This is a genomic window from Paenibacillus sp. FSL R5-0473 (assembly GCF_038004565.1).
Lineage (GTDB): Bacteria > Bacillota > Bacilli > Paenibacillales > Paenibacillaceae > Paenibacillus > Paenibacillus amylolyticus.
Window position 1 is genome coordinate 288358 of record NZ_JBBORL010000002.1, and the last position, 57671, is coordinate 346028.

A 57671-nucleotide genomic window follows, 5' to 3' on the forward strand; every position below is an offset into this window, starting at 1 on the left:
GCCAATGCCTAGACTCACTACTAAAGTGTCGAGGGACAAGAACATATTCCCATTAAAGTCGCTATTTTAGCGGCTTTTTTATTTTATCGGTACAAGTTCTTGTCCCGAGCCAAGGACAAGAACTTGTACCGATTGCCGAAATGAACAAGAACATGTTCCCATTCTCGATTAGATGAACCAATTTGAGTAAAAATATAAAAATAAATGCAACATTTTACTGAAAATTGCTTTTTATTTTATATACCTTATGAGAGGAAATAGTTTATGAACAAGCGCATTTTATCACTGATAGTAACCTTGCTAATGATTTCGTTAAGTATTTTTATTAGTACAGGTCAAGCGGCGGAGTCCATATCAAACGATAACATTAGAGTGCAAAGCAATGATCCAGGTCATAAATGGGAGATACCTACCGCTACTAGTTTCACGAAGTCATTAGAAACTGAGGCAGAGGCAGTCACGGAACAATATCCTGAAGCCAGTCTACTTAACACAAATATATTGATTGATCGAGGTAACGTACAGCTAGAGTTAATGAGCAACTATAGCGATATTTATACTGGTGCATACACCGATGAAAACGGTAAGAATGTCATTCTTGTTACTGAGTTACCAAACGAATTAAAAAGTTCAGTAATGAGCACGAGTGTTTTTCCTCAAAATATTGAATATTTAATTGTAAAATATTCTTTAGAAGAACTGACTAAAGCAAAAGAATCATTATCTGGAAAAATGAAAGAGTTAGGGTTAGAAGCGGTTGGTATAAATCCTAAGTTGAACAAAGTTAATGTGTACATCTCACAAGAGCAGTACGATAATGCTAAGGAAGAGATACTAAACTATATCGATGAAGATATGGTGAGATGGGTAATAGGCGAGTTGAGCCTTCAAACACAAGCGTATAACTTGTTTCCCGGAGAAAAAATTGAACGAGGAACTGCTATTACTTCCCCGGCATGTAGTTTAGGTTTCAACGGTCGTGCCAATGGTAACAACGTCGGTGTTACTGCGGGGCATTGTGAGAATGGAACTTGGTATGACTTATCTGACGGTTCTAGCCCGATTGGTACAATGAACAATGCTGTATTTTCGGATACGTCTAAGTTCGATGCAGGTTATATAGTATACAACTCATCTGTAAATCCGAGCCATAATTTAAATGGTAATTCTTTAACGATAGGGACAACGGATTACTCTGGCCTATATCGTCAGGTTGGAGATAAGGTAAGAGTACACGGGTACAATTTGAATGGAAGTAGTTATCCTCTAGCTGAGATTGTTGACACTAGTTATGATATTAATGGTGGACCGACTGATATGATCATTACTGGACTTAGTGGTACACAGCTAGGAGATAGTGGAGGATTAGTATACAATGTCGTCAATAATGGTGTACGAAACTATGCAAGAATTGAAGGTACCCACACTGGTATAGTTAGACAAGGTGGAGTAGATACATGGCAAGCTTTTCAAAATATAGTTATACAATTAGTTCGCTAGGTCTCTCGGGAGTTTACACCGATTCCTCCTATTGATGTTTTTATATTGCAAGTGGAAGGTGATGATCATGGCTAAACTAGTGAGTGGACTCACACTCGTTTTGTTGCTACTAGCCGTCGGCTGTAGTTCTCAAAATGAACTAACTCAATCAGATGCGGACATCCGCGGTACAATTATAGAAGTTAATGAACAAGATAATCAAATATTGATTGAACAAGATAACCCAGATGATCCTGCAACGAAACAAATTTGGATAAGTAAAGATGAGGATAGTGAAATAGTTATCGGTGGGGCAGCCGAGTCTAAATTTGCTAGTTCAATAAAAAATAAAAAAGCTGAAGTATGGATAAAAAATCTTATAGCCCAGTCATCACCTCCACAAGCTATAGCTGAAAAAGTCATTATTGAATAATAAAGGTTAAGGTAATTAATATCAAAGTCGCTACTTAGCGGCTTTTTTGTTTTAAGAACCAAATTTTTGTTCCAAGCTGAGTTCCGAGCCAAGAACAAGTAATTGATCAGGGGTTTTCTTAAAAGACAATTCCAAAGAGATAGAGAATCCCAAAACTAATGCCCAATGGAATACTATCGCCAAGAACAGAGCTTGAATAAACTTTTCTCATCAATACCTGAAGCACCGTGAGCTGAAGCCACTCATCGTCATATACAAAGAGAACTTTCTCCCGATGGCTCCTTTATGATCCGATACTACCGCCCCAGTATTGAGGGCAAACGCCCAGATTGAAAGTGCACAGAACTTGCGAGAAGGAAAAGAATGGCGGGCTGTGACACGAGACAATTCCACGGTGTTCGGCTGGAGTGCATCCTCCAGAAGTTCCGATCCTGCGGGCGCTGCAAAGATATATGAATGGCTTCCGGAAAATACGTTCGATAATGTCAATATTAGCGTTTGTTCGATAAAAAGACTCCCCCGGGTCAGAATAATTGTTAATTCTGCTCATGGCGGAGAGTGTGTGTCTAAGAACCTTTAAGCGTGATATACTATGAATGAATGGAGATGGTTGCAGATGAATGAACTGCTTGACCCCCGAAATGATTTTTTATTCAAACGTATATTTGGCAGTGAAGAAAATCGGGATGTTCTGCTTGCCTTCTTGAACAAGACTTTTGTAGAGGCAGGTAGGCCGCCTTTGACAGAAATCATCTTGTTGAATTCATATACCGAGAAGGACACTCCTCGTGACAAGCAATCCATCCTTGATATACACGGAAGAACAGCGGAGGGCGAGCTCATCAACGTTGAAATGCAGTTATTCAATAAATATGATACTGAGAAACGAACGATGTTTTACTGGAGCAAGCTATACAGCGGACAGCTTCAAGAGGGGCATTCTTATAAGATGCTGAAAAAATGCGTGACGATTAACATCCTGAACTATTCTTTTTTGCCCAATGATCAATATCATAACGTATTCCATCTGCGTGAAGACCGGAGTGGGATCTCGCTCATAGATGACATAGAACTGCATTTTCTGGAATTGCCCAAGCTTGGCGATCATGCGACTCCAGTAGAAAATGGTGGTTTGGTTAACTGGCTATTATTCTTAAAAGGTGTCGATAAATCCAATTGGGAGGTGCTGACGATGAACGAACCTGTATTAAAAAAAGCAATGGATACGTTGGAATTTCTTAGTCAGGATGCCGAATCCCGCCGATTATACGAGGACAGACAAAAGTATTTGCATGATGAAGCTTCTATGATTGAAGGGGCAAAGGAAGAAGGAGAGCGTAACAAAGCTACTGATGTTGCCAAGAAATTGATTAAATCAGGAGTAGATGTTGATATCATTGCTTCTTCTACCGGTCTGACAAAAGCAGAAGTGGAACGACTCATAAAACACCATAAAGTTTGATCATAAATGTTGCCGATGACATCTTAGTAAGGACATCTGAGCAACAGATAAGTAATAAAATGGAGATAGTTCCTCCAGTAGTAAAAACACTTTTCATTACTAACGTGGAACAATCTACGTGACAGAGCCTCGAACTTTTTCGAGGCTTATTTGCTGTGTTATGCAAATAGACCTAAAATCATGATAGGATAAGTAACACTGGTAGCTCTCTCACAATAATCACAGATCATTTTTCGCTGTCGAGGGACAAGAACATAGTACCATTGCCGAAAAGGACAAGAACATTGTGTCATTGGGGAAAGATGGTGGACTAAATATAATCTCAATTATATTCCTTTTAAAGCAGCTTCTAATATGTAGAAAGCAAATTCTTATCCTGAGTAAGGATTAGAACTTGTTCTACAACCAATTCGATCTCTTTGTATATTGATGTCACCGGCAGTGATTGACATGTAATTTGGGAAAGTTTAGTGCGAGGCCTGCATACGTTCATCGAGACGAGCGGCATTTGCCTCTTATATTGATCAGTCTTCATCAGAAGCCGCTGGGCGTGTTGGAAAAGGGCATATCCGCATGATGCAAAATGATAATGTACTGCTTCGTTTTGATGATTCTCAATCTACCTACCTTCTGAAAAAGAAAATCCCCCTCAAAGAAGATTTTTTCTTAAGCGTCATCAAAATTATTATAGATCGAATGGAGAATATAAAAGCATCTCTTGAACAGTAAACGTGATCTTGGATCAAATTGTAGATACTCATCACTAAAATCGGATCTCAGACACTTCCTGTTGAATGAGATGGAAGTGGAAATTTGCCCGTACTGAGACTAGGCCATCCTGTAGAGTACCTTGGCTAATCAACATCTAGAGTTTTACTTTCGCAATCGCCATAACCTTCAGAAGGGAGATAGAAAGCTTTAACATCTGTAGTCATGTCTTTTCGTTGTGCTGTGAACTTACCGTTATCTAATTCAACCTCCTGATATTCGAAAGTATGTGTTTTCCTATGCGTATGGCGTAAGATAAGTTTTCCTCCTTTTACTGGTTCACTTTGATCAACAGCTACGATAATCCCATTAATTATCCCATCTTGTAAATAAAAGGTTTCAAATTTAGTGGCACGTCCAGTGAGTACCTGTACTTGCATTCCCCCGAGTTTTTGAATCTCGTGGTGAGGGTTGTCATAAGGGTTTTCAATATATGCAGTAACATCAACATTATTTTCTTTTTTCTCAAATTCTTTATATTTCAACTTTAATTCATCTGAGTACATATCGTTAGTTAGTAGATCAGGGGCGTATTCGAACATCATCTCAATATCCTTGGCTTCACCAGGATCAAGAAAGACCCATCCATGCTTTAGGTACGTGCGATAAAGGGGATTGCTGTTACTAACAACAAACCAAATACGTGTTCTTAAATTAAACGGATTTCCAACTTCAATCGTTTTAATTTCACGTGAAGGTGGAGAAGAAGTGGTTGAATAGAAACGATCGTAATTCGATTGTGCATGGTTATTTTGGTTCGATAACTCTTTAATATCGGGGAACCCCGGTACCTGATAATCTTGAATACGTACACTGATGCAGTAATGACCGCCAGTTTGCGGGATCCACTCGGACGTAAATTCGACTGTAGCATTTTTCTTTATATCTTTTTCCTGATAGCCAAGTAAAGTTTCAGAACCACTTCCGACATTGAAATTCTTAACATAAAAATTAACACCTACTTTGAGTGCATCAGCCCCACCATTATTCGTTATCTTTGCAACCACTGTATTTGTATTTTCAACCCATGGTACATTAAACCATTTTGAATCTGCCAGACTTTTAGCATTCCTTACTTCAATGTCTGGGCTTTGATACGGACGATCGGAACCAGCTGGCCAAGGTCTGATAGAAGGGTCTGGACGACCACTCATGAGAAAATGGATACGCACGTCCGCTTTTTTTCCATCGATGCCACTAACACTTGCTGTAAAATTGGTTGGGAATGTGGGGTCTGTACTGTCCACTTCTTTGTAGGACTGTTTGTTAATAAGCACGGGGCCATCACCGTTGTTCTCTTTATCCAAAAGTAAAATACTTGGTCTGATGTCTGTCGTTGATGGTATAACATCTGTACCTAAAACAACATTGTCTACCGGAAGATAACGATCGCCAATCTGTTTGGGTTGCCCAACCCGATATTCAAAATAATAGTTCCAATTTGCTGCAACCCGTATTTCAATTCCAATGAAGCGCCCTGCAGGTGGATTACCTAGTTCTACCGGATGTAACGTTACAGTTTGGTCAACAGGAGTTGCTGAGGATCGAAGTTCATATGATTTAACCCAGCCAGACGGAACCCAACCAAGACTCAACCGGTTTGCCAGCGAAAAATGCGGGAGTTGATAATTGTAGGCCATGATGTCCCAACTATTTAGATTTCGATTGACTACATCTGGTTTATATTGATCACGAAGATCAAGATTGTGTCCCAACTCATGCGAAAAGGTATCCCAAAGTGTTCTTGGATCCGTAGGATCCGATTCGTTGGGCATTGAAATGGCACCACGTTTTATGGTTCCCGCTGAGGTTATAAAGTTCCAGTTACCGCGCGTAGCATTAGCCCACGCTCTTCTTGGAGTTGTTCCTTCGACATGCTGTGATATACACAAAAGTGTGTCAAAATTTTCAAAGTCAATTTGACTGTCACCTGCGGTAAAGCAGGCTTGAAAGAAAGTTCCTTTGGCCGTATTATCTGCATTAAAGTATTCGTCAAAATTTCCAGGTAAATGAACCGGTCCAAATATATTGGCTGACAAATCAAATTTATTGTAAGACACTTCTTGAAAGTATAAACGGCTGCTTTTTGTAACCTCACCTACAACAGTGCCATCAACAATAGCGTTCATCCAGCGTTTTTTATGTCCGTCTAATGTAGTTGGATCAAAACGTTGAGATTTTGTATCGACCAGCAGAATGGCAATTCTACGAGTTTCTTTGACTGTCTGGAAATTTTGGTGTCTAGTTCGTGTGCCATCTGCCAACGATGTACTGTAGGTGTTATTTGTAGTAATGTTAGAAATCCAACGTGTCGGACCAGCATCATCTTTTAGCCAGAGAGCATCTACAGTGAACTTTGAACTCCCTACTACAATCCCGGTCAAGTTCTCAATTACATTCAGAGCATACATACCAGGCTGATAACCAACGAGAAGCATTACATTAGGTACCTCATCAAACAGTTCATCCTTGCTGGGAGAGATAGAACCACCTTTTAAACCGTCAGGAATTTCAAAGTGCAGATCATCAAACTTCAAAGTTGTATCTGCAGCAAACCGAATTATTATACGGTGATAGGAACCGACAAAGAGATTTTCTTCGGGCATTATCAATTCGACTTTTACTTGATCTTCTTGAACCATGCATTTACCTCCAATAAGTCAGTCAATTAGTATTCAGCTTGTAGCTTATAACAAATCTCCATATTTCATACCTTAATTCAGTGAAGCTTTTCATTATCCAGTCATGAGTAACGATTCCCGTCTCATCTTATCCTTAGGCCGGCGGTACCATAAAAATCTTTGGAGTACGAGTTATCGCCGCTCGATCTTGAGATTGTTAATCGATGCTGTAGCCGCAAATACTGGATACATTAGCAGCGTGAACGAAGAACTATCAATCTGTCCTGCATCTCAGATGCTCTGTTGCAGCGATTACTGCTAATCCTTGGAACCCTACCCCTATGCGGTATCGGTGATTACTTCTACCGGCATCTTTTACTGCAGTATTTAAGAAACGGAAACGTCGGAAGCCAAAAGTGTATAAGCGGCTCGTTTCTTGCTCCACCCGGCATGTCCGCTAAGGTTTACAGCAACCGGTAACAAGCAGTAGGACTTTGATTCTGTCGTCAGCTCTTCCACCTTGTTAACGCAGAGTTAACGTTCGGTATAATCTGCACTGCTTATTTTTCTTCTTTCAGCAACAATGCGCACTGGGTTGCTTCCCAGACGGTACCGGGGCGGCGAGACGTCGGCAGCTGAAGGAACGAGCCGCTGATTACCTCCCGAATATCGGTGGGCTGGCCGTCTGCAGGAGCATTGCACACTTGGTTGCTATCCCGAACGGATGACGGGGCTGCAGGAGCACCGTCATCAGGTATTTAACCAAACGGTACCGACAGCGGGATTTCAGGTGCCATCATCTCAGGTCTGGTTGCTTCCGGAACGCTAACAGGGCGGGCAGGCTGGTGGCAACATCGCGAACTTGATTGCTTCCTGGATAGTACCAGCGGGGGTAAAGCCAGCTACAAGAGCACCGAACACCAGGTGAGCTTCAGACGAAGTGCCGGGGTCACAACCGGCGGCAGGTTCGTGTATACCTAGATCAATCAGCCGGCGCAGATGGGATAGACTATGCGCTGTCGCTGGACGATTTTCGCCGCACTGAGCAGGGGGGGGATATTCAGATGGTGGCAGCACCAACAGCATTCATACGTTCACCGCGCACCATCGTAGATGCACGCAAATACCGGTTCACAGCCGTCGCCTAATTCGGGTTTAACCGGTGGTAAAAGGAAGTAAGCCGGGCGCAGCGTGCGTAGAGAAATCAGGAAAGGCCTTGGCCCGGTTGACGGCTCGAGGACTGAAGCCGGGTGGGGCTTTGTAGTTAGTATCATTTGTGGAATCAGCACCGCGACGTCACCGAGATGGCTTCCGCTACACCGAGCAGAAATCATCGTCCGGTCGCACCATCGTTCGTGTGCGCGGCCAGGCTGTAGGTGAAGAGCCGGGATTAGGCTTACCAATATTCAAATGAAGATAGCTGGGTCCAGCCGGAGCAGGGAAATTAGGAAGGGCGGTGGAAATCGGTAGCGGCCCGCAAGCCTTGCAAGGTCGGGTCATGAAATCCTTATATTTAGACAGAGGTATACTATGTAATGTCTGTTAAAGCTTTATCGTTGAGAATTCAGTAACTATTATGAAATTTATGAGGTATATGGGATTTACAAAGAGAAGAAATTCATTTGCGACACGATATCATAAAGAGAAAAACGGTGTGCCAAGGTTAAGTGTCCATTGTTACATTCAAAGTTGCTATCACAGCGGCTTTTTTGTTTTATAGGTACAAGTTCTTGTCCCTAGTCAAAGACAAGAACTTGTACCGATTGCCGGAATGGACAAGAACATGGTCCTATTGCCGGTTAGGCGTATATCTAATCGTCATCTTACCCTTCAATTCATTAAACTAACGGGCAGGTTAGTTGGATTAAGAAATCTGCAGCAGCAGGTAAAATCTCCAAAAGCAATTAAATTTTAAACGAAGAAACTACAAAGTTTAGACATATGTACAAAATCCTGATTTTGTGTAAATGTAGAGGACAAAAACATTCAAAACGGTTTGTTACCTACATGTTACATAGATACAAGCCAAGTGTTAATTCCGAAAACAGCGTTCCATGCCCTATATACCGGATTAATTATTAAATGAACTTTTTGTTCGGCTTACTTTTACAAATTGTACAATAACTATCTGGTTTGTTGGAAACAAATTCATAACACGGTCTTTTATCATGTATTTCACTCTTCAACTTCTCCAAAAGGAGTATAAGCTGTTACGGTACTAATCCCGCTCGACTCTGTTGAAGTGATCTCTCGGTTACCATTGTTATATGAGTACGTATAAACCAAGGTCTTACTTCCATCAGTTGGTAAATACTTTTCTTCAATAACTCGATTCTGATCATCTTAATTAAACTGCACTTTACTGCTATCAGGATATGTCATGGATGTTTGCAACCGTAGATATCATACGTATAAAAAAGAGTTTTAGATATCGGCCTTAGAAACTTCAAACTAATCGGTAATTAGTCTATATACTTGTCCATTCAGGCAATCGGTACAAGTTCTGATCCCTCTTCATTTGTATTAAAGTACGCTAACCTTTTTGTTGGCTTACTGGAACAGATTAAATATCACACTCGAAATTCCCACTATTTTAAGCAGTGGAACAGAGATTTTGCCTGTATTGAGCAATTTCAGCTTTTATCTCATCACATTAGCTCTTACATTATTTTACTTAGGTAACAATCTAATCTGCAATGACACAATGTTCTTGTCCTTGGACATTTGTTGAATTTCACTTTTCTGATCAAATAGTTTATAGTCATCCAAGCAACACTAACAACCACCTGGTTGCCAATGCAAAAACACTTTCAAAATGATTAATTTCTCTATCTTTTTTACCACGTCGTATTGTGCTTTTATCAAAAGATGTGATTTACCACATTTCTGTTTAAATAACAATACAAGAAACTCCGTGAACATGTCACGGAGTTTCTTGTATTGTTATTTGTAAATGCCTCCTGAAGACACCGATAGAGCACGACAGAAATATCAAGTGGCCAGTTTTGTTCTTCAGCTTTCTCATTTAGTTCAAAGTGTATTTTAATCGCAGCAACTGTTTGATTTACCAAGCTTCGAATTGAGACGACTCCTGCCTCGGTATTTTCCATGCCCATGTTATGTACGACTGAGCGTACTTCCTGAAGACAACATCGAGCAACCTCTAAAACTGTTTTAACAATTTGGGAAGATTGAGTTTCATCATCATTCTTCAGAACATACAGTAACGCTTGCATTTGAACGATGATGAAAGTCAGTCGATGCCCAATGCTATCATGAATATGACGGGCAATACGGTTTCGTTCTTTCAAAACGGCGTATCTAAGGAACTGCACTAGCCAGCATTAATTCTTCATGAGCCTGTTGAAGTTTAACATGCGTTTTCTCCAATGTCAGATTGTTGACTCAGACGTTGCTCTGTTTTTCTTAAAGTTGGTGATAGTCTATTTCAACAAACTGACTAGAGGTCTATATCAAAAATTAACTTTTAACTGTTTTCTGTAATTACATTCAATACAAAAATCCCCTTTGAATTCTTCTTGTTTCTTCACCTTATTGCAAATTATACAATATTTAATAATCTTTCTGTATATGCAGCAATGTTATATCCACTGAAAATAATATTTACTGTTTCCGGTTTTATTTCATTTTGTTTATGGTTAGTAAGTTCAAATGTCACTTCGACAAAGCCTTCCACTTTTACTTCGCCATCAGATTTGAAAAACTCATATTCTATACTAGTTATTTCTAAAGTAAGTGAGAAACTACCTGCAAGCTTAACCATATCTGTATCCCTACTATATTGAGCGCTACTAAGATATATTTCATCTTCAATAATACTGTTTATCTCAACATTAGTTAGTTTCTCAAAACAGTTACAAAAATCACTGTTTTGAAGCAAAATATTACTTAAGTTCAGTTTTTTCTGCCAACCTATTTGAGCAACCATATTTTCCATAAGACGTGCTCCATTAAGTTCGAAATAAGCAACGATATTTTGTATATCAAAAATTTGTTCGATATAATTAATAAATTCTCTTAAACTGATCATAATAAATGCTTGTTCACTGTAGCTTTTAAACTCCTCGTGAAGTTCTGGACGCGCTTCTATTGGTCTTTTATTTTCTAGTACCCACCAGTCTTCTTTATTATCATTTGTTATAAATATGATGGGTTTTTCGTTTAGTTCGGCATGACTTAATAATTGCTTCCAGATCAATAAATCTCCAAATTTTTTAGTTTTAGTTATATCATCTTTGTCTTTTACTTCATCCATGTAACCAGGTGGAATTTTTCGAAGATATCTAGAATCTCCCTCGACATATAAATCGATTTTTTCGCGATAGGTAAATTCAGGGCCTATTTGCTCTTTTTCTCCCATTAGATCCATAAACAATTTTACATTTCCGGTATCAAACATAAAGTCATGTTTTTGAACTTCTTCTTTAATTTCATCATGAAATCTTTTAGCTTCATTTTCGATTTCACTAAGTTTAGCTTCAACAATGTCAACAAGTTGATTTATTTTGGGATGTTCATCTCCTCTATAACTCTTGAAATGGTTGCTTACGTTTTCTCTTGATTTCTGAATAACCTTGCTAATTTGATTAGTGAGTTCGCTATATTTTCTTTTCTCGATAGAAATCACATGCATGTATTGTATTAGATACTCCTCCTTAACTTGGTGAGGAATCCAGATATAATCTGATATACGATTAAGTAGTTTTAATACATGTTGAGAAGTAGAAGGTGAGTATCTATACAAATCTAAAATAGCATTTGTGTCGGGAATAACGACGGGTTGTTCATTCCAAATTTTTGAAAACTCTATGAATTCCATTAGTAACACCTCTGAAAATATTAATAAAATTTAATCTATTGATAGTCTTATACTAAAGCCAATTTCTGTTCTAACTTACATTTCAAAGATAGAACAGAGTTCCTGAAGTGCTAAAAAGTAGTAGTTTAAACAAAATTACTACCTCGGAAGTCTTCGTCATCTCTATCAAACAATATCCGTTTAATTTCCTTTAGCTGGCCTTGTAAAGGTATGGAAGTGTAACAGCATTTAAAGAGGTTACAATGATAACATCGAGCAGCAAACTGTGATTAATGATAAGATATGCTATCACCATACCAAGTCCTGAAATATTAATTATGCAAGCTATCATTCTAAGATTTACTTTTCGTTTCAAATGAATGTCCCCTTTGTTCTATTCATCTAAACCATAGTCATGACAAATGTATGTATACCAAAAATTCTTAATACATTGTTGTCAGAATATCCACATAGAGCACTAGCTTATACCTCGCTGGACTTTTAAATTATCATAATTTACTTAATGGCTTAAAAAGAAAAATATTGATATTATAATGTATAGATGTACAGGCCATACGGAACAAAAAAAGATATTCTCTAGGAGGAATCAATTATGATTCAATACCTCACTGTAGCTATTCTTACTGTTACTGCTGTCCTCTTACTATCTACTCATCTGATAAATTCAAAGACCAAAAAATTATTGAAAAAATAGTAAAAGAATTTAAATGCGGTCGTTTTTACTTAGAAACGGTCACTTTTTTAAACTTCGCGAGGTAGCACATCAGTCTGTCTACCCTCTATGTTTTCTTTAGGGGGTCCTCAACAACAGTTCATAGTTTTATATTCCTTTAAGAGGTTCAATATATCGATAAACTTACCGAATAATAACTTCTCTAGTAAGAGTTTAGCTAACTCTTTCGTTACACCAACTGCAGATTCGTGATCACCATTCACTCGGTTTAATGTGTGCATTTAAACATTTTGTAAGGTAAAACCCAAGTAGTAAGTAACCTCCTTAAGTGACAGTCGAGAAACGTATAAATTTGGCTTAGTGCCTTCTTCACCAGCGTCTTCCTCGTCCATGTCTATGAAATTTCCAATTACTTCTCGATTTTCTTGTCGCGAAGGACATAATATGCATAATCGACTGTTCGTTTAACATATGAGGAACAGTCACTTTTATGAAATGCATCAATTATTAATTGTATATGCATTCCACTTTCGAATTGCAAGCCTGTTTGTGCATCATAATAATACATAAATGCACTCCATACCATGGCATCTTCCCAAGTACCGGTTGTGTTTAGTTCTAAGAAAGTGTCAGTGTGTTTATTGATCAATTGAGCTAAGCCATCTACTGTTTTACTTTTTGGATCGGATAAAATTCCAGTCCATTCCTCGCTTGCCTTTTCATAATCTGATACAATCTGATTTGCATAGTTAGGTATATTAGGAGCGGTTCTATTTAACACTAACATCGTATTTTTGGCCATTACTAACACCATCCTCTGAAGTGTAATTTCGATTGTAGAATGTATTAAAATAAGTAGGAATTGTATTTTTACATTTGGCAGCTTTCCGCTTTTGTAAAGTAAGCCACTCCTTTGAGAATTTATAATGAGTTTATAGTGATAAGTGTCTATCAACTTGTTCAATTCAAACTATAACGAATCTGCATTACGTTTGACCCTCTGATATTCCCTTTCATCTCGAACTGCTCGATTCCATTCTGATTGCGAGTACCTAGCATTATAATTAGCTTGTTTTTACAAACATTCTTTTTGAATCATTGGCCTGTTTCCGTTTTTCCTCAGCGGTATCATAAGCCTCTCTTTTTAATCGTTCTTTCTCTTCGTGTAAATTACTTTCCCCATTATTCCATCCGGTACTATGGTTTGGATTACTAAATAATGAAACAACCTTATCCAGTACTAACAGCATAACGAATTTCTACCTCGGGATGGAGCGTCTCGCACACTTGGCATCGCTGAATGATCGGCTCTAAGGTATCGGCGATCTGAAGATCTCGCCCATACCAGGCCGCCTTAAGTTGCCACTTCTATTTGCTCCAGGCACGCTACTACTGGTAATATTTAAATAATAAATGACACAATATTCTTGTCCCGTGACAGCAACCTACTGGCGTTTTGGTTCATTCGAGTAGTTTGATGAAAGATCTCCGATTCAGAAATTTTCGTTAGCCACTTTAAATTGGTATTCTGTTCCATATTGTACGTCCGGAATGCCAAATTCAGATCCTGATACATCCGCTCTATTGTCCTGTTCATCCGGATCCAGTACCGCACTGCTTTTTATCTTCTTCCTAGCCCAGCGTCATATCTGTTTCACCGACCAACTTCACCTCTAATGATGCTAGTCGTACCGGCTTAGTCAAAAAGTGGAATGATGTTGTCTCGCTCCATCCGGAACTTTTCCCAGCTTGTATCGTTCCGCTATACTCTGTACACCTTGAAGTGGTGAGAAAACGTAGTTTCAATCATTTGTCAGGTTATTCACATTATCCTCCCTAACGACGATCCCACTCTGCAAGGATACCCTGGGCATGCATGGAAAAAGAATTCATTAATATATCGAATATATCCATTGCTCGGTTCTGTAGGACCTCATCTGATAAGGGATCTGTGTAGATGTTTATTACGGCAAGTATTAATTTTCTTGAATCAAGGTACCAATTATCTCTATTACGAAGATGCTCATTACCCATAATCTCACTGATAGCAAGAAGGGTCCACTCTGGATAATCGGTAGCATGTTGCCATAAGATTTCACCTAATTTCCCTCCGTATGTCATTGATCTTGAGCCTGCAAATGCCATAAGTATCGTCCGAATTTCTTGTCTTAGTTCTTTGCAGTTTTTCTTAATATCGAGCAATAAAAAACTAATCTGACGCTGAACTTCTTCGTCCTCATCGTTCATTAGCTGGAGTAATCCATCTACAAGAATAGTGGAGACATTATCCGGAAAATTATATGAAAGTATTCGCGCAACACCTCGACGATGATAAGGATTACCATTTATCGTTTTTGTTAGTAAGGTCATAACTTGCTCTTTAACATATTGACTCTCAAAGAGATTCTCAGAAATTAAAGATAAAGTAACAAGTTCAGCACCGCTTTGTTGAATCTCATCCTTCTCATCAGTGATAAATGCCTCTAACTTAGAAATGAGACGTTCAAATGGCTGACCCATTGCACAATAACAAAAATCATTTGTATAAGTTATACGGTATAACTGAGGATTCCCTTCAATTGCTTTCTCAAATAAATCTAATGAACGTTCACGATCTATTTGAATCATATATATCAATTCATAAATAGCACCAGCCCTTAAAGAAATATCCTCGCAACCGACAGCATAATCAAGGATTTTCCACTTATCCTTATCCTTCTCACGATATATCTTCATCAACGCATTCATGGCAGCTCCACGAACTGAGTCATGATAACCTGATACCGGGTCTTCAGTATAAGATGCTTCTATTAAGGATATATCGTAGAAATAACTAATTAAGAGGCCTATAATCCGCTCCGGTACTTCTTCATCTGCTCGTTTTTCAACAGACCATGCTATAGTTCTCCGTATATTTCGATCATCATACCCTTCAAAAAGACTGATAGCAGCAAAGAATTCACTTCCTGAAATGATAGATTCAGCTAGTCCATTTAACACTGCCTGCACATAGTTGTGGTCAAAGTCATCTTTATTTACTGAGAAAAAGTTTATAAATCGTTCAGGTTCTTTCCTCACTTGCTCCTGCAGCAGTCGAGCCAGAGATTCAGCCCCTCCCTTTGACCAATCAGAATGTCTGACTCCTCTTTGGTATTTAGTCATCGCCTTTTTCCATTGCTGATTTGTCATTTTTCTCACTGACTCAGCATCAATTGGTGCACCTACTGCTCCGCCTCTAATCCGGCGGGGGTTATCAGATGCTTGGTACTCTGGAAATTTCCTCTTTAACTCCATTAATCGTTGTTTTCCATGCGAACTGAGGTTTTCACTAGATATCGAACTTAGAATTCTATACTGACTAAGGTCATAATACATATATCTATCTAGTTTCAATTTTTTATTTAAGGGCAAACGGGATATTATCAAATTTTCTAATTCTCGATGGTCTGATTCCTTAAGATAAGGTATTATTGATTGAATCAGATATCTGCTTTCAAAATCTTCATTACCAAGTGTTAATCTACGTGGATCAGCTAAGACGAAATTAAGAGCTGTTATGGAGTGTTGTTCTGGTACTTGCCGTAGTATATGTGCTATCAAAAACTGTATAGAATCATAATGATTACTAGACAAATAGTTAATCTTCTCCACAAATATTCGCGGGTGTTCTTGCGATAAGAGAATAAAAGCTTTTACCAACGCTCTATTCAGCACAACATCAAACTTAACAAAGTTTGTGTCGTACCAATTACGAAATAGTGAATCGGGAATAAAACTCTCTTCAGTTTCTAGAATCTCGTAGCTTTCAATCTTCACCGCTTCTATCAACAAAGGAATAAACAATTCCAAGAAGTACGACGCTGATTTGTTCACAATAATTTGAAGAGCTTCATCCATTAATGTTGAATCCAATTTATTTATTTCTTCACTAAAAGATATAAAACTAAATGAATCGGATTTTGTTTCGTTTTTAATTTGCTCTTCTTTTTTTCTTCTGTAGTTATTTATAGCTTGTTCCATAAAATTCCTTAAAATACGGCAAACAGCCTCCGAATCGTACTGCGCAAGTTCTTCCCAACCAAAGTATGAAACACTATCGAGTTCACTTTTACTCATTAAAACTTCAAACAACTTTACAGCTTCCTCGCATTTCCATGAGCGAATCTGCAAAACTAGGCTTCCAACAAGCTGTTCTAAACGTTGACTTTTTTTATAATAAGGGCGAACTAACTCAATAATTTCACTTTGTCGCAAATCAATCATTGAAGTTAAATAGCCAAACATTTCATCTAAAAACCCCTCATCTTGCACATCCAGTATTTCAGGGATTACTTGAGTTTTCCAATATTCAAACCATCCAGGATTAAAATATGAGAATCGTAAGAGTTGCGAGCGCACATTTAAGTCTTCCGACAGCCGCTTCATTAGTCTCCATTCTTGTTCTGTAGGGGAAGCGAGAGCAGCAAACCAACGATAAAGATGATTTTTTAGATGGTATCGCAAATCGTTAGATTCTATGAGAGCATTAAGCTGCTTAAAATAGGAACGTTTATCATTCTGACCTCGTAGATATGACATAACTTGCACCAATTGTGGTCGCTGAAATAAACCTTGCGGGGAAGCAACTATGATCTCAACAAGAGAATTTCCCTGTTGTACAAATTTTCTAGCATAGCAATAATCAAAAAAAGTTTGGTGAAAAAAACTCAATTCTTTGCCTTCATCTAATATAATGCCCTCACTCAATAACCAGTGGAAGGCACGTTCTAAAGCGCTTGCTTCCTTCTTACTAAAAAGAAACTTTGGTACCGTAATTCTTTGCGTATTGTCCATGTACTCTGCAATTAGGAAAAGAGCCTGTTCGCGTTCCCAAGCGGCTGGCGCATCGGTGTGGTGCTTCATAATCACCCAGTCCCATACAAGCTGGTAAAGTTCTTGGAGACTTGAAAGACTACATTCTTGCAACAGCTCTTTACTTCCATCTGATTCATAAGCCATTAGGAAGAGGTTTAGATGTAAGGGGATTCTCAACAAATTCTTTGTTGTGGGTAATAACTGTTTGTAATCCACACCTACATCGCATAGAAAATTCTCGACTTCTTCATTAGAAAACTCTTCAAGAGAAAAAACTTTACAATTCTCAAGATTTTTAAGACGAGGATCACTATCAAAATCAAATTTACGACAACTGATAATGATACGCACGCCTGGGATGGAACGCAGTCTAGAAATCAAATCTAATGCCATATTTAATGAACCTTGATCATGGGCCATTGATAGGGAAAGAGCGTCAATTTGATCAATTAATACAACAAATCGCCCCTGTTTAGCTAACGTATCTGCGAGTCTTTCCACTCGCACAGGAAGATCCAATTTGCTTTGTACATCCTTCAGGCTCTGGGCATCTAATAGTTGCTGATCTGCTTTGATCGCCAGAACATCGACTTGCCGGCTCTCTAATTCCTCGAGAACCTCTTGAATAACAATCGTTTTTCCTGTACCTGCTTGATCCAAAAGTATTCCTACAGGCTCCTTGTCTGAAGTTTCCAAAAGCCACTTAGAGATATCTTTGTAGTTATCACGCAAAAGCTTTTTCCCCGTATTCCCTATTGTGTTTTTCTGATGTCTTATAATAGAACTACAGGAATAGACAGCAGAACGCAATTCTGAGAGTGATACTGATTCAGATATTACAATCTGATTGTCTTGCAGCCACTCCTGGAGACTTTTATGTGTATGTGATCCTCTAATCCGAGCATCACCCCCTACTTTATCCCGAAGGATTGAAAACAAAACAGTAGGTGACAAATTAGATTCTGGTATCCAGTATCTCATCTTATCTTTCTCAACTGTCTGCCTAGGCTCTATTTTTACATCTATGCTCATAAAAAATTGTAATATTAAATCATTATTCTCTTTTAGTTCTAAAGATAAGAATTTGCTGAGATGTTCAAAGAATACGAGCTGATTTGTCGTAAGCCTTCCTTGCCATTCCTCGTAACTTTCGCAACTTGAAGCTCGTTCTACTAAGTCCTGAGCATCATATATTTCATCCTTGTATGTGCCACAGATTAATTGTAATCTGTCTTTCCCCTTTTTGAATGAAGGATGGGTAAACTGTATCTCAAAATCCTTCCACAATTTCCCCCATGTACTTTCTGCACCATTACCTTTAGAGATAGATTCCTTGGCTTGGATGTACCACTTTACTTCATTTGAAAATGTAATTACGATATCATCAACACTCTCAGGAGCCTCTACTCTAACTTTAGCCACTTTCTCAGATTCAGAAAAAGATCTTGAATCAAGCATTCTACCTAAGTATAACGCTGCGATGGCGTTTTGATATAAAATTCCTGCCTGAGTTGTTGGTCCTCCGGATTCAGCAATTGCCACATCTCTTCCCCCTTCCACTTCCTTTTGAAGAATTTAGACCTTATATTTTCAATAAATTCATTAATTGGTGTTGTCATTTGAAGAATGTCTTCACTAACAACAATTATTCAAGAAAGCGTCTATTTACCCCTGCATCTATTTGGCTGTATTCTTAAAGGATTATCATTCTCTCCACTAATTGAGCTTTCTCGTATAGGCTTTACTTTTTTGTTTGAAAGATCAATTGGGTTACTGGTGAGAGAAAAATCTAAGAAACCTATTGGATGATTAGTATTATCGATTAACAATAATGATCTCACATCGGGTTCTAAACTACCGTATATATCTGCAATTGTATGGGGTTTTAGAAGGAATTCTTTGAATTCTGAAGGAGTAGGGTATTCTTTTTTCCAAAGGGAATACCCACCTGTTTTTTTTCTTGTATCACCAATCTCAAATTGTTCCACAGTAGGGTTCACAAAATATTTAGTAAGTGAGGAGACATCTGTAATAATAACATCTTCCCTCTCTTTAGCTGTAAAATTGAAGATATTCAAACATACTACCTTAATCATTTTCATTGGGTCAGGTGGATGAATTGGTAAATCAATCGTAGCTACTTGTCTAATTTTATTCCAATTCTCTTGCAAAACTAATGCTCGTCTTTTTACTTGCTCCACACCATAATTAACTTCTTGCTCAGTTTGAAAAATTTCTTTAGGAGAATAAGTCCTGCGAAGACATTTCATCTCAATCAGTAGGATATGGTCTCCAAAAGTCGCAATGAAATCACATTCAGCAGACTTTCCATCAAAAGCATCCTCTAGCTTTAACCCTCCAACGTTTACGTGAAGGCTTGAATTAATTGAGAGTGCTCTATTAATATGCTTTCCCTTTATAAGCATCATCTATTTTCCAAATACCGAATTGCTGTTTAATCATTCGAGGTAAGTTCAACTGTTTAACTAAAGCCGGTACAAAGATAATTTCCTTTTTCCCCATGTAAACTAACGGTTGTGAAAATAAATCCGAATAATTATCTTTATTCTCCTTAGGCTGAAAAATCAGCATACTGATTAGCTCACTTACGATTTAATGCTTTATCCCATACATTTCAGTGAAATTTGAAGCAAATAATTCTTTTTCTATTCTAGGGAAGATATCTGTAACTCTCACGATTAAAATTATCAAAATTCTCGTGAGTTTTTTCGCTATATACGGATCCGAGTGCTTGAAGATAGAAAAAAGCAAAAAATAATTATCAAAACTTATATTCTTATTAATGCCACTAGTTTTTTTAACCCAAAAGTCTTTATCTATAAATTCAAAGGATTTAACAGCGCTACTGTTTATACTCTGATAAACTTCAACCAAATCCATTACCTTTTTAGCGTCCAAGCAAAATAAGGACCGGGGATTACTGAGATCAATGGATTTCCCAAGATCACTTTCCAACGGAATAAGTTTATGTATCAAACTCTCATTGCGACTTTCTCTTTTAAAAAAATCCAGTTGATCCTTATAGCTGTATCGAAGCATCGCAGTTAAGTTTCAAATATTCTTCGTCCATTGGCTCGTAATACATATACTCTTCATTTTCAATGCTATGCTTCATAGAGTATCTCCGCTGCCGTTACAGAATTCCCACTGGATAGAGCATTTTTAGTATATCAAAGTCTATGTTCATTGTTTCTCCTCGATTAAATAAATTCCATTACAAAAACCTTTTAAACCATGTAGCTAACTTGTTTACACAATTGAAAAGTTATTCGGCATGCCAACAAGAAATCGACTCCACATAAAATTTATAAGAAGACAGATCTCATTAATGTGATTTCTACTCCAATTAATCCATTCAATAAAGGTTTCTGTCGGATGAGATAGGGTATCACGCAATTGCAAAAAATAATCTATTCTCTCCCTCTCCCACTGTGTCAAAGCTCCAATATGAACAGCATGATTAGTTAGATTAGACTTAGAGCGAGGAAGTATCATTCCTTTAATCGTAACATTAACAGCCTTTTGCTGATTTGACCATTTCAATATAGTATCTCTTGATGGTTCCAATCTAGCACTAACAGGAGCTCCGTTGATTTTGGCGTCTATTATTACAAGTTTTGAGCCGAGCCACGTATCATATAGTAACCTCAATGAAGCTTCAAGCGACAATACCGCATAATGTACTGCCATAGTAAGAAACTCCCATTCGCTATAACCATGAACGTATAAGAGTCTTGCTCTCTGCATCACATCATCAATATTAGAAGGAATTACATTCGACAACTTTGAATAGTTCATCATGTCCAGAACCAAATCTTCAGAAGTTAGCGTCTTTGACACACCGTTAAAAAATCGAGCTGTAGCTTGTATTCGTATATCGGGTTCTCCAGTTGCCCTAGTTAACTGGATAGAGTGGAATCCAATGTCATTTAAGGCCTCATCACGAATTTGATGAAGCATCTTAACCTCATCAATAACATAGGATTTGACTGCTTGTTCTAACTTCGAATAGGCATAGCTTAAGTTGAAAATCTTTGTCTTACTTACAGTTATCCATACAATTGAATTACCTTTATCAAACATCTCATCCCATGTATCACCTGCACCATGAAGCTGGTCAAGAATAAATTCGTTAGGAAGCTGTTTCTCAAGGCTATAGCTCCCTTGACCAATTCTGAAACCCAATGCACAAATATCATTCTGTAATTCGATAAGAACAACTGGACACGGAAATAATCTTTGAACTACTCTGTATTTAGAAATGTTTTTTATGGATGAGCTTCGATCTGTTTTAACTAATGAATCTATTTGCCCTAACTCCCAATTACGAATATTCCATAGAAATCCTTTGATTTTAGAAATCAATTTCTCCGTGTTACAAATGTCTAAGTCGACCTCCGGCGGCGATTTTTCCATAATTACCTCCAATAATTGGTGGGACTACTCACCTTTGAAAGGGTGCATGACTAATTAGATACAATTGCTCTACAGAAGTGGCTCGTACTTCTGAATGGTATATAGCCGTAGCCGTTCTACTAGACCCTGATTATAACGCGATTGTCCAAATTTGAAGACTATCACAGTAAAGCCGATTCCCACGGATACTACAGTTCCTACCCATCCGCCCCATAAGCCTTGGGCAATGATCGATAAGACCAGAATCGTTAAGGAATAAGCGGCCGATTTTCCAACCCGGATCATACAATCCTTGGTTCCGTATCGGAGAACTTTCTCAAACTAAGCTGTATAGTATCCTGAGAGCAAAACTTAAGTGATAATTCTAACGAGCATAAACGTTTTTATTCTTCTAGTGGGCTTGTTCCTGTGTTGGTGATTTGTAATGACATAATGTTTCTTGCTCTACGAAATAGCCTTGGTGGGCCTTGTGTTTCATCTACTTTTATTATATAAAGCATGTTTAGGATGTTAGCCACCTTCAATTGTTAAGCGAGTAAAATTGCTAAACGATCGGTCGCCCATAGGGATAGCCGCTTCTGTTAAATTTAAAACTTCATTTCTTACTCAACATGAGCCTCTCAGCCAGCGACATATTCCTTAATCTCGGGTAACAGATTCTTAAAGCGATTAATCCTTTTCTAAGCTTCTTTGTTATCGGTTTCAGCTCCGACAGAGCCGAACTGAAACTGACTATCAATCCATTCTTTAATCATTGTCTTTGATTGGAAAAAGATTTGAGCTATCACGAGCAGGTCAGAGAACATAATATCGTCAGCACGAATTAGATGAGTGCGATAAGTCGCGTCCGTAATACGCTTACCTTTGGTCAAGGTAGAATTCATTCGCTTTTCGATACTGTCTTCTGTATAAATGTTAATCGCTAGATCCAAATGATTAAGTCTCACCTGATCGAATTCTGTGTCATAAGAATCCATTGCATCCAAGTGAATCATTCTTCCGATCAGCATCCCGTCATTAATTGATTCCTCGGAAAGCTCCTCTAGTGACATACTAAAATGTTTTCTGTTACCTTCATTCTTCATAGTGGCTACAATTTGTAATTTACGAATGCCACTTATTTGATATTCCCACCACTGCTTTCGTTTCCATTCATCTTCTTGTATATCATCAACAGTATATTGAGGCAAAAACAACTCACTACCTTCATGTTGATCAGGATGAATTATTAATCTTTCGATCCAATACGGATTAGGGGGTTGAATAAACTCTTCTTCTAAAGATAGTGGCGGTGCCTTTTTAGAGACAGTGTATGGATCGACTCGAATATATAATTTTTCGGTGCCATACTTTTGGATAAAATAAGAAGGAACCATTGAATTGAGGTAACTATCAATATGAAGAAATGAGTCTTTGTACTTACAAGTTTTGTGTTTAGGTAAATTGGGAATCGGTTTATAACCAACTGCATCTAATCGAATTAACTCAAGATCAGGATTTCCGTTTGACTTTTTTCTGAGCTTATCAAAAAGCTCTGGATGCGCCTGAAAAATTGGCTGTGAGGGATTATACCCCTCAAAAGATTTAACTTGGTGATAAATCCGACTAGCCTTAAAGATCTCTACTAATATACTTGTAAGTGCGGAATGCTCATCACCAATTAGAGTAGGAAAATTATTACCAACTATATGAACCAAATTATGGTCTTCCGGCGTTAGCATCTGCTTTCTTACCGAAATCAACTGGTTTAAAACATCGGGTTCGTTTTGCAACTTGTCTTGTAAAAAAGCCGCGGCTCCGGCTAGATCCAATCTTTGGCTCTCTGCATATCGCTGAATACACTGCTCGTAGAATTCTAAATCATCCATTTCGGCCGTACACCTCTTTCAGTAAGGAACTTACATCTCTCTTATCTTATCCCATTAAGGATCGAGTCTCAATATACGCCCGCTATAAATCAGGACCACCCGTCCAATGAACTGCACCTCCAATTGGTAGTTGTGTCTAACAATTGGAGTGCAGTTCATAGCGGGTGGTTTTTTGTTTCGCGCGTTTCACGCACTCAACTGGCTAAAGCCATAACAAAAGGCGACTATCAGTAGCCGCCCATGTAAATATTTCACCAGTGTAACCTGTAGCCTACACAATAAAGAATAGTTAACTTCGACGTTTGGATATAGAAAGTTCTAGTCTTTGTCTTAATCTTTCTGGAGACGGGTGATCTTTCTTATCCCTTGGAAGGCGAATTCTTAAAAAACTTGACTCGATGCTCTTACTGTAAATAATTATTTCCCCATCTGGATTAACACAGATGAGTCCTCTTTCATAAGCCTTATCATGGTTGGAACATAAGCAAATTCCATTATTCACCGTATCATCGCCGCACAAATGAGCAGGATATATATGCGCTCCCACTAATAATGAAGTATCAGTAATTTCACACATAGCACATTGATTTCCATACGCGGTTAATACTCTTTTACTAAAGCTGCTGTCTCTAACTAACTTTCTACTTACTTTTTCAACATAAGGTCGATCATCTGGGTATGGTTTTTTACCAGTGTACTTAAGTTCGACCCTCCCATCTTTATTCACGATTGCAGTCGGTAATAAATTATATCTGTTCTTTGTTAAATCCAAGAATCCAGTTGTTCCAGCTTCATCAAAGATTATTTGAACTCTAATCTCACCTCTGTTATGTTCATCAAATGCTAGACAGATAGGGAATACTCCATCATCCGGTAATGAATCCAAATAATCTTCATTAAGTTGTCTATTTCTATCTTCACTAATAGCGGCATTATTTGCATATATCAGTTCTTTTTTAGTAAAACACTTTCCAGCACTTTTGATTCTATGCAACTACCTTCCCCTCCTAATAGTACTAAATCCTCACCTAACACAGACATTCTACCATATTATTCTAGTGAAAGTGAAGGTGGCCACTTGTCTATAAATTAACGAGACACTAGTCATCCCAGATGTGTAATATAGCAATATCAATTTCATACCAATATTCAGGAATATAATGCTTTCCTATTTTATCTTCACTTATTCGAATCTTGTCTGTAGGATAAAACATATTCGTTTCCTTAGCAGGCTTCATAGAAATCTGGAAAAAGTAAAACAAGAAGAGCACTACTGACATACTAACAGTAGTGCATTTTCTTTCTCATGTGTTAATTAATTTGAGTGTTATAAACTTATAATCCAAAAGTGCAACTGTATGTTGCTTCCTAAGTAACTACCGACAGATTGTGTCGGAGCTGTATAGTTTACGTCGTGTATCCCATCCTGGCTACAGGTTTTTATAATTTTATCATTCATTTTGTTTACTAGCTTGTCTTTCTTTATATGGACCTTGGCATTAAATTGGTAATGTTTATTGAAATCATAAAACTGTTCGGGAACTCCCTCTATAAAAACAACTAAGACCAATATTTCAAAATAGTCACACTTAGTTCGTCTGTGAAAAATCTTCAAGCTCTATGTCATGATATATGTGTTTAGAATTCTTAACGCTAGGTATGAGGGCTTTAGCTGATGCAAAAGCATTTTGTAGATAGGGTGAAGAAGATGGTAATGTATGTTTACAAAGATGAGGCAAGAAAAGTGAAATTAATAGCAAGATTCAGCACTTTCACCGATTTCCGTAACCTCGTCTTCGATCCGACATTACTTTTGCCTGAGCTTCCGCGGGAGACATTCTCCGGCGACCATAAACATCCCGTTCTATCGGATAACCTTTTGCAAAATTCCGGCCTTCCTCTACAGCCCTCCAGAGGAATATGGCTATATTCCCTGAAGCTCCCGGATAATCGAAGCACCAGAGCAATTCTAAAGCTCTATAAAGTTCTGAACAACTGTCTGCTCTCAAATCCAAAATATGTAATCTACAAAGCATATATATGACAGAGATAAACATATGATTATTCCGTATATAAATGGATAATTTAAAGGAAAAATAACTTCCGATATTTCAAATAATGGTTGGTAAATCAGACAGTAAAGGAGACATTAGATCTCCTTGATTTTTGTAGCAAAATAAGGAGAGAAGAAGCCCCTTAAGGGGCTTGAATCCTAAATCTATGCATCTATTTCAGTTTTTTAAGACTAATACACACTAAGTCAATACATCTCGTTATTACGTTAAAGATATAGATTCATAACAAATGATCTGACATCCCTCCCCTTTTTTGACAAGCTGTTAGCTTGATCTGAGAGTTTATCTTTAGTTGCTTGTAATCCACTTGATGGAATTGCTGATCTACGATCATTTTCATCCCATCTCGAACTCTCAAACCAACCTATTAAATACAATCCATACTTACATTTATCTTCTTGTAAATACCTATTTACTAATTGAGTTTCCATTGCTTGAAACAGCTCACGATGCCAATTTCCTTTAACCTCGATAATAACAGTAATGACTCTAGATATTTCCCCTGACCTTTCTGGTAATATTGCATTAACATGAATATCTGTTCTCTCTCCAGGTAGTGATCCTGTGCTACTCCGTATTTCAACTTCTCGGTTAACAACGATACCTTTTCCTAATAAGTCCTCTTCTAAATGCTGTTTCACATAATCGGAAAATTCGTTTTCAGTTCTTGGTCGGTATACCTTTTTTCCAACTTCATTCCACAGCCACACTACTGCCGGTGTAAGTCCGTGTAATTTTTGTTCCAGCCTAGTAAGTGATTCGACTAAAACTTCCATTAATTGCTCTCCGCTTTGAACCAGTCTATTGTGCCTATTTTCCACTAGTCGGATGACTTCTATAGGAGTTGGTGGGAACCATGTGTTACGGCGTGTGGTACTCTGTGCTTCAAGGAGGTTCCATTTCAACCATGGAAGTTCAGGCAATTCTGAGACAATCCTTGCAATTTGTTCACAAGCTTCTAAGGTCCCCTTATTTGTTAAATAACGTAAAATTGCATCTCTGAAATCAGCAACTTCTTCACGAGGTCCCACCCAGTGTGCCATTTCTTCATCATCATGATTAGGGTCTTCTATAGGTGGAAATCTTTTTACCAACCAGGTATAAAGGTCAGCAAGTGTTATTTCTGATAAGACTTGTAATAATTTATATCTTTCAAATTCGCCTGAAAAAGATATTAAAACATCTTGAACGAAATCGGGATAAGTCTCTTTTAATACCCATACAGTATCCCAAGCAATTATTGGAACGTTATTTAATAATACAACAGCAGAAATTATAGCTAGTTTACGAGAATCTTCATTAACTAAGAACTCCGGTTTAATTAATGACCTAGCGTAATCCTCTGCTCCACCTATCTTATGTTGAAGCAAAGTTTCAAGTAATCTCTTCATTGATTCAGACATTAAATTCTGAGTTTTCAATTTATTTAGAACCACTTCACCCAATCGGGTATCCCAAGAGTACTTCATTTTACTAATAATAAACACATTAGCATGCTGCTGATTCTCTATATCAATAAGTTGCACCAAATCTGAAATCACTTTTTGAGGAGCTTTGCTGTAAGCTAACTTGACTAAATGTGCTTGTATAGTTGATTCTTCAGTTTCTGACATTTCCACCTGCGTAAAAATAACTGGAGACCAATTTTCCCAATGAGAAGACGTCAAGGATGATAAAAAATCAGCGTCTTCTTCATACATCAGTCTCAAAGCTTTATAACCTGCCATCGCGGGTCTGTTCCAAGCATCCGTTCCAAACCAATTATAGGCTTCAGAATCTTTCTCTAACACGTATTTTTTTGCAGCGTTTACAATTCGCACTTCATCATTTACATTAACCATACTCCAGTTTGGTAATGTTTTAATATTTGGTTCAAATTCTACCCCATGCTTATTCTCTTCAGTAAAACTTAAAGTCCATATTAAGTGCCACCATGCATCTAAATTCCCCTCCTCAAATTCATTCAAACGGAGACAAATTCTTTCCATAATAGGTGGTGGGATTTGTCTGTACTTATCTTTTGAGTCCTGACTTTTTGTTGTAATGGCATAGCTGTCTTTTAATTCGCGTGATTGTTCAGAATCTAAAGGAACGCTTTGAAAAAAAACATGGCAATACTCAGCTAACATTGTATCATTATCAAGAGCAGAATAAAGTAAGTTTACCTGCTCAAAATTAGACGGATTAAATGTTCTTTTTATCAAGCTACACCAATTTTGTTTGACTTCCCGGTTTGTGACATGTTGGAGCTGTTTGATCATCCAGGAGAAATCTTCTGATTTGACGAGTGTAGTCATTCCAGATGAGATTAGAGCTCTTTTCTCAGTAATTGAATTTAACAATGAAAAAAGAAGCGTCCTACGAGTATCGATGTCTTCTAATAAGTCTGTGATATAACTGAAATTATCGAAATATACCAGTCGTGCACGTATAACATCAGTAAAAGCAATAAGGACATCATTCATATTCAAATGTTGGCCTGCTTTGTTTAGAATTCCATACACTAAATTATCAATTGAAGAATCAAATTCGTAGCTTTCAGCATATCTTAAAACCCATTCTAATGCTGCTGGTAAGTCTTCAAGTTGAAGCTTATTAAAAACATCATTCTTTAAAAATATTCTGTATAGTCCAATTAAATTTTTTCGTTTAGGTAAAGTTAGGACTGAAAATAGTTCTTTAGCAGATATATGATGTGGCCATAGTGCACGAAGTGCTGCACCTTTCAACTCATCGTCAGCATCGTCTCCTATGTCGAATTTTAATAATGGAAATAAGAATTTTCTAGTTTCTTCACTTGCTAAGTCAGATAAAGCATAACCTGCTTGGATTCGAATTTGATAGTCCTCATCCTGACTTAAAGCAATTTTCAGTAAATCATCCTGTAGAACGCTTACTTTACACACTCTTGCTATACGAATGGCTGCGCGCCGCGCAGCATAACTATAATTTTTATTTAACATGTATGGTTTAATTTGTTGTGCAAGAAAAGGATATTTTAATTTATGAAAATATTCATCAAAATCCCATTCTTTAATTTTTTCTTCATTATACTGCTCTAACAGAGCATAAACTAAAGATTTTTTATCCTCATCCTCCAAACTTACAATATCACTTCTAAGCAGTACCTGCGGGTCACAGACTATGATTTGACGAAATACTTCTGAATTCATAGTTGCTATCCAAGATGATACCTCATGAAGCTGTGGTACCAGTTTTCTGTCGGAACCAATTTCATTAGGATGTTTAATCAAACTCATTATTTGCACAAGGGACGTTTCATTTTGAGTAACGTACAACGCTGCTAGAAACTCTGCATATGTTTGATGTGCCCAGCCAAAGCGGTTTAGCCCTCTTGAAGAAAACAAGCCAGTAGAAAGAGTTTCTGTGATTTCTGTTTCTGGAATCACAATTGATCTACTCATCTGCTGCAGATGCTCACCTGTAATATCACTAATAGTGATATCTTCCTCAGGAACATCACCAAGATTGATACTTCTCCATACAGCGTATTTATTAGAGAATATCATCATAGCAGCAATACGCGATGCTACTTTTAAACGATCTTTAGCCCTCATTCTTCCTGTATATCGAGAAGTAATTCTACTTTCATTAGTTTCTTCACAGAGAAGCTCACAACCTTGTAAATATAGTTCCTTTTGTGTCGATGGAAAGCTACCATATCGAATGAAAAGATTGAATAGAAACTTTAATGTGATTGGTTTAATTGCAAGAGGAATAACTTCTTTCTCTCGTAATTCATCCATGAACCTCTCAGCATCAATCCCTAGTTCAATTGCTGCATTATAAACATCTATTTTACGTAAAGGTGCTAGCTCCATGATCTGGATATTTTCTTTCCCCCACAATTCTGCTAATTCTCGTTCAAGTAAACTCGGCCATTCTGCTGTACGGCAGATAATTCTTAAAAAAAGATTCTTCAAATTTGGGTGAGATTTATATTTTTTAAACTCTTCAGCCAATAGAACTGCTACATAGTCTAAACGGAGTAAACATTCGTCCAAGCTATCTAAGAAAATATGCAAATGATGTTCGCCTTTTAGGAAGCCCTCAAACAACGGATTCTCAAAAATATCTCGAACTAAGCGGTCTTCCCTCCCATATGAACGAAGATTAATTTTAATAGTATGTTGTTCTTCCGCAATCTTAATGCTTTTTAATGCTGCAGTTTTACCTATTCCAGGTTCCCCTAATAGTATTAAACATGGAATCTGAGTTATTTTATCGAAAGGGATGACGTGTTCATTATATATATGTCCATATTCAGATTCTGGATCGTAAAGATAACCGCCATCAGATAAATTGATTGTACTTGTTCGTGGACACCAGAATCTTTTCCACGAAAAAATCATATCATTCATGAGCACCACCTCCAATAGTTAAAGACTACTTTCGCATGGATACAAGTCCCCTTACTTTTGTTGAACAACAATTAATAATTGGATGCATGTTTAGATCTATTGAACTTTCTTCCCAAATCTAAATTTACCCCTAGACCGTTTGTAGTTACAGGACATTAATTTACTAACAAATAATCTAGGTTTTTTCAAAGTGAATTTTAAGATGGTAGATTTATTCCTAGCTGTATAACGAAGGTTCAATTGCACTCACACTTTTTTTGTAGTTTCCCACTCTTACTAATATCAGGACAAGGCAGCGCGAAATGTCGAGAACAACGATACAGTCCAAGAACAACAATCACCTTTATTCCTTTGCTCTGCATCTTTTCAAAGTCTTCAAACCACTATTTTAATGATTTTCAAACAAAGAATACTAGACTATTTTGTAATTTTAATTAATTTCTGTAAGAAAGATCTGTTTTCAAGCAAAGACTTTGTGTTCATAGCATATATTAGCATTACATATTTTTAATCCAAAACAAACTTAATTTTTGAATCAATATTCGCTTGGTAACTCTCTGAATAAAAAAACTGTTCTTAACCTCCATCCTTTTCTCTGTATCGACCATTTTAAGACAAATAGTGTAGTGTTCTTTTCAGGGTCGGTGATATCTAATGTCGTCCTCCAGTAATTTATATATATGCTTTTCATTAGTTGTCACTGATTGCTTACCCTTTGGACATAAGTGAAAAAGACAGGATTCTTTTTAGAGAAAAGACCCCCTGTCTTTTTAGTTTTATCAGTAATAATATAATCGACTGTATGATTAGATATATAGATATTGTTTTAAACATCACACCACATAATTGGCTTCGAAATTGCTTTATATTGAAGAAGCGTATGTTTCCAAAGCAGTAATGGTAATATTTAAAACATGAAGGTACTGCTTACGACTTCTAGCCCCGCGGATAAAAGAAGTGTCCATCCCTGCTTTGCGCAGCTTCTCAATCCAATCAAGAGCAGCTTCACGCCCCATTCCTTGTTGAAGCATTCCATAATACATCAGTACTAGTTCATTACTGACATTTGTGTTAAAGACCATCGGATCATCGGAGTTTACATTGACGAGAACATTAGATAGCTCAGGATTACCTGCAGACTGCAACTTGAAGAGCTGATTGCCAAACACTGAATTAATCTCGCCAATAGCTTCATTAGACGATGGGTTGACCTCAATGATGATTCCACTGGCAGCAATCTTATGAATCAGATAATCTTGCATATCTTTCATCATTATCTGCTCAATTTCATTAGACGTGACATAGATTGGTTCTTCCATTTTTCTTAATGTTGCTTCTTGATGATAAGCTACAAACAATTTATCTTGCAGTTTCATCTTAAGAAAATATTCCTGTGGATCTTCCATTTTATCTTTTGATTGCTGAAGATCAATAACTTCTTTGGTAAGCCGCTTAAATCTTCTTTCATAAACATGATATAACACTGGAATTCGTAGATCCCCAACTGAAACAACTTCACTAAACAGTTCTGCAGCAAAACGATCTATCGTTCGCTCGAGATACACTAGTGTCTCCATCTGAAGTTTCGGTGTGTTACTGTAGACTCCCCAGATCCAAAGTAAATTATCCAAATATTCCCCACGAGGCAAAATAACTAAAGGATTATTTCGTACCCACTCAGAAATATCGACACCTAGAGCTATTCCATGCCCAATCCGATCTCCTGCATGTAGTTTACAGAATCGAACAACTTCATCGATGCGGCGAAGCCCAGTTATTAAATGACGAAAATCTTCTCCTGCATGAAAAGTAAAAAACAAACTTTGCCTAGGCAAAATGTTTCCTTCCGGATCGACGATGCGTAGAGCGTCATACTTACTGTCTCGTGCTTCCTCAAATACTGGAGCGAACACCTGTACAGGAGTGTTATTTTCAAGACTCGCTGCATCCAGACCGACTATAAAGTTCGTAGCCATTGGTACAACTTTACGTAGTTCCTGCAAATGCTGCACCTGCTTGATATATTGTTCCTGTAAATCTCCAAAGTGTAATGCATTCTTTAGCGTATGTTCTCTTTCTTCATCGTACAGCCACAAGTCTTTGTTCGAGTTATCCGGTCGCTTAATGAGGTGATAAACGATACCAAGTAATGGGAACTCTACCTGAGGATCATCCAGAACACCGTAGTCCTCTTGAATTACTTCTCGATAGGATTTTAAAATTTCTAATAGGATCTGCTTATTCGTGTGCAAGTCGTCTTTAATTGAAATCCGTAGCTCTACTTTTTTTAAATAACGATCTTGAAATAACGTTCGCAGCATCGTTTTATAGTAGTCCCCATTCTTAACAATACCGTCTGTAGCTCGATCAAAATAGCCCCGAAAGAAATCTAAACCATGCATGACAGTAGGCTGAGTCACTTGTTGGTAAAACTCATTCTTAATAGACACATAAACGAAAAAGGCTCGGAAAAACTGTTCAAAATTCTCATTTTGTGAGGATGACTGTTGGATTAAATGTTTATACAATATAACAAGATGTAAGAAAATATTTTCTCCATACGTCTTTACCCCGCGATGATTTGAGAAAATACTAAAAATAAAGTCTGAAGGCTCCGGTTCCTCAATTACTGTTAGTGCAAGTCTGACTCGATCAATAGCACGTTTTACTTCTTCTGATTCGGGAAGTTTACATTCTCGATCCTTAAGTAGATTCAATAGTAGGTCCAGTGTTTCAGGATCTTCCTCTAAAAAATGCTCTCTCAACCATACAAGTAACGACAGATGTTCACCCACATCTGATTCCGTATGATGAGCATCAGGATGTTTATTGTAAACTTGATCTTTTAGATAAAGCGCCATGACCAATCGGAGCAGTCTAGCTGTCAATATATAAGACTCTACATCAATTGAAGCTGCGAGATGATTGGGCTGGAACTCCTTTAGATACCTTGGCTCAAAGCGCCCATTCATTAGAGCCTGCCACAAGATGGAGAAATTAAAAGCGGCTGAAGCATGAATATGGTTTTCTGAAACTCCTCGACGTAAGATATCATCAAGCGCTGCATCAGCAAGATTGACATGCTGATAGAATTCATGAAGTTGAATTGGATCGTGCAAACCATTTTTTATAAAATGCAACATAATAATCATATCAAGCGGGATAAACCGACTGATCGCATGAAAAAAATGAACCTTATCTTGTCCCTTGTAGTTCTCCATGAAATCAATAAACTTCCACTGCTTCTCATTAGTCACATCATTCTTCCAATACTTGAACACAACATCTCCGTCACGATACGATAATAGAGAATCACCAAATTCCCCTAATATTTCAAAATAGTGCAAGTATAATTTTTTTTCTATAGAAATTGAGTATTTATATGCAGGGGAAAGAAAACCTGCGAGTAGGGCTTCATCGTCATTACATAGCATCGGATAAAATTTTTTCATTAGTAAATTGATTTCATCCATGCTTTTGGGACGTGCTTTTCGAAGAGTTTCATGCTGAATCTTTATCAACAGATCCCTTTGAGCTTTTTGACGAAATTCTATTCCCAACTCACCTTCCTCTTCGTTACAATCTAAAGCATCCAAAATATCATGCTGGCCAAGAAAACGGAGATTCTGAAAAGGGAAGAGTGAAATGTTGATAAGGAGCGTGATCTTATCAATCATTAATTGAATTTCCTAAATTCTTAGATTTAACATATATTGACATATAATGATCATCATTATTAATTTCATCAATAGCTTCATTAGAAAGTTTATCACTTTCCATATCATCAACATTAAAGTTGTATCCTTGGATATCCATTAGCGTCTTTTTCTGCAATTGACTGTGAGCTTCTTTTAGTTTTTCCTTAATGAATTTCTTTGCTTTTTCGTACTCATTAAAGGTCGTTTCGGTTTGATTTGCTCCGACATATACAGCATATTGTTGTAAAGTAACCTTCTCTAGATCAGTAAAGTTTTCAGTTGAAAATTTGGAAGCATTCTTCAATATCGGAAGTAAAATAGCAGCCTCTTGTCTACCATAGTAAACTCTATTGTTCTGTGATAATCTTTCAATTATACCCAAATTAGTACTGTATAGTTTAAAGTGATTTGTATTAAGAATCTTAGTAAAGGCGAATTTAGCTTCATCATACTTAGTAAAGCTTACGCCTGAATTACTATTTAAGAAATAATCTTGTACTTCTAGATCTAACTCATCAATTACGATTGTCATTTCTTTTTGAGAAAATCTTGTCCTAATTTCTTTTGCGAAATTTTTTATCCGGTTCTCTAATGTTGAGTAGACTGCCTCTGGTACTTTTCCTGTCTTTTCACTTTTTCTATTGATAACGCTAAGCGTGTGGCCAATATCAGAAGAATTTTCTTTAAATTTATAGTCTATACTTTTCATTTTTGTTATGGAAATAATGGAGTTCAAGAATAAAGATCTCTTAATTTGTAAATCCATATATTCACTCCATTTTATTGGATTGTCCTCTCCTTCTTTAGCTTTCTTAAGAGCCGTATCCCATTCATTCATTATTAATTTAAACTGACGTTCTGCCTTAACAACTTCTGCTGTTTCTGCACATAAAGACTCTAGAAGATTAAGACAGAAATTCGCCAATTTACTTTTAAATGTATCCGAATTGTAATACGCGTGATGGTAGAGTGTTTCAAGCAGATAGGAAGACTTCTCCTCTTGTTGCGTATTTCTCATTTCATCTTCTTGAAGTAATAATGTGTGAATCGTATTGATAACAAATTCATCTTGTGCCTGAGCGTCGTTCGAATCCCATCTGGTTTTATAATACAGCTTTAAATGTGTATTGGATATTAATTCAGCCAACAATGAAGAAATCTCAGGTTCTGCAAAGACTGCGATTGCCTCAACCAGGAAAAACAAACGAAAGTCTGAATATTGGTTTCTGTTCAAGTAGTACATTAGTACATCTGTTTCTGTTTCTGATTTTTGCCTATTTTTTATTTTCAATTTTATCTCATCTGGCTGAATCAATAAATCATTCATTACTTGTTTCCGCCAGTTGAAATAGCTCTCACTTTCATGTGAAATATCAGGCAATAACTTTCTGACTAGTTCACTAATCACATATAATACTACACGTAAGTCCTCAGTTTCTTTTTCTAGTATTACTTTATTATTCATCTCACCTAATACATCATATTGAATGTTTGAACTTTTTGCATCGCTCCCCCAAATTAAAAACTCTTCATAGATAAATTCTTGTTGAGGCAGCAGTTTAGTATTGGATAAAATCAATGTATCAACGAATGCTTTAACTAGTTGGAAGTGTTTCTCTGGCATTTTTGATTCTTTATCTTGCTTTGCATTAAGCAATTGATTTAGTTGGTAAAAAGCATTTATTATTCCTCGCGGTCGTTCATCAAAGATTCTATAGCTCCATGAAATTGCGTTTTTCCCCTTATCCATGTAACTAAATATGGACCATTCGCCCAACAATTTAACTAATTGATCCAAGAGCGTCTCGTTATCAAAACCAAATTTTGGGATACTTTTCTCGTTCCATTTTACAAGTTGGTGACGTCTCGCAGGTGGAATAATCTTTTTCAAATACTCATGTGCTAGATCGGTTTTTCTTTTTAATATCGTAAAATTTTCTGTTTTTTCTGTGTCATTGCCTCGCTCTACAACTTTTAATGAGCTTAGGGCCTTTAATCCTAGCTCTTGTAAAGGTTCATCTTGCAACAAGGCAAGAGTCAATGATTCTTTCAAAATCTCATAGTCTCCTGACAGAACAGTGATGATATTAGGATGATTAGTGTATTGTAGTAGAGCATCCATCAATTCGCGAGTTTTGGAGGTTTTTAAATCAATATCATCAATGAATATGTAAATTAGAACATCATCAGTTTCGAATTCTACTGTCAAATCCACGTTTTTATTCTGCTTATCGTCAATTAGATACTTTTTCACAAAAATAATAGTATCTATTAAAATCATCAGCTTTTTTTTAAACTCAATATCAGGAATCAGTAAACGTTCAGATTTACGAATGTGAGTTGCGAGATCGGCATAGTTTTGGCCTAAAATATCCCGATATCGCTGCTCAGTGTAGAGGTGATATTCAATCGTTTCATCCATAATCTGTTTGAGCGGGTTATTTGGTTTTAATATTCCGTTATTAAAATATGAACCAAGTCTATCTGATACAACCGATACCTTCTTCAATAATTGTAGAAGCTTTCTGCCTTCTTCACATAGCAAGCCGACAATTGAACCGATAATTTTCGTATTTTCCCCAAAGTTATCTGGCTCGATTAATGGTAGCAAAATATTAAACTTGTTCTGGGACAATTTATCTCGCAGTGTATAAAGTGCAGATGATTTCCCAGTCCCCCTTGGGCCAAAAATCCCAACAGTATTATTAAAATCCTGTTTGTTTAATTCATTCGGCTGGTTTTGATCGTGAGATTGTTTGGAAGCAATTACACGAATTTCTTTTAATTGTTCCAATAAGAGATCGTAAGTTGGCATAATTTTATAAACTTGTTTACCAAGTGCTTTTGCACCAATGATTGTTCCGTCTTGTATTCCTACTGTTGTTGCTGAATTCATTTATTAATCTTCCCTTCCGTAATCAATGTATTATCTTTTAAATTGATGATTTTAGTTTAGTAGTTTGTTCAACTAATGTCTTCAAAAATAAAATCGTACCGTCACGAGGATCCGGAATACTAGAAATAATAGGTGTGATGCCACGAGCCTGCAAAATACGCTCCTGAATTGGATTAGGGCTTGTCAGGAACATATATACAGGAGGACGAACGTTAGAGGAATCGAAGGTTTTCCAAGTTTGGTTCAGCTTATAAAGTAGCACTCGGAGATTAATATCGCTCAGGCTGTAGCCCAGGAAAAGTATCGATTTTCCTAGTATGTCAGAACGAAACTTTATATCCAAAGGAGACTCGAAATCTAGCCGGTCAAAGAAACTTGACTCGGTTAGAACAATAGTCGATTCATCTTTGGTTTCCATATCACCATGAAACTTTATGATTTGTGTGTCGCACCCGTTGCTTCTCGCAATATCCTTTACATCAGAAATTTTGCGACAATTAATATTAGGAGCATATTCTTCAAAAGCCATTTCTAATCCGTTATCATAATTCGTCGTGTATATGATCGGGAAATTCAGCTGTACCAACAATTCATGAACTGTTGAGGCTTTGACCATATCCGTACTGACAATCCATTTACTTTGGAATTTTTCTAAAAGTGGAGTTAATGAGCCTTTTTCTAGAACATAATATTCTGCTAGAGACAAGTAGTCATCATTACCTAAATTCCAAAATATCTCTGGATCGAAGCCCAACTCCATGCCTAATTGATCGATTAATTCTCCATAAGAAGGAAGCGACAGATTACGGGACACTCCTGCTCCAGCAAATAAAATGGTATTGCCTTTTTGAATACTTCGAGCAAGTCTATAGATATATCCGTCAGTCATACTCAGATCTCTCCTTTAGACTGTAAGTCTTTCAGGAACTTCCTTACAGCTTTTTTTCGCATAGAAATATCATTTTTTTCCTCAGAGGATAGTTCGGCAAGAGTTTCTCTATGTTTCTTCGGAATAAAAACCCTATCCCAGCCAAAACCATTATCTCCACGTGCTTCTTTTGCTAGCTTTCCTTTTATCTCTCCCACATAGGTATGTATCTTCTTTCCATCGATGTAGCCAAGATAAGTCCGAGCAGTTATTCTTCGATCCGTACCTACTAGTTCAATAAATTTATCTTCATCTAATTTACTCCAGATAATTTGTGTCAAACCCCCAGGCAAATCTCCCCATTCTCTTAAATGCAAGCTTGTATGTTCTACCAACAAAGGACGCTTAATTTTTTTGAAAGCCTCTAACGCCTTAAATTTAATTAACTTTTCCATATCCTCTGTTTGAATTTCGCTAGATTGAATTGAATGAAATCTAAAAACTGGCTTTTCTTTACTAGGGTAGCTCTGAACAATCTCGTTGAGTTCTTTAAACTTATCTGCACTGCTTGTCACAAACCATATTTCTTTCAAGCATTCCCCGCCCTTTCGAAATGAGAGACTTAATAATTAATATATCGGGATATTTACATCTTTATCTGAGAAGAATGTGATTTAATCGACAGAAATTGCTAAGCATGCATTTGTGTTGCAGTACTCAATTCGTTTAATCTCAAAATAAGCGTACATAACTGCTGTTCCATTCAGTCTATGGCCCCCTCCTAAACACCTATTCCAAGAACAAAGGCTATAATTTCAATCCATATTGCTGTGTCCCTTTATTACGTCATAAAGCAACTACAAAACTTAGAACAAGGCCAAAAACAAATGAAATAGTTCTTCTTATAATCAATAAAAAAAGAGGACAGACAATTTCCATCCCCCACCTCAAACCGAACAGCGTTAATCCCAAAAACAAGCATTTAAAACGTAATTAAGGCTATTCCTCCAATAAGAAATCCCAACCAACCTCATCACTTTAAATATCATGCCGTAGCTTCATGCTGAAAGGACAACATAATCTCTACTGGTGCCATGCTACTTGTATATAGAGATATATTTAGTACTACTCAAAGATTAATCTTGAAAAGAACTATCTATAAACATTATAAAATGTAGCTAAATAGTTCACTTTAGTTTGATAGCTGAGATCCTCTCGAATAGGAAAATCAATAATTAACTCTTCAATTGGTAAGCCATCCTGATCAATTACCTTTGAAGTTGTGATTGTAAAGTAACCTTCGCGATCAAACGTCACCAAATATTCTTGGATTACTTTTGATTTTGGTAAGAGTGTACCTATAATAACTTTTGTTGTCTGATTAGCGTATTCTTGAAATCTGCCGCTAACGTTAAGTGTTGTATCTTCGTTGTATTTGGCTTTGATAAAACGATCTTGCTTAATAAATGGGCTAACTTGTTCTGGTCTACCTTGAATACTATTCATCCCTTCTTGGACCAATTTACGAAGAAACTGGACTGCTTCTGCTCGAGTCAAAGAGTCATTACCTTGATACCCATCTATGGTTGAAGCTGTTTTCCCTGTCGAGTATCCCATATCTAAGAGAAAACGTACGGCATCCTGAGCATTGCTATAATTCTTACCATGTAGACCTGAGATAATTGATGCAACTTCATATCTTGTTAATGGCTCTTGACGAGCTGATTTCTTTAATGCGGTTTTATCTAAATCAAGATTATATGAAAGAGCATAGTTATAGTATGGGTCACTCCATGACCCTATGGACCATTTTGTTTTAGTTTTAGATCGATTGCGAATTTCCGTCGGAATTTCTTTCTCATACAGCTTAAATAACATTTTAAGGAAATCCTCTTCACTAACTAGTCTATTGGGCTTGAAGGTATTGTCTGCGTAGCCTCCCATAATCTCCAGTTTTTTACCCCAATTCACAGCATCATTAGCCCAATGTGACGCCATATCGCTAAATGTATTTTTGACTGTAGGTAATACATCAACAGTGAAGCTTACTATTTTACCCTCATAACTAACTACAACTTTTGCAGTTCCCGCAGAGTCACCTACTAAATTACCGTTTTGAATGACAACATGACTTGAATCAGATTTATATTGAGATTCTGAACTTACGTCCCTAATGGTTCCTTGTTCTGTTGTTAAGAAGACCTTAGGTAGATTGATCGATTGGCCCTCATTAAGAGATAAATTCGATTTATTTAATGTCAAGCTGTGCGCTGACTCATTACGAGTAGTAAAACTCCACGTTTTAGTGTTCTCTTGTGGAGGTATACCATACCCTTCATAAGACTGCTTGCTTTGGCCAAACTCAATCTGGACAGTATATTTCTCATTAGGTTTCAATGGCTGCTTGGGAATCAGCAGTATAGCTTCTTCAACTCCACCATGCTCACTATCTACAAGGTAAAAATCAACTGATTGACCCTTAGAATCTGTAAATGTTGCTGAGTGGTATTTCATATTATTAGAATAACTCGTACTAATGGAAATTGGATAACCAACTTGCTCGCCTTCTTTTTGATAGTAGGCCAGAGGATTAGGGGATTCTAGGGCTACCCATGACAAAGGGACATTTTTCTGCCCTTCCGCAGGAAACAAAACGACACTACGATCAATTAGTTTCTCACCTACCCGCTTTGTTCCTGGTGTAATAACCAAATGATTTGTGCTCACTCCTATACCCGCTTCGTCAGGTCCCGGACCTAGTAAAATAATTCGGTGTAACGGAGCTGCAATTAATCTATTTAGAGATTCAACCGGATCAGATTTCATCGGACTGACTACCTCACTTACATTGATGTTGGGATAACCAAAAGCCTGTAATCTCATAGAAGGAAAAGTACCTGAGAACAAAGGATGTGCCGGATTCTCAATATGGCCGGTTGTTCCTGTTGCTTTTAGATAATTAGCATGAGCTTGTGCACCTTTATTCAGATTTTCATTGATAGTAAGAGGCTGCAATTTTGCAAAGGAACGGTATTGATTGAGTTCCTTCAGCACTTCTTCCCTTTGTTTTGAGATAGACGAGAGATCTAAGTCTTTATAAACATCCAGAGTGGACTGCTCTACATTTGGTGCATCTGTTTGAATTCTATACTTATCTATGACAGTCACAGGAATGTTTAGAGTCAGCCCTTGATATTCTATATGTAATGAAGTTCTTCCAAGTGAAACGGAATAAACTTGGCAGTCGTTGACTACAACGGCTACACTACTGTCTTCAATTGAACAACTGGCAAGAGAATTAATTGACTTTTCGACTCCAAAATCTCCTAATGCTGAAAAAGAAGTGCTATACTCCGTATTGAGTCCAATAGTGATTTCTTGAGTTCCTGCAGATAAGCGAGTATACGTTCCTTCATCTGCAGATATCGAACTAGAAGAAAAAAGGAATAAACTTGAAATTCCCAAGCTGAGTAATCCGATAAAGGTCTTGCTAGCTAGTTTCCTGAACAAGTAGATCATTATTAATACATCCTCTCTAAATTTCATAGTTTAGATATGATTAATTACTTCCAAACTATAAGGTTTTCAAATTACGGTATCCATCTCTCAAGTTTGTCCACTCGGTGAATTACACATTTAATACAACACAAAGAAAATGAAGAGCCATTACCCTCCACAAAATAAATTTAAGTTTTTACATTTAAAGTGTTGTTGTCAATTTCAAAGATACACCCTGACCTTTATGGGCTTTTAGTGAATTGTACGTAATACTGTTATCGACTTTGGGAGCGGGGTATAATCATGTATAAAGCTTTGCTAGCTGTTGAGATTTAATGTTACCGTACTCTTATTCTTGCTAAATCAATTATTCTACTCTCGGGATCATATGTATATGAAGCACTTAAAGCTTTTAAGACCTAATGAGACCAATTCAATTATTGACCCTTAAGTAGTTTATCTGTATAGTCAAATTTTTTTAAGATGATTTTTTTAGTTCCTCTATTTTCGAAAGTGGTTCAACACCGCAATTATGTATTACTTATCATAAAAAAATGAGTAATACCAAAGAACTAAAAACACCTTTTCTATTCACTATCTAACCTCCCATGATGGTACTTTTTTCCTAAGTATCATAACATACAATATCTTATAAATAAATATATAGATACCATTTTCAAGAATTCGTCATCATGACTGATATAGAGCGTTTAGAAATAGAAGAAACCAATTGCAATGGTACCTTCCTTATTAGAACTCTATTCTATATGGAATACTTCTTTTTTAATTGTTTCAATAATTGATAACGCTTTATTTCTAAGAATAATAACCCTCCAAGAATGATACGGACTCCGCTGATAACTATTTTTATGTAATTGTACGCGTCTCCTCCGACAATACGACTGTCTGGCTTAAATCAGATTGTCTCAACCCTGAATCAACGGGTTTACACCTAACTAACATTCATAATGCTAATCATGTTCAGTTCTACATCATTACTTCCTTTTAGAAGTAGGACCTGTTCTACTTAGTGATAATCTAACTGAAGAAAACAGTCGAATATGCAGCAATTTATCAAAGTGCAATAAAACTGGACTAGCACGATTGATAGAAATATTTCACAGCTCATGCTTCTTGTATCGACGTTCTTTTGCCGCTGATCTGTTTTCTCCACTTGTAATAGCCCGAGCGGCAAAACGTAGCTAGCTTTAAGAGCAAACCAGACCATGGCGTGCTCGCAGGTCCTTTATGATTTGAAATCTGACTGCTTTACTCGTCATTACTTGTGTTGATTTCGGAAACCTGCCTTTTAAGTATTCAATTTCTGTCCGCAAAAATGCCATCTCATCTTCCATACTGGAAAACTTTGTTCTAAGTCATCCCCGTTTGGATGTAGCAGTTTTTAGACACATTCCCTGTTTCGCTTTTGCTGCCGATACTTGTACCTGAAATTTATTTGAACATCTAAACGTGTCGCTACTTCACGTATACTTATATGTTCCTCGTCGAGCAGCACGGCCGCCTCGATTTCTCTTCGATTAACGTCGGTAAATTTTTCCTTTCTTTAGCCATCATAAAATCCCCTTCACATGATTAAGTTGACCTTACCAGATGTCTTTTTTTCATGTCTACTAAAAAAGGGATAATACCATACTTAGCGACTTTCATTTGCTATTTTAGGTTCAAACCTGTCTTGATTAATAGTTTTTTGAAGATAAGTAATGCTCAATTGTTTTCCTATACATTTTCCAATCTTGATAATGTTCTTGAATTTTCTGTTCTAGAACAGAATCGATTTGTTTTTCCTCATTATAGATTCCATACAAACGCAAGTTTTCTAATCGACTTATATACTGATCTATCGATTTATCCATTAATTTCTTTTCATTCGCATTTAACAAATGCTTCTGTTTTAAATAATCCTTAAACTCCAATACATGTACCCCTTTACGCAATATACTGAATTTCACTAGCCCCAATAACAGAGTCAGATTGTCAACATGTTTACCGCAAAAGCAATGTCTGTATTCTGGTTATACAAAATTAACGAACACACAAGTTTATTAATTGTCCTAAACTACGTTCTATCTCGTTGCAATCTACAAAGAACACTCTCACAATGACACCATCGTCACTTTTAAAACAAATTTCTTCGTCCTCATTTATTTTATTGTTAATTGGATAAACTAACCATATCTCATCTGTATTATATTTTTTAGCGTAAGCGTACATTTGGTACATATCTGCTTGAGAAATACCATAATTATTGTTGGGTGTATTTTTTAGTATCTTCCACTTTGTGTCAATGATAATCGTCCTGCCTATATTATGATTCCGTAAAACCATATCCGGTCGAAGAGAGAAACGTTTTTCAAATAAAAAATAACCTTTCTCCTGTAAAGTCAATTCCCAGTCATCATCTGAAAGTAGCTTTTTCATATGACGTCCAATATAAACTTCGAATAATTTATCCATTGGAAATAACAATGCTTTTCCAAATGACGTACCTGAAAATGTTGTAAAACTCTGGTTCAATAAAAAAACTTTAGACCAGACCAAAATACTTTCATAGTGTTTGGAATTACGATCTATTTTTACACCAGAAAAATCTTTCTCGTAGTTTTTCGAGGGCTCTACTAATTCAAAATTCAAAAGCAATTTACGAATTTCTTTCAAATTTTCTTGATGAGTTGATTCTTTTAATAATTTTAACAGAGTTGATTTAATGAGTCGGTTTTCCGCGCGATTTGGCCCAAAATCATCGTGACTAACAAAAAATCGTTCTTTATGAACCATATTCTGTTGGATATGCTGGGAGAAGAGCATTTTCCCTTTGTATACATTCAAATTATTCTCAACTTCAAAATAAGCAGATCTTATTCCTTTCTTCACTAACAATTGAATTTCTTGAATATATAGACGTATAAAAATTTCATAGATACTCATTTGCTCTACATGCAAGTTTGCTTCATTAAATGTTTTACTAGCGAAATCCTTCAAGCTTTTTAACATTTTCAAAAAAATTCTTTTAGAATTAGTATAAGTAGAACCATGAATTTTAGGTAGAATTTGAACTTGAGTCCCATTTTTTAATTGAATGATACCTACATAATTTTTCGCACGAATGACTTTTCCGATATGGCGTTTAGTAGTGACAGTAAAAAACTCCACGGCATCGGCTTCTTCATTTTCCTTGAATGATAGAATCAGATTTTCAAGATAATTAAAAGATTCATTATCCATATAAACGTACTCTTTATCGTCAATATAGTCCTTGTTATTCGTAATAACATCGAATTCTTTCATTTCAATTAATTTTCTCATAGTTTTACCTACTCATAAATTTCTTTATAGCTATTTTCTTTACTGAATGCCGTTGTTTGTATCCCGTATTTTTGTTCTGGAAGATCAATATCAGGTTTTCCTTTAAAAAATGCGTTCATCTTAATTTTTTCATCTAAAATAAATTTATATTCGTTAGCTTTTGCATTATCTCCTAAAACCAATTGAATCTTACTATAATCCTCGTAAAAATATTCTTGTAATAGTGGGATTATTGCATTTAAGAATATCCCAGATAACTTCTCAATAGTAGGAGTGTCTTTTAAAATTAGAAAATATGCATGACCAATTGTGTGTTCGCGATCATACAATAGTTCGATTCTTCTGTTTATTGTCTCTACCATTTCTTTTATATTTATTGAACCAACATAAATCCCCTCTAACACCTCAACATCAGGCATCATTTCAACGAAATTAAAGCGCCTTCTTAAAGCTGTGTCAATTAACGCAATGGAGCGATCAGCTGTATTCATCGTACCTAGTAAGTACACGTTTTTCGGCACACCAAATTCTTTCTTGGAGTAAGGGAGTATAACTCTAGATTCTTCTTCAGCGCCAATTCGTTTTGTTGGCTCTATTAATGTAATTAGTTCACCAAATATTTTAGAAATATTACCACGATTAATTTCGTCAATAATAAAGACATAATTATTGTTATTCACTTTAACGTCTATTTGTTCGTTTTGTGAGTATTTTAAGATTAAATTATTCACATCATTTATAGAGAGCCTTGAAAGCTTGTATATCGTTTGTTGAACTAAGTTCTTTTTACCATTTATATCAAAAATATTTTCATTTATTTCAGTTGCAATCCACTTTACTTGTCTGCTTCTTTGAAATCGATCTACTTTTAACCATTCCGGATCTCCTGTAATAATACCTATTGCATCAATATGCTTTTGATCACCTAAAGAAAAGACGATGTCACCGATACTCATTTCCTCATAGAAATTAAATAATGTGTCGGAAGGGTATTCTCCTTCTTCCAAAAAATCTATTCCTAATTCATCCCATCCAATTCGAATTTGATTGTTCGTAAAACATTCTCTCTTCAACCAATTCATACCACTGCCACCTAAAGAGATTTTCCAAACATTCTTTTCCCCTTCAAGCTCTTCACTATTTGTTGTTAATTTTAACTGTTGAGCATTCTCACAAAATTCCTTGAATACTCCTGATTCAATCTTATACATAATCTCTGTATTTTTTTTCTCATCTAAAATAGGTTTAATACCTTCAATAAATTCTTCATAACCATAAGATTGATGAAAAGTGATAAACCCAATTTGTCCATCCTTCTTATATGTATTGTATCTTTCAAATACCTTTGGATACTCTTCATTTCGTATTGTATCAATCGTTTTATTTTCAATAATACTAACCGCATAGTTCACTGTATTATAAGTCTTACCTGTGCCAGGAGGGCCATGAAAAATTGTGTTTTGTGAAAATCCCATAAGTTCCACCTCATCTTCATATGTAAATTCAGTTGCTTGTATTTGTAAATGCTTTTTAATTTTAATTAACAGTTCGTCAGAATCTTCATGACTGGATACTAATCTAGTTGAGATGCCTTCTTGTAACTTGCCTTCGATGTCTTGAAACTTTTCTTCCAGAATATTCAATTTCATAAACCTACTACCACGCCACGTCCGAAGGCTTAAAATTAAGGTTTCCCCATCTAACCCTTTAGTTTTACATGCATCAATAATCTTCTCCAATGAATCTCTATCGGGCAGCTCCCTATATGTTAATGTATTACTAATGCTTTTATCTGCTTTTTTATATACAGGAAAACCTGGAGCCAGTTCAAAAATATCATTATCATTTTCAGCTTGAATATAAATGCCTTTATCTTTGAAATAACATCGGGTAAATCTAATCTCATTATTATTTAACAACTCAGAAATACATTTACCAAATTCAATTGCAGTATCGATTTCCCTTAACGCATTTGTATTAAAACTCTTGCCTAAATAGCTTTGTAAGCTTTTTAATTCAAGTAAAAATTCAAATGGAAGCATAAACGAAGGACTCGGATTTCTCCCGTGAGTATATCGAAAACCTAATACAGGTCTCTCGTACACTTCAGCTACTTCAGCAATATGTGTGATCATTGGAGTGTTTTTAATTTTTTCTTTTAAGTATTCATCTTTGATATTCTTCATGTTAGCCCCTACTACAATGGCTATTCTATCTCCTACCTTTTCTTTAAGTTCAATATGATTTAAGCTTTTTTGGTAAGGTGTTAATTTAGAAATTTCATTTGGCCAATAAAATACACCTGCATTAATAAATGCCTCATATTCCTCAAACGTATTTGAAAATATTGCAAAATGTTGATTTTTCATATTATACCTCGCAAGATTTTATATTAACTCATAGCCTGATCAGTGTTGTTCTGGTAGGATGTATGCTGTTTGACCATATATAGACCTTGAAATATAACTACTCCTAACTATAACGAATCTGCATCACGTTTGGCCCTTTGATATTCTCTTTCATCTCGAACTGCTCGATTACATTCTGATTGCGAATACCTAACATTATAATTAGCTTGTTTTACAAACTTTTCTTTTGAAAAATTGGCCTGTTTCCGTTTTTCCTCGGCTGTATCATATGCCTCACTTTTTAATCGTTCTTTCTCTTTGTGTAAATTACTTTCCCCATTGTTCCATCCGGTACTATGGTTTGGATTCCCAAACATTGAGACAGTCTTATCCAGTAAAAACAGCAGAGCGAATACAATAGTACCACCGACCATAAGTAAGAAATCAATGACCTTAAGACGCAACATTCCTCCCTTCAAGGAAGATACACTTCCCTTTTTTAATAACTTCAACATTCTAGCTTTATCTTTCTGACTTAGAATTCCTCCATCATATTTTCCTGCCTCTATCTCTTCAATCAATCTTCCGTTTGTATTTGTTACACGAACCATAACTTTATTGATCAACTTTGCTGATATTACAGCAAAGACTATTGGAATAATGAATGTAATAGCTAGATGTATGAGAGCATCCCATACATCAGATACTAGCACTTGAGATGCATACGTATTAGTTAAGTTAAGTAGAAGAGACAGAATAATAAACCCGCATACAGTTCCATACATACTATGCCATTTGAAGTTTTTTTCATCATCAAAGGAGATGGGCTGCCTTTTAATCTTATTCGTAAGTAGCTTTACAACTAAAATACTGATAAAGCCAGCGGGGATTACAAATATCACACCATAAATACCAAGTGAGAAATGATTTGTATGAGAAGTGTATAAACCTCCTTCAAAAATCACCTCTTGAGTCATTACTCGATTGATCAATTTATTGATTGCAATGGTCAAAATAATCGTTAGGATAATTACGGGGAAAGTCTTTCCCTTCAAAGTTTCCTTCATTGTCCATTTGTTCATCTCTTTCATTCCTTTACTCATCATCTAGGTTTCTACTCAGCAACCAACTTAAAGTGCAAGCGATACGTCTTTTTCATTTTCACTTCCGAAAATACGTTTGAAAACAAAATATACTCTGTGATTCAGTAATTCCTTTACAAACAATCTTTCTACAGTTTCATTATAGGAAAGATCAAGCACTTACACGTAATAGTTTCAAGTAAATCTGCTGCGTTCATCAACAGCTAGATCCACTTTCTTTGAGCTTGACCAGAATGAAATGTCTTAGCAAATGTTAATTGCCAGATAGTGTGTTCCTCAAAATCGCTTCTAATTCCTCACGTATGTCTTCTTGAGTCATGGTTTCTACCGGTTTATATTCTCCATTGATACTGTAATCTCCAGAGTCATTGTATAAAGGTGCCTCATTACTCGTGTAATCGTTACCTTTTGGTTCGCTCGGTTCATTCGAAGTTGTTTGATTTTGATCTGATCTATAGTTTTCTGATGAGCTAGCATTATTCTTATAGATACCTACATAATCTTCAAAATTCATTAACGGTTCGATTCGTCCAGCCTCATATGATTCATGACTGTATTTATAATAGGAAACCAGATCAGCATTGTGACCATTATAATTGCTTGGTATACGATATAACGATTCAAGTGATTTCTCATCTTCTCCATCTTGCCCGTAAACGTGGTACATGGAGTAATAATACATCATCTGAAGATCGTTGCTTGGTTCAGAAAGTTTATCTATTACATTTGCAACCTCCATGTATTGACCGGTTTCTAAATTATCGTTGATAGTGGACCAGATCTCTTCATCTTCAGGGGTTGACTGAACGATTGGTTCCCCACCACTAAATGCATATGAATATACTATTCTCTTCCCCCAGATTTCGTCCTCGTTCACCAGCGGCCCGGATAAGTTAGCGCCTTGTTCGCCAATCACATCTTTCACATTTCGGGGTTGAACATTGGCCGTAGGAGAAGTGATTTCGACACTATACTTACCACTTGAAAGCCCCTGTCCACTTGAAGTGAACCATTCACTTTGGAACAATCCGTTTATTACATAGGCCTTTGATTGTGCGTTATACCCTTCTTCACTAGTAACTTTCAACATCAGTTCCATATCTGTCGGCAGGTTCGTTGTTCCACTAATAGCTAGATGATTATCTTTATTGAATTCCTCGTTAACAGATATTTCAACATTAATAGGTTGTTGTTCCTGTACCTCAATTTCCTTCACTTCAGGCTTCACTTGCTCAGGCTCCCCTTTTGAACACCCCGCAAGGATGATGATCAATATACTCAGTAATATAAAACCACTTAGATATTTCATGTGTAGATTCTCCTTAAAAAGTTTCATATGTTAGGTTTGATTTACTTATGTCTACAAAATGATAGATTGTAGTCCTCTTTGAACTTTCATTAAAAAATCCCCCAGAAGGGGGATTATTTCACCTTAGTGAAATCAACTTTATAGGTTACAGATAATTCTTTACCTGCGTACATATAAACTAGCTCAGCTGGCTTGCTAAAATCGATCTTAGAATTATCAAAACTTACATTTAAGACTGACACATATGCTGGAGCTTCTGGCCAAGATCCGCTCATTGAGACATTCTCCTTGCCTCTTATATCTTTTGGTTGGTAAACTTTACTCCCTTGTTTTAATACCACCTTTAGATTCTTCGTAAAAGTAACACTATTGCCATACGTGCGTAGCTCGAAATCTAATCTATTTAAGCCTTTATACAGTGCTAAGAACTCTTTTGCATCTTTTAATGTATATGTATCATAATCGTTAAACTTTAGGAAAGAAGATCTTACAATATTAAAATATGGAGTCGATACCCACACATCTGGTTGCCATATTTCTAGTTTATCAATTGAGATCAATAATTTTTGCTTATTATTGAAATCAATTACGGCATCATACCCTTTCTTCCCTATTGCAACTGCATTTTTGAGTTGCTGATCTGATAGATTGAAAATACTTGACTTGATTTTATTGCTTGCTTTTTGTTCTGCAATGCTCGTAGTTTTAATGTAACTTGTGGCTGTATTACTAGCAGCCATGGCCGATCCAGAAAATAGTGTTGACATAATAAGCAGTGAGATAAGTAACTTTTTCATCTAATCCTCCAAATATAGGTATTTAATATATACTATCCTATCCGCAGGTATAGGTAAATAGTTTTATTTTAGATAATTCTTTAGAACTATTCGGGATTCCATTAGGATACATATGAAATGTAAGTTGATTCTTTGATGCACTGCAGAATGCATTTTGGTAACTAAACAAATAAATAGCCTTAAATTGCTGAATTAACAAAAAGCACAATCCCATGAACTGTGCTTTTTGCTACATCTATGATTTTTAGCTAACAAACCAAATAAAATTTGTTTTGTTTTCAACTTTAGATATGAGCGGAATATAATTAAGAGTTCCATCAAAGACCCATTAGTCCTTGAAATTGTACTTCAGGATCTTGAGCCCTTCCCTTATCCAACTTCTGTTGAGCCAGTCAGTTATTTCGTCTTTATTTTTAATCAATAATAACGTCGTCGATCTCTTTCACTAATAGTTTTATTTTAGACATTTCTTCTTTTTTTATCACACTATCCATACTTATAAGTAGGGCTCGGAACTGCGCAGTCATTTTCCCTTTAATCCCAGTCTTCTTGAAATCATTAATCATTTCAATAAGCATATCTTTTACATCTGGAATCATATGATAGTATGCGAAACTAAATAGGTTCAAGTATCTCTCATTACCACCTTTATCATGAACTAAATCTTTCAATTTTTCAGGTAGTTCTGATTCAGGAGTCAGCATTGTTTCAATGTCATTAGGCAAAATTTCTAATTGCTTAGAACAATGATAATACAGAACAAGATTGGAGGAATAATATTTCATATCATCACGGGTTTTCAAAGCTAGATATAAAAAGTTTGATAAATCATCAGAGTTATTAATCCAATTACGTAAAGTATTCTTAATTACGAATCGATCATCTTCCATATTTGACCATTCGTTGTAGATTTGTCTTGCATCTTCACGATTGTAAAGCAACAACGGATTAGTTTGAAGATTAGATAGAAAACTCATTTTGAGGAGATTGCTCAGATTTAGGTCAAGGTGTTGGTGCTTCACTTTCACAATCAACGCCAAATGAGCGCTCTTATAAAAATATTCTGTTATTTCTTCTGATACATGTTTCAGAAGCACTCGTGTCAAATTAACGAGACTATTTTGTTCTGTTGTATAAGAAGGCACCGCAAATTGATACAATTTATTGAAACGAAGCGTAACTGCTATTAGTAGATTGTCTAACTTCAACTCTTTATATTTATCTTGTATGCGATACTGTATCCAATCATTGGTTAAATCGGGACTATACCTATCAAGAAACAACGAGTACATATGATAAGCCTCCGCATCAGTACCTACCTCATTTAAAGATATTAGTAAACTGTCTATATCTGATAGTGAAGCTTCCTTTTCAGGAAGTCCATATTGAAAGTATCGATTAAATACTTTCGGATTGCATAATTTCAAACCGTCATTTGTAACTTCACTAAACTTATACTCTGGATTCCAAAGTTGTTCACAGAGCGGTAAAATTTCTTTTAACAACTCTACGAACAACAAGTAATTCGGGAACAATAAAGCAAAGTTTACTTTCTCTTTGGGAATCTCTTTTTGCTGGCCCAAAAAATAAATAGAATTCTCATAGATATAGTTGTATAAACGAGGATTAACTTCTTTCAACATAATTAATAATAGAAGATCTTTTAGATCAACATCCTTTGCTAACATACTGACCATGAATTCAAAAGTGTTTAAAAAACGTTTGAGATTCCTTAAATTGTATTTCAGTCGTATAATATTTTTAGTGAAAATTTCTTTTTCAATAATACTATCTAAGTCCAACTCTTCCACTAATTCTTGCAGCATGCTCCATGCAATCTCGCCAATCTCTTGTGGCGATGTTCGAGGTAAATAAATCGGAAGCTGAATAAATTTCTCCATATACTTTCTAGCCTGTTCTGCTGTGTTTTCACCAACATCCGTTTTATACATTCCCTGTAATGATTGAATTATGATCTTTTCATCTAATGCTAACAAGTAGGTTATGTTTCGAAAATCAGCTACCAATCGTACTAACTTTAGTATCATTTGTACTTCCTCTGGATCAAGTCGATCAAGGTCATCAATGAACACATAAATTGGCTTATCCAAATAATCAAGGGATTTCTGAATATCACTTTTTAATTCTGTGAGGCTTGATTTTTCACTCGGAATTAATTTATCTACCAATGCCTGAAATGAGAAAATTAAATTATCCTGTCTAACCTGGACATTTGAAAACAATTGGGCATATGCTGATAATTCTTTGTCCAACTTTAATATATTCACGCCCAATTTATGTGACTTCAATTCTCTTAATAGTTGGGCAAAAAACAACTGAATAATATCATGGTTGTCTTTTCCAAAATACCAAGGTTTAAAATTAACTGTTACAGCATCATTAGGTAAATATTTTTGTATTAGATTAAAGACCGAAGACTTTCCAGTCCCCCATTCACCTAAAATACCTATAGAATATCCACCCTGATCATGCCTGTTTAAATATTTCACCATATTAATAACAAATTTATTACGTAGCAATCTGTCTTCATCATGATGTTCAATTGGATTGTCTGGAATACGATCCAAGTATGTATATCGAAATTTCCTTTTCTTTTTTTCTTTCCAAAGACCAACGTTGAAAACAATGATGAAATATAGTAATCCCAGTATGGCACTCCATAAAATGACACCTTCTATCCATTGAAGTATTTCTTCAGATAAAGGATCAAGTCGGCCGAGAAAATAAGCTACAATCCACCCAAAACAATTAGCTAATAAAAATATATCTCCCTTAATATAACTCAATGGCACCCAAGATCGAGGAGAACGTGCTCCAAAAGTTAGATATAGCAAAATTGTTGCACCAATAAGCATCAGTAGAGAAGCAATTACAACGACAATTGCCATGGGTTGTGTGTCCATCAAATCAACCACAATATCTTCATTGATACGGAAAATGATAGAAATTACATTTATCAAAATAAACCATAATAAACCCCATAATACCTGACTCATATAATGTTGTACATCACCTTTTTGAGTATCTATTGATGACTTCTGGAAATCTTTAATTGCTTTTCTAGTATCGTGATCTTTCTCATCTTTATATATTCTTTTTAGAATAAGCTTTCTTTCATCATTGGTAGGGTAAAGTTGTGATCGATGTTGTTGGATATCTTTGAATTCATTCTTTTTGAATTCTTCTATATCCTTTTTAGTTGTGTAGTAATCAGTAATTTGTCTTTTTAGTTCATTTTCTTTTTTCCAGGCATACATTCTCATTAGTAATAATCCCCTCTAGAAATTAGTGTATATTGAATAAATTTAAACATTCAATTTGCATTGTATTTTTTCACAAAAAAAATGAGTTTGGTATGTTATTCTTGGAGATGACCATTGATATGTTTCAACAATATTACCCTTGAATTTACGCTAAACGTTTATTCAATTCTTTATGTAACTGTGCATTCCTAAAGAAGTATTATGAAATTTCAATAAGATTGAGCTTTCCTAATATATCTACTTCTCTCTCATTTTTCGAGCTTATTCCTCCTCGAAGTCTGCTATATATTTTCTTTCGATAAAAGGTTTACTTATTCTAATTAGTCCTTATTTACGGGTGGTTAAAACCTTCTTGTGAATTAAAATCTTTGACATACAAACATACAAAATAATTCCATTAAGATAACTGAATTGTTCTACAATACCAAGTACTTCTAATCGTGATGAACATTGTAATTCTGCCATTTCGAGATATTGACGATAGTTATGTTCCTAATATAAAATCCATTGCGACCCTTTTTGTGCGTCTGATTTCATATTACTTAAAGTTATGCCGTAAGACTTAAAAATTCCATTTTTTGCGACAAGACTGTATTTAGCGGATAAGATATAAATCTATATATTTTCCTAATCTTATCAAATGAGTAAATTTTAAAAACAAAGCTGTCTTATTGTACATAGTCTGGGCTTCACAAAGGAAATTCTGTTTTATCTTTGTACAAATTACTAGCGCAATTTTTCTAATTTTACACACCATCCTTGTTTAGAAGGGAAGCACTATATTGAAAAGACGCAATCGCAATCATTTCTTTTTCGATCGCTGGTAATGAACCCGACAGCCCAGACAAACCAACTTGTCCTTCAAACCAAGGACAGATATAAAAATTTACTGATTTCTTTAGTATGGGAGGATCATAGGAGATAAATAAGGACTCAGCCCACCTCACATATTTTTTCGAAGGTTTCTTATAGCCTTCAAATTTAAAAAGAAAGTGACTCAAGTCACCGATATGATATGCAAGTCCATCTCCCCACCTTGCAAACATATGAGAGTTCTTACGGATGTTCTTTATGTTTGCACTGAGTTCATTCTTTACCCCTTTTTTATCTGCCTTACCTATATATAAGGGAATAAAATTATCTAAATCCCCTGTTCCCATAATGTAAATGATTCCCTCCCATCTCGGATCATTGATATTTGACTCAATCGTATCAATGATAGCATCCTCCATGAGAGTAGACCGTTTGAGTAGTCGTCTTTCAGTTTGGTTTACAATTTTCAATTTGGTTTCTACAAGTAAAGAACCAGCATCTGTCTCAAATAACGGAACAAACGAATATCCTCTGTTCGACTTAAGCCATTCATTAAATGAAATCATCGTCTATTCCCTTCGTGATTTAAAAGAGTATTTGGATAAGTGTCGGATATCAAACTCACAAGCTGGTATTCTACTGAACCAATGGTGCAAGGAAATCCCGGGATTGGTGGTTGAGACAAAACGGAATCTGGAACAACAAATAAACCAACTTCATATTTGAATTTACCAGTAGTATCTAGTAGCAGCGAACGCCACTTTTCATACAAGCCCTGTCCCCTCACTAGGCCTTTAAAATGAGCTTTCCAACGATTGAGAGGGTTTTTACTTCGCCCAACATAAACTGGTACGATATCTAATTCAGACACAATATATAAGATATAAATGTTATCTTGAAAGCTACCTTCGATTAATTGTTCTATTTGTTTTAGAATAACGGTCTGTTCTAGATTCACGTTTACTAAAGGAAATGAAAATGAATATTGCCATTGTTTTAGAAGATCCTTTTTAGTTAACATTTGTGCACTCCAAGGTATGTATTATTGAGTTGAACAATTGATATTAATACAGTAGATGGTATACGCTCTCTAACTTGATTCAAAGAGCGTGGAGAGAGCGCGCCCTCCACGGAGTGTTATAGATTTAAATATTTAATGTATTATTGCTTGAAGCGAATTTCGTGGATACAATCAAACCTTCAAAAGTCTATACGGGTATGTAAGTAATTCCGTTAATGGCTTTTGGAGGAGTACTCAATGTAGAAGACTTGCTATTCTAGAATACCATTTTTACTGTCATACGGTATTGTTACTTTGTACTTTTCTTTTTGTTCCACTCCCAAGATCATATGTAAATGAGCACCTAGAGCTTTTGAAATGTCAAGCAATGAAACCAAATTACTTTCTTCATATCGTAGAAGTTTGTTCGTGAATTCCACTTTCTTATCATTCACAAAAACCTTTATAGACGTGTGTGTATTGAGGCTTAAAAGGACTTCCGCCATCATATTGATAATCTCCGTATACTAGTCCTAATTTGGCACAATTGATCCAATATGTATGACCACCATTTTCATCAGTTCCACCCTGGATGTGCTAATACACTTCTTTTTATTTGATGTTCCTTTAAACTTTGTTTCGACCTGTACATCTCTAAAGCAATTTTCTTTTGGGTACCCTCCAATTTTAGATACTCGATCAATCGCTTGATCGGCAGCCGTAATAGATCTCGCTCGTAGTAAGAATGTATGTCTGCTTTCGTCTTCTACTGATCAATTCAATTCCTCCAATAAAAAAGCCGATCCAGTGAGGGAACGACTTTAATGTGATATGTACGTTGTTAGCATAATTCCTCAAAACATAGTCGAAAATAATTCGCTCTCATTCCTAGCTAATTCTCTTATGCACTCGTCTTTACATTTCCCGTTTTCTTTGAAGCCGACAACTTTTCTTTCATTGCGAGCAACATCTCAATAAGTTCATCCCTAGCAATCAGCCTAGCCCCGTTTGATTTAGCAAGCTGATATGCCTGTTCAGTATAGTTGCTATTTGTAACAACCCATGCTCCATTTGCTCTGTAGTGTGCCTTAGCTCCTTGAACCTCTTGGACAGCTTTTAAGCCAACATTTTTTTTATAAGATTTAGCTTGTACAACGATTCGTTTTCCATCTTTGGAGATAACCAGATCGGCGCCATAATCACCTGCAGCTTTTGTCACTTCTGCCCTATACCCTTGTGAACGAAACAGATGTCCAAGATAGTGTTCAAACTGCACCCCATCCATCTTATCAATCTCGGCAATCCCTGACCTCTTCAGTCGTTCAGCACGCTTTTGTTGAATGATAACCATTAAAACAATAATCCCAACAACTCCAAGAAATCCAACGACAAGTGATGCTTGCCAAGATTTTGTTAAAGAATATGTCCCTACAATACCTCCCAGCATTGCCATGCCGGCTAATCCTTGGAAAAACTCTCTTCCTGTTTCGCCTTGCTTTTCCTTCTTGCCATAACTTCTCCCCCAAGCATGTAAATTGTACTAAAACATATTTCGACACTTGGGACTAATTTCCTGCAATGAATAGAAGATAAGGAACGCCTGGTAAGCTGCATGTACAGCTTTGTATTTCATTCACGCCTTTTATGCTCCAAATGCATCCCGAAAAAATGGTCTTGTGGGGTTCAACATAGTCTCAAGATAGGTCAAAGTTTGGTTCGTAATTTTACAGCGAATATACTATTTTACTAAAAGTAAAACGAGCCCTAAATTCTTAGGCTCGTTTTACTTTTTCAGTTTATTCGAAAGTTACACTCTCACTTTTATTATTCCAATCAATTTTAAATATGATTGGGTCTTTGGTTTTCTCAGAATCGGTCACCAATCCAGATATCTTAAATGGTGTTTCCTGTGTCGCATAAGCCTTACCTTCTTGGTCTATATTCGTACCAGTTACACCATATACCAGATCATCTATTTGCGTCTCATCCCCAATATATGTGATGCCAAATGATCCTGTTGATCTCTGGAATGCGACATCCCAATGCTCACTTTTAACATGCTTAATATCACCATTTCCACATGCTCCTAATGCAATCAAAAGAAAAGTTAAACAAATAACTAATGATAATTTTCTTCTCACATTACATCCCTCCTATCTAATAATAACCTAAAATGTGTATTTTGATTCAATATATGATACCTCGGTTAATTAAGAACCGGAACAACAAATCCATAATTTAGGAGGAACAAAATGAAAAACAGAAAGAAGTTATTTAGTTCGTTATTAGCAACAATGATGTTATTTGGCTCCGTCTCTGCTGCAGCTGCTTCACCAAACGAAGAAGTATTTCCAAATGATTCAACCGTCCCAGAAGGCTTCAAAGTAATTAAGGAATATGATACCACAGACGAAAGTAATAAAGTTGATATGCAAGTAGAAGGACGTAGCTTCAACCCTGAAAATGAAATTAATACTAATAATTTTAGTGCATCCCAATCTATCAACTCTACAGAAGAAGTAGATTATGATATTCTAACAAACGAAACATATATCTACAGAGATTTACAAAATATCGAAACAGGCGAAGTATTAACTCAATTTAAGACCGATATGGTAGTAGAAGCTGACCCCTTTCATTGGACAGGCGGGAACAAAAATAGCGACAATACAGTCAAATTAACAATTACATTGTACTACCATTCACAGACTAAAAATCGTTTCATATACAACGGTTTGGATAAAGCATACTATCGGTATGATAAAGGTACCAATTGGAACATAAATAATGCTATACCCTCAGGTACAAATTCATGCCAGTTAACCCAAATTGGTCCTGGAA

35 protein-coding genes (1 of these 35 running past the window's edge) are annotated in these 57671 nt (G+C 36.2%); 5 read left to right on the forward strand and 30 right to left on the reverse strand.

Annotation, left to right across the window (positions count from 1 at the left end; genetic code table 11):
• Nucleotides 1-264: 264 nt before the first annotated feature.
• The 4 genes from MKY28_RS31160 to MKY28_RS31170 all read left to right on the forward strand — a co-directional run bounded on the left by MKY28_RS31160 (nucleotide 265) and on the right by MKY28_RS31170 (nucleotide 3374).
• Nucleotides 265-1500, forward strand: coding sequence for a hypothetical protein (locus MKY28_RS31160; protein ID WP_340938415.1), 1236 nt, complete (start codon nucleotides 265-267; stop codon nucleotides 1498-1500).
• Nucleotides 1501-1567: 67 nt separating this feature from the next.
• Nucleotides 1568-1912, forward strand: a complete 345-nt coding sequence (locus MKY28_RS31165) for a DUF3221 domain-containing protein (RefSeq protein WP_340938417.1) — start codon at nucleotides 1568-1570, stop codon at nucleotides 1910-1912.
• Between the two features lie 310 nt (nucleotides 1913-2222).
• Nucleotides 2223-2492: a SpvB/TcaC N-terminal domain-containing protein gene (locus MKY28_RS31790; RefSeq protein WP_445670941.1), complete on the forward strand. Its 270-nt coding sequence runs from the start codon at nucleotides 2223-2225 to the stop codon at nucleotides 2490-2492.
• A gap of 36 nt (nucleotides 2493-2528) precedes the next feature.
• A complete protein-coding gene (locus MKY28_RS31170) occupies nucleotides 2529-3374 on the forward strand; it encodes an Rpn family recombination-promoting nuclease/putative transposase (protein ID WP_340938521.1) in 846 nt (281 codons plus the stop codon).
• 854 nt (nucleotides 3375-4228) lie between these two features.
• Here the strand turns inward: MKY28_RS31170 and MKY28_RS31175 are convergent.
• From MKY28_RS31175 to MKY28_RS31320, 30 genes are all read right to left on the reverse strand, one after another.
• The gene (locus tag MKY28_RS31175) at nucleotides 4229-6784 is read right to left on the reverse strand and encodes a CARDB domain-containing protein (protein ID WP_340938418.1); all 2556 of its coding nucleotides are present in this window, start codon (nucleotides 6782-6784) and stop codon (nucleotides 4229-4231) included.
• A gap of 2840 nt (nucleotides 6785-9624) precedes the next feature.
• Nucleotides 9625-10074 (reverse strand): sensor histidine kinase, encoded by a 450-nt coding sequence (locus tag MKY28_RS31180; RefSeq protein ID WP_340938420.1) that lies wholly within the window; start codon nucleotides 10072-10074, stop codon nucleotides 9625-9627.
• Nucleotides 10075-10325: 251 nt separating this feature from the next.
• Nucleotides 10326-11603, reverse strand: coding sequence for a PIN-like domain-containing protein (locus tag MKY28_RS31185; RefSeq protein ID WP_340938423.1), 1278 nt, complete (start codon nucleotides 11601-11603; stop codon nucleotides 10326-10328).
• Nucleotides 11604-12685: 1082 nt separating this feature from the next.
• Nucleotides 12686-13078 carry a hypothetical protein gene (locus tag MKY28_RS31190; RefSeq protein WP_340938426.1) on the reverse strand — a complete coding sequence of 131 codons (393 nt, stop codon included), beginning with the start codon at nucleotides 13076-13078 and terminating at the stop codon, nucleotides 12686-12688.
• Between the two features lie 262 nt (nucleotides 13079-13340).
• A complete protein-coding gene (locus MKY28_RS31195) occupies nucleotides 13341-13526 on the reverse strand; it encodes a hypothetical protein (protein ID WP_340938428.1) in 186 nt (61 codons plus the stop codon).
• Between the two features lie 586 nt (nucleotides 13527-14112).
• Nucleotides 14113-18672: an NACHT domain-containing protein gene (locus MKY28_RS31200; RefSeq protein WP_340938431.1), complete on the reverse strand. Its 4560-nt coding sequence runs from the start codon at nucleotides 18670-18672 to the stop codon at nucleotides 14113-14115.
• Between the two features lie 119 nt (nucleotides 18673-18791).
• A complete protein-coding gene (locus MKY28_RS31205) occupies nucleotides 18792-19556 on the reverse strand; it encodes a hypothetical protein (protein ID WP_340938432.1) in 765 nt (254 codons plus the stop codon).
• Nucleotides 19531-19722 carry a hypothetical protein gene (locus tag MKY28_RS31210; protein WP_100527998.1) on the reverse strand — a complete coding sequence of 64 codons (192 nt, stop codon included), beginning with the start codon at nucleotides 19720-19722 and terminating at the stop codon, nucleotides 19531-19533. Before MKY28_RS31210 ends, MKY28_RS31205 begins: the two co-directional genes overlap by 26 nt.
• A 21-nt stretch (nucleotides 19723-19743) precedes the next feature.
• Nucleotides 19744-20190: a hypothetical protein gene (locus MKY28_RS31215; RefSeq protein WP_340938434.1), complete on the reverse strand. Its 447-nt coding sequence runs from the start codon at nucleotides 20188-20190 to the stop codon at nucleotides 19744-19746.
• A 210-nt stretch (nucleotides 20191-20400) separates the two neighbouring features.
• Nucleotides 20401-21567 carry a hypothetical protein gene (locus MKY28_RS31220; RefSeq protein ID WP_340938435.1) on the reverse strand — a complete coding sequence of 389 codons (1167 nt, stop codon included), beginning with the start codon at nucleotides 21565-21567 and terminating at the stop codon, nucleotides 20401-20403.
• A gap of 680 nt (nucleotides 21568-22247) precedes the next feature.
• Nucleotides 22248-23435 (reverse strand): hypothetical protein, encoded by a 1188-nt coding sequence (locus MKY28_RS31225; RefSeq protein WP_340938437.1) that lies wholly within the window; start codon nucleotides 23433-23435, stop codon nucleotides 22248-22250.
• A gap of 289 nt (nucleotides 23436-23724) precedes the next feature.
• Entirely contained in the window at nucleotides 23725-24429 is a 705-nt protein-coding gene (locus MKY28_RS31230; protein WP_340938440.1) for an HNH endonuclease, read from the reverse strand.
• Nucleotides 24430-25716: 1287 nt separating this feature from the next.
• Entirely contained in the window at nucleotides 25717-29892 is a 4176-nt protein-coding gene (locus MKY28_RS31235) for an NACHT domain-containing protein (RefSeq protein ID WP_340938442.1), read from the reverse strand.
• Nucleotides 29893-30755: 863 nt separating this feature from the next.
• Nucleotides 30756-33569 carry a hypothetical protein gene (locus MKY28_RS31240; protein WP_340938444.1) on the reverse strand — a complete coding sequence of 938 codons (2814 nt, stop codon included), beginning with the start codon at nucleotides 33567-33569 and terminating at the stop codon, nucleotides 30756-30758.
• Nucleotides 33562-36486, reverse strand: coding sequence for a hypothetical protein (locus MKY28_RS31245; protein WP_340938447.1), 2925 nt, complete (start codon nucleotides 36484-36486; stop codon nucleotides 33562-33564). The genes MKY28_RS31240 and MKY28_RS31245 overlap by 8 nt, the downstream gene beginning before the upstream one ends.
• Before the next feature lie 37 nt (nucleotides 36487-36523).
• Nucleotides 36524-37375 (reverse strand): SIR2 family protein, encoded by an 852-nt coding sequence (locus MKY28_RS31250; protein ID WP_340938450.1) that lies wholly within the window; start codon nucleotides 37373-37375, stop codon nucleotides 36524-36526.
• Nucleotides 37376-37377: 2 nt separating this feature from the next.
• Nucleotides 37378-37947 carry a non-canonical purine NTP pyrophosphatase gene (locus MKY28_RS31255; RefSeq protein WP_340938452.1) on the reverse strand — a complete coding sequence of 190 codons (570 nt, stop codon included), beginning with the start codon at nucleotides 37945-37947 and terminating at the stop codon, nucleotides 37378-37380.
• Nucleotides 37948-38506: 559 nt separating this feature from the next.
• Entirely contained in the window at nucleotides 38507-40873 is a 2367-nt protein-coding gene (locus MKY28_RS31260) for an S-layer homology domain-containing protein (protein WP_340938454.1), read from the reverse strand.
• Nucleotides 40874-42549: 1676 nt separating this feature from the next.
• On the reverse strand, nucleotides 42550-42786 hold the full coding sequence (locus MKY28_RS31265) for a hypothetical protein (protein ID WP_340938456.1): 237 nt from the start codon (nucleotides 42784-42786) through the stop codon (nucleotides 42550-42552).
• 109 nt (nucleotides 42787-42895) lie between these two features.
• Nucleotides 42896-44176 carry an McrC family protein gene (locus tag MKY28_RS31270; protein ID WP_340938458.1) on the reverse strand — a complete coding sequence of 427 codons (1281 nt, stop codon included), beginning with the start codon at nucleotides 44174-44176 and terminating at the stop codon, nucleotides 42896-42898.
• A gap of 8 nt (nucleotides 44177-44184) precedes the next feature.
• Complete coding sequence (locus MKY28_RS31275; protein ID WP_340938460.1) at nucleotides 44185-46545, reverse strand: McrB family protein; 2361 nt, start codon at nucleotides 46543-46545, stop codon at nucleotides 44185-44187.
• Nucleotides 46546-46652: 107 nt separating this feature from the next.
• Complete coding sequence (locus tag MKY28_RS31280) at nucleotides 46653-47606, reverse strand: hypothetical protein (RefSeq protein ID WP_340938462.1); 954 nt, start codon at nucleotides 47604-47606, stop codon at nucleotides 46653-46655.
• Between the two features lie 274 nt (nucleotides 47607-47880).
• Nucleotides 47881-48936 (reverse strand): hypothetical protein, encoded by a 1056-nt coding sequence (locus MKY28_RS31285; RefSeq protein WP_340938464.1) that lies wholly within the window; start codon nucleotides 48934-48936, stop codon nucleotides 47881-47883.
• A 113-nt stretch (nucleotides 48937-49049) separates the two neighbouring features.
• A complete protein-coding gene (locus MKY28_RS31290) occupies nucleotides 49050-49733 on the reverse strand; it encodes a hypothetical protein (protein WP_340938465.1) in 684 nt (227 codons plus the stop codon).
• Nucleotides 49734-50146: 413 nt separating this feature from the next.
• Complete coding sequence (locus tag MKY28_RS31295; protein WP_340938467.1) at nucleotides 50147-53017, reverse strand: KAP family P-loop NTPase fold protein; 2871 nt, start codon at nucleotides 53015-53017, stop codon at nucleotides 50147-50149.
• Between the two features lie 746 nt (nucleotides 53018-53763).
• A complete protein-coding gene (locus MKY28_RS31300) occupies nucleotides 53764-54396 on the reverse strand; it encodes a hypothetical protein (protein WP_340938469.1) in 633 nt (210 codons plus the stop codon).
• Nucleotides 54393-54851 carry a GIY-YIG nuclease family protein gene (locus tag MKY28_RS31305; RefSeq protein WP_340938472.1) on the reverse strand — a complete coding sequence of 153 codons (459 nt, stop codon included), beginning with the start codon at nucleotides 54849-54851 and terminating at the stop codon, nucleotides 54393-54395. The genes MKY28_RS31300 and MKY28_RS31305 overlap by 4 nt, the downstream gene beginning before the upstream one ends.
• A 251-nt stretch (nucleotides 54852-55102) precedes the next feature.
• Nucleotides 55103-55339, reverse strand: coding sequence for a hypothetical protein (locus MKY28_RS31310; protein ID WP_340938475.1), 237 nt, complete (start codon nucleotides 55337-55339; stop codon nucleotides 55103-55105).
• 392 nt (nucleotides 55340-55731) lie between these two features.
• A complete protein-coding gene (locus tag MKY28_RS31315; protein WP_340938478.1) occupies nucleotides 55732-56283 on the reverse strand; it encodes a restriction endonuclease in 552 nt (183 codons plus the stop codon).
• A 343-nt stretch (nucleotides 56284-56626) separates the two neighbouring features.
• Nucleotides 56627-56971 carry a hypothetical protein gene (locus tag MKY28_RS31320; RefSeq protein WP_340938480.1) on the reverse strand — a complete coding sequence of 115 codons (345 nt, stop codon included), beginning with the start codon at nucleotides 56969-56971 and terminating at the stop codon, nucleotides 56627-56629.
• 111 nt (nucleotides 56972-57082) lie between these two features.
• Between MKY28_RS31320 and MKY28_RS31325 the strand changes: the two genes are divergently transcribed.
• Nucleotides 57083-57671: the 5' portion of a hypothetical protein gene (locus MKY28_RS31325; protein WP_340938482.1), read on the forward strand. The gene runs 233 nt beyond the window's last position; 589 of the gene's 822 nt are visible here — the first part of the coding sequence; it begins with the start codon at nucleotides 57083-57085; its stop codon lies beyond the right edge, outside the window.

What these genes read in the sequence shown, in the direction of transcription:
- MKY28_RS31270 (WP_340938458.1), bottom strand. Translation starts at nt 44,176, where the DNA reads ATGAGAAAATTAATTGAAATGAAAGAATTCGATGTTATTACGAATAAC.
- MKY28_RS31165 (WP_340938417.1), top strand. Translation starts at nt 1,568, where the DNA reads ATGGCTAAACTAGTGAGTGGACTCACACTCGTTTTGTTGCTACTAGCC.
- MKY28_RS31195 (WP_340938428.1), bottom strand. Translation starts at nt 13,526, where the DNA reads ATGCTGTTAGTACTGGATAAGGTTGTTTCATTATTTAGTAATCCAAAC.
- MKY28_RS31190 (WP_340938426.1), bottom strand. Translation starts at nt 13,078, where the DNA reads ATGGCCAAAAATACGATGTTAGTGTTAAATAGAACCGCTCCTAATATA.
- MKY28_RS31290 (WP_340938465.1), bottom strand. Translation starts at nt 49,733, where the DNA reads ATGAAAAAGTTACTTATCTCACTGCTTATTATGTCAACACTATTTTCT.
- MKY28_RS31250 (WP_340938450.1), bottom strand. Translation starts at nt 37,375, where the DNA reads ATGACTGACGGATATATCTATAGACTTGCTCGAAGTATTCAAAAAGGC.
- MKY28_RS31225 (WP_340938437.1), bottom strand. Translation starts at nt 23,435, where the DNA reads ATGGATGATTTAGAATTCTACGAGCAGTGTATTCAGCGATATGCAGAG.
- MKY28_RS31310 (WP_340938475.1), bottom strand. Translation starts at nt 55,339, where the DNA reads ATGATGGCGGAAGTCCTTTTAAGCCTCAATACACACACGTCTATAAAG.
- MKY28_RS31235 (WP_340938442.1), bottom strand. Translation starts at nt 29,892, where the DNA reads ATGAATGATATGATTTTTTCGTGGAAAAGATTCTGGTGTCCACGAACA.
- MKY28_RS31185 (WP_340938423.1), bottom strand. Translation starts at nt 11,603, where the DNA reads ATGGAATTCATAGAGTTTTCAAAAATTTGGAATGAACAACCCGTCGTT.
- MKY28_RS31260 (WP_340938454.1), bottom strand. Translation starts at nt 40,873, where the DNA reads ATGATCTACTTGTTCAGGAAACTAGCTAGCAAGACCTTTATCGGATTA.
- MKY28_RS31285 (WP_340938464.1), bottom strand. Translation starts at nt 48,936, where the DNA reads ATGAAATATCTAAGTGGTTTTATATTACTGAGTATATTGATCATCATC.
- MKY28_RS31215 (WP_340938434.1), bottom strand. Translation starts at nt 20,190, where the DNA reads ATGCTTCGATACAGCTATAAGGATCAACTGGATTTTTTTAAAAGAGAA.
- MKY28_RS31295 (WP_340938467.1), bottom strand. Translation starts at nt 53,017, where the DNA reads ATGAGAATGTATGCCTGGAAAAAAGAAAATGAACTAAAAAGACAAATT.
- MKY28_RS31280 (WP_340938462.1), bottom strand. Translation starts at nt 47,606, where the DNA reads ATGAACAAATGGACAATGAAGGAAACTTTGAAGGGAAAGACTTTCCCC.
- MKY28_RS31245 (WP_340938447.1), bottom strand. Translation starts at nt 36,486, where the DNA reads ATGAATTCAGCAACAACAGTAGGAATACAAGACGGAACAATCATTGGT.
- MKY28_RS31160 (WP_340938415.1), top strand. Translation starts at nt 265, where the DNA reads ATGAACAAGCGCATTTTATCACTGATAGTAACCTTGCTAATGATTTCG.
- MKY28_RS31175 (WP_340938418.1), bottom strand. Translation starts at nt 6,784, where the DNA reads ATGGTTCAAGAAGATCAAGTAAAAGTCGAATTGATAATGCCCGAAGAA.
- MKY28_RS31205 (WP_340938432.1), bottom strand. Translation starts at nt 19,556, where the DNA reads ATGCTTATAAAGGGAAAGCATATTAATAGAGCACTCTCAATTAATTCA.
- MKY28_RS31275 (WP_340938460.1), bottom strand. Translation starts at nt 46,545, where the DNA reads ATGAAAAATCAACATTTTGCAATATTTTCAAATACGTTTGAGGAATAT.
- MKY28_RS31315 (WP_340938478.1), bottom strand. Translation starts at nt 56,283, where the DNA reads ATGGCAATGCTGGGAGGTATTGTAGGGACATATTCTTTAACAAAATCT.
- MKY28_RS31170 (WP_340938521.1), top strand. Translation starts at nt 2,529, where the DNA reads ATGAATGAACTGCTTGACCCCCGAAATGATTTTTTATTCAAACGTATA.
- MKY28_RS31240 (WP_340938444.1), bottom strand. Translation starts at nt 33,569, where the DNA reads ATGATTGATAAGATCACGCTCCTTATCAACATTTCACTCTTCCCTTTT.
- MKY28_RS31300 (WP_340938469.1), bottom strand. Translation starts at nt 54,396, where the DNA reads ATGATTTCATTTAATGAATGGCTTAAGTCGAACAGAGGATATTCGTTT.
- MKY28_RS31210 (WP_100527998.1), bottom strand. Translation starts at nt 19,722, where the DNA reads ATGCTGATTTTTCAGCCTAAGGAGAATAAAGATAATTATTCGGATTTA.
- MKY28_RS31305 (WP_340938472.1), bottom strand. Translation starts at nt 54,851, where the DNA reads ATGTTAACTAAAAAGGATCTTCTAAAACAATGGCAATATTCATTTTCA.
- MKY28_RS31220 (WP_340938435.1), bottom strand. Translation starts at nt 21,567, where the DNA reads ATGGAAAAATCGCCGCCGGAGGTCGACTTAGACATTTGTAACACGGAG.